Source organism: Bacillus cereus group sp. Bce019 (assembly GCF_051781745.1).
GTDB lineage: Bacteria > Bacillota > Bacilli > Bacillales > Bacillaceae_G > Bacillus_A > Bacillus_A cereus.
In genome coordinates, this window is record NZ_JBPWJX010000023.1 from 1 (window position 1) to 57,671 (window position 57,671).

Below are 57,671 nucleotides of genomic sequence, written 5' to 3' on the forward strand. Positions count from 1 at the left end.
CGTCAGAAAAGGGATATGTGGCATAAAGAACATATTTTATCTATTCATCGTCAGCACCCTTACTATGGGTATAAACGCATGACTCGTGCTTTAGCTCGAGAAGGAATGGTAATGAATCATAAACGTGTTCGCCGTCTCATGAGAGAATTAGGCATCCAATCTATCATCCGAAAAAAACGTCCATTTTACGGAAGGAAAACATCGGTGATATTTAAAAATCATTTGAACCGAGAGTTTCAAGCGAACAAACAAAATCAAAAATATGTAACGGATATTACTTATGTACGAATTGGAGATCAGTTTGCTTATTTGTCAGCTGTGTTAGATCTATACAACAATGAAATTGTTGCCTGGAAGCTATCTCGAAGAAATGATTTAGATTTGGTTTTAACTACATTACAACAATTAGAGGGGAAATCCTTATCCATTAAGCCCCTTTTACATTCAGATCAAGGGTTTCAATATACATCAAAATCTTACGCAAAGCAGTTAGAAAGATTAGGATTTGTCGGTAGTCATTCTAGACGTGGGAACTGTTTTGATAATGCATGTATTGAATCATTCTTCTCACATTTAAAAACAGAGAAGTTGTATTTAGTGCGCCCAAAAACATATGAAATGGCCTACCGAGCAATTCAAGAATATATTCAATTTTATAATACAGAAAGATTCCAAGAAAAACTTCACGGCCTTTCCCCGATAGAATATCGGGAAAAGGCCGTGGCATAATACTCTTTTTATTACTGTCTACTTGACAGGGAGATGACCAGACTGGCTCTTTTTTATAACTAGTTTAATACTTTAACTGTAACTGTTTTACGTCCCCAGCTACTTGATGAACCTTTATCTGGCATTAAAACGTCGATTTTATTACCTTTAATAGCTCCACCAGTATCACCAGCGATTGCTACTCCGTAACCTTCAACCCATACTTTTGAACCTAATGGAATGACACTTGGATCAACTGCAATTAGTTTCATGTTTGGATTAGCTGTTAAGTTGTGGCCTAAAGCTGATTTTACTTGGTCGCCTGCTTTATAACCATTTTCAAGTGGATCTGCTGTGTAAGCTGTTGCTACAACACGTAACTCACGAGAAGATGATGGTGCACTTGTTTCAGTTTCTTTTGCAACAGGTTGTTGTGTAGCTGGTTTTTGAGCTTTAGCCGCTTCTTGAGCCTTAGCCGCTTCACGAGCTTCAGCTGCTTCTTGAGCCTTAGCTGCTTCACGAGCTTTAGCTGCCTCTTGAGCTTTAGCTGCTTCACGAGCTTTAGCTGCTTCTTGAGCCTTAGCCGCTGCTTGAGCTTCAGCATCTGCTTGAGCTTTAGCTGCTTCACGAGCTTTAGCTGCCTCTTGAGCTTTAACTTCTGCTTGAGCTTCAGCATCTGCCTGAGCTTTAGCTGCTTCTTGAGCCTTAGCTGCTTCACGAGCTTTAGCCGCTTCTTGAGCTTTAACTTCTGCTTGAGCTTCAGCTGCTTCGCGAGCTTTAGTTGCTTCCACTGCTTTAGCTTTTGCTTGAGTTTCAGCTACTTCCTGAGCTTTAGCTGCTTCACGAACTTTAGCTGTATCTTGAACTGTAGTCGTTTTTTCAACTTTAGCTACTGGTTGAACTTTAACTGGTGCTTTACCTGTTAAGTAAGGAACATGAACATAAGCTGTTTTTCCGTTATATTCAAATTGAATCCAATCATTTTGTACTTGGTGTGTTGTTTCAATTACATCATCTTTTTTCAACTTACCAAGAATCTCTGAGTCTGTGTTTGCCCCAGCACGTACGTTTAATACGTTTGCTGTTACGTAGTAAGTGTCTTTTGTATAGTCAGCGCTTATGAAAGCTTCTTTACCGCTATTCAATTGAACTTTTGACCAACCATTTTCTGTATGTAAAACATTTACTTTATATCCATCTAATAATTTTCCTACAACTTTTGATTCAGTAGTTGGGTTTTCTCGTACGTTTAGTACGTCAGTCGTTACGATTGTTTCTGCTTTAGCAGATGTTGTGAAAATCCCAAGACCAAAAACCGCTGCTGTTGCTATACCCATAAATTTTTTCATAATAGCCTCCATTGCATTTGTTTTCGTTGACCTCATTATAGCAACCATTATTTTCTTATTTGCGAAAAACATAAAATTACAAAGCTTTCGTAACGGGGCATTAATATTCTGTAACAATTCCATAAATATCCTGATAGCGCTTCCTTGTTGTTTTTTGGCGTATTAGGGCATATGAAACACAAAATGAGTAGTATTTCAATTACTGTAACGTTAATAATGTTACGGTAATATTTCTTGATGATATCTATAGCGTTACAAAAATAGCTTATTTTACTGTTTGAATGGAAATTTAGTTATGAAACGATAATCTTTTTAGGCGTGAAAATATATAAATGAGGTGAAATTTAATAAAATATCGATATAATTGTTACAAAATCAGTCGAAGTATGGAAAAAATTACGCCTTGATTTTCGTCTGTTACATAGTATTTTTGCAATAATAGAATTAGATAATAGCCTTAGTACCTATAAATAATGAAGAGTATTATAATGGTAGTTGTAACGTGAAACATATATAATAGAAGAAACTCAATTTAGTAGATAAATAAAAAACGCAGGAGTGTAAACTCCTACGTTTTTGTTTATTCATATCGTAAACATTCAATTGGATCCAGTTTGGCAGCTTTGTTAGCTGGTAGTAAACCGAATAGTATACCGATTAACATAGATAGGGCAACGGAGATAAGTCCTAGTTTTAGTGAAACGACAAGTGGCCATCCTGCAAACATTGCGACAATCCATGCGAAGAAGATTCCAAGCATAAATCCGACAAAACCACCTAATGCTGTTAAAATGCAAGCTTCGATTAAGAATTGCATTAATACTTTACCACGTGTTGCACCTAATGCTTTACGAATACCAATTTCGCGTGTACGCTCTGTTACAGATACTAGCATAATGTTCATTACACCAATACCACCTACAAGTAAGGAAATAGCGGCAATACCACCGAATACACTTTTTAATATACCTGTGAAGCTATCAATTTCTTTTAAGAATTCTTGTGGATCTGGTACTTCAAATTTACCTGAATGCTCTGGTTTTTTTGCTTCATTTAATGATTTTACAACTGCTTCTTGAACAGTTTCCTTATCTTGACCAGGAGCAATTTTTACCGTTACAGAATCGTAGTTGTTTTTCCCGAATAGTACAGGCCAGTTTTCTGCTGAAATGACACCTTCTTTAAATGTCATGCCACCCATCATTGCTTTTATTGAATATACGCCAACTACTTTGTATGGTGTACCTTTTATATCTACATATAAGTTTGGTTCCCATGAAGAATATAATTTATCAAAAGCATCTGTATTTAATACAATTGTGTGTTCAGGTCTGTCTAAATCAGCTGCTGTTAAAAATCTGCCGTGCTCAAGTTTGAATTTAGATGTATCTTCAAAATAATCACCTTTTGCACCGGTAATATCAAGATCTAATTCTTTTTTTCCTGCATATACTTTTTCTTTTCCTTTTACATCTGGATAAACTTCTTGCACACCAGAAATTTTGGATATACTTTCATACATGCTTGAGGAAATTTTGCCGTCCATATCTGAGTAATCTTCTGTCTTATAATTTACAGAAAACTGATCTTTTTTTTCATTCCCGATTTGTTCGCGGAACTTTGCGTTTGTTCCATCCCCAATCGAGATAATAGTAATGATGGCACTAACCCCAATAATAATACCTAGCATCGTTAATATAGAACGCATTTTATGAGCAAAGATAGAGGAAAGGGCCATGCGTATATTTTCACTCGTATTCAAAATTAACCTCTCCAATCTTGGACGATATTTCCGTCACGAATTACAATTTGACGTGCTGCAGCTTCCCCGATTTCACGGTCATGGGTAATCATAATGATTGTTGAGCCTTGTTTATTTAATTCGTAAAAGAGGTCCATAATTTGTGTACTTGTTTTCGTATCAAGTGCTCCCGTCGGTTCATCGGCTAAAATGAATTTCGGGTTATTTACGATTGCGCGGGCAACGGCGACACGTTGCTTTTGACCACCGGATAATTCGTTCGGTAAGTGAGTAGCGCGATCAGCTAAACCGACTTTTGTTAAAGCGGCTAATGAGCGCTCGCGTCTTTCTTTTTTATCGACTCCAGCGTAAATAAGAGGTAGTTCTACATTTTGAAGCGCTGTAAGTCTCGGTAATAACATGAAGTTTTGGAATACGAATCCGATCTCTTTATTACGTACGTGTGCAAGTTCTGTTTCAGTCATGTTTGAAATATTTTGACCGGCTAGTTCGTACGTACCTGTCGTCGGTTTATCTAAGCAACCGATAATGTTCATTAATGTTGATTTACCAGAACCAGAAGGTCCCATAATAGAAGTGAATTCTCCTTGGTTCAGTGTTACGTCAATTCCATGTAATATTTGAACGGATTCTGTACCATTTTGGAAGGATTTCGTGATGCTTTTTAAGTTAATCACTGGGCGACAACCTCCATACCATCTTTTAAGTCTTTTTCAGGTTTAGAGATAATTTCTTCTCCTTTTTTCACTCCAGAAACTTTTGCTTCGCTATCAGTCTCGAATTCAACAGTAACTGCTTGTTCTTTCGCTTTACCGTCTTTTACAACGAAGACAACATTTTTGTCACCTTTTTTCACGATACTGCTTTTCGGAACAATTGTACCAGTTGCTTCGCCAGATTTACTTGTTACGTAAACGTGGAAGCCGTTTTGTAGTTCGTCACTATTATTTAATGTGACAGTGAATTGATAGTTAGAAACAGTTTTATTTTCATCCATGCTCTTTAAAGGTGTAGAACCGATTTCTGTTACTTTTCCTGTCCAAGTCTTACCAGCGACAGTTTTTGATGAAACAGTTACTTCTTGCCCAACTTTCATACTAGCAAGCTCATATTCAGAAAGTTGACCTTTTACTTTAAATTGACCAGCGTGACGAAGAGTAATTCCGCTCATACCTGTTTTTTCGTCAGCAGTTTTTACGATATCATCAATTACGCCATCAGCAGGACTTGTTACAGAAAGAGTGTTTACTTTCTCTTTTGCTGCTTTAATCATTTCATCAGCTTTTTCAACTTCAAACTTTTTCATTTCAAGTTGTGATTCTAATTGCCCAACTTCAACTTCGGATGCTTTTAATGCTTCAGCAGGAAGGCCTGCATTTTTATCTTTTTGTAATTTTTGTTTCGCTGCATCAATTTGTTTTTGGAACAACGTTACTTCTTTTTGTGCGATTTTCTTTTGCATTTCTGCTTCTGTTACACCTTGTTTCGCAGTCGGATCATTGTATTTAAATAGAAGCTGCCCCTTTTTCACTTCATCGCCTTTTTTTACAGCTAATTCATATGTTCCTTTTGTTGGATCGAATGAAATAGTTTCAATTCCATTTGGAATAACTTCGCCACCAAATTTTTGCGCGTTTTGGATTTGTTTTTCAGTTACTTTATATCCGCTATATGCCATTGCTACTTCTGAACCGCCACCAGCAAATGCAAAGTATGATCCAGCTGCAATTCCGATTGCTACTACACTAGTAATTAACACTTTATTTTTCTTCTTCATCTATTTATCACCTTTTCGTTCGTTTTAGTATCTACATTAAGTATAGAAGAGGTAAAGAATCTGACAAATCGTTTTAGCTTACAATAACCTTACAGTTTTGTAAGGTATGAATATGTAAATGTAAGGTAGAGGTTGTCCTATTGTAAGCAAATGAATTGACTCGTCGTTTCTTTCTTACAATAATATTGTATGAAGGAGAGGAGGAAGAAAGATGGAAGCTTATTTTAGTGCGCATCCATTAAAACTGTTTATTCCCTACTCAAGGCAACATGCCATTATATTATTTATTATGTTGGTAGGAATCGTTTTTTTATATCAATACCAAGATGTATTACGTCAAAATGAGTGGAATATAACGGTTCGATATGCGATTGCATTTCTATTTATAGGGAGTGAAATTGGACTGCATATGTGGGAGTGGAAAGCAGGGATTTTTGAGCTAGCCACTTCATTACCATTTGAGTTATGTACGATTAGTTTGTTGTTAGCATCGATTATGATTGTAACGAAAAGTTACCGTATATATGAGATTGTATTTTTTACGGGAATTATTGGTGCATCACAAGCCATTTTAACACCAAATTTGCAATATGCTTTTCCGCATTTTCGTTTCATTGAATATTTTATCGCGCATGTATTGCTCATTTGGGCACCACTCTTTATGACTTGGGTGGAAGGCTATAGACCGACCTTGCAATCTATTAAGCGTACGATGATATTTTTAAACATATTGATTCCGCTTGTTTCATTTGTAAATTACAAAACAGGCGGTAATTATATGTTTTTAGCTCATAAGCCAGAGACTGCTTCATTACTCGATATGTTAGGACCGCATCCTTACTATATTATTTCATTAGAGCTTGCAGCGCTTATTGGATGTTTCATTTTATATATGCCGTTTGTGAAAAGAGAAGGGCATACGCATAAAGAATCACTAGGATCATAGCCTAGTGATTTTTCGTCTTTAAAATATTTACAATTCAGAAAATTAAGAATAGAATTAAGGGGTAAATTATATATAGAGAGAAGGGAAAACGTGGTCAAAAAAGTTTTTCTAAATGGAATGGAAGTGACGATTCAATTTCTTATTTCGATTTTGGGGATTATTATGTTAGGGGCTCTGCCGAAATTGTTTTATGGATTTAAGCTGGATGTATCAAAGTACATACAGAGTTTAAAAGAAGTGTTTGTGAACTTAATGGATATTTCCAATTTGCAATATGTGAGAGGTAAATTTTTATTTCCGCAGCTGTTCGTCCATTATAAAGAAACGATTATTATTTTTTTAGCTGCTTTTTTTATTTCATTATTTGTAGCATTTTGTATTGTTTATGTAATTATGAATAGTTCACCGCGTATACAACATCGAATTAAATCATTTCTTATCTTCCTAGAATCCATTCCAGATATCCTTCTTATTTTAGTATCACAAATTTTAGTTGTATGGTTTTTTAAACAAACAGGTTTTTTACCTTTTCAAATTGCTTCAATTGGAGGCGAGTCGATTAGGGGGTTGCCAATATTGTGTTTGAGCATCCCGACTACGATTATGTTTGTAAAAATGGTCGTGCTTCGTTTTGAAAATGAACTAGAAAAAGATTATGTACTATTTGCTAAGGCGAAAGGGCTGGGGCGCTTTCATATTTTAAATCGTCATATTTTACGAAATGTGTTGCTTAGTACATTATTCTTTGCGAAAACGAACATCTTTTTTATGTTATCTAATTTATATATTATAGAATGGATTTTTAATACGGGTGGTATTTTTATGTTTTTGAAATCGTATTTCGGTATTAGAGTTGAGGTTTTCATCGTTAGTGTGCTTCTTATATATATTCCGATTTTTATTTTATTTAAATTGTTTCATTATCTCATTCCGGCTGCGATGAAGGAGAGATTATAATATGTGGACGTATATAAAACGTGATAAAAGATTTTGGATAAGCATTGGGTTTCTTCTCCTATTAGTTCTTTTGAGCATCGGAAATACGTTATGGAATGATGGACATATTAGACAAGTTACATTGCAATATGATGCGGATGAAAATCCACAAGTGCCACCGTTTCCACCTTCATTACAATTTTTACTCGGGACAGACCGGAAAGGGTATGACCTGTTACATTTAGTCATTGAGGGCGCGAAGTGGACGATTGGTATATCTATTTTAATTGCGGCACTTAGAATGGTAATAGGTGTGTTTTTCGGTGTCGTACTCGGAACGTATATAAAAAGAGGATTTTCAAAAATTGAGGCTTTCTTTGATAGTTTTACAGTTATTCCGACAGTTATGATTGCGTATTTTTTTCTTCAATCTGCAAATGCATTTGGAAGCGGAGAGGAGACAACAACCTTTTTTGAAAGGGCTTCGTTTCAAGTGGTATTACTTGTACTGCTTGTAATGCCAGTTATTGCACTGTATGTTGCGAAGGAAGTTCGTAAATTGCGAACGGAAGAATTTGTTGATGCCGCGCGCATATTAGGTGGATCGAGAAGACATATTGTTATAAAACATATTTTTCCGCATCTCTATATGCCGTTTATACTCGTATTTCTTCAGCAGTTTACGCAGACTCTTACTATTTTACTGCACTTAGGATTACTTGAAGTGTTCTTTGGTGGGACTGTTACGTTTGGTGGACCTATAAAAGAGGTGGAATCTTATACGCATGAATGGTCAGGTTTAATTGGAGTATACTTTAGATCATTAACAGTGCATCCATGGATTCCTCTCGTCCCAATTACATTTTTCGGGCTTACTATTTTTTCAGGGAATATGATTGTAAAAAGTATAGAAGAGGCGATGTTGAAGGTAAGGTTAGGAGGAGAGCTAAAGAAGGATGTTGTAGAAGAGGAACAATCTGTTGTGCAGTCGAAAGAAGAGTTATTTACTTTTAAGCATACGATGTGAAAATAAAGAAAAGAAGCAAGCATGTATTTCATGCTTGCTTCTTTTCTTTATTTTGTAGAAACTTCGCCTTCAGCTTCTGTTTGCGGAATAAAGTATCCAATTATACCACCGATGATTGCTGGAACGATCCAGCCGATTCCTAAGTTATAAAAAGGAATCGTGTGTACGATATTAGCGATAAAACTTGGTATCATTCCCACATTATCAAGTGCATGAATACAGCTAATAATGAATGCTGCGATCATTGCTCCGATGTAGACAGAAGGTTTACGTTTCGTATATTTATCGATAAATGATACGAAAATTAAAATAATCGTAATTGGATATAAAATAATTAATACAGGTAAAGTAATTTTGATTAATAAACTTAAACCTAAGTTTGAAATCACGAAGCTAAAGATACAAACGTATAGTACGAGCTTTTTGTAAGAAACGTTCGTTAATACTGTTGCAAAATAGTTGGCGAATGCACTTACAACGCCGATTGCTGTTGTTAAACAAGCGAAGATAATGGCGATACTTAATAAAATATTACCGCTTGTCCCAAAGAATTGATACATAACAGTAGCTAATAGTTGACCACCGTTTTCGAATTGCCCTAAGTCTCCGTTTGAAGCTCCGATATAACCGAGTAAGAAGTAAACAATTGTTAAGAATAGAGCAGCGATGCTTCCGCAAATGATTGTATATTTTGCGATAGATTTCTTCTCTTGTATACCGTTTTGACGAATTGCATTTACAACAATTGTTGATAGTACGAGAGCGCCAATTGCATCTAACGTTAAAAATCCTTCAAGAAATCCTTTGAAAAACGGGATGTCTTTATAGTCACCGATAGGCTCTGCAAACGTTCCTGGTGAAAGAATCGCTTTTGTTGCCATAATTGCAATAATTACAAGTAAAATTGGCGTTAATATTTTACCGATATGATCTACTAGCTTGGATGGATTTAATGATAAGAAGTAAACGACTGTAAAGAAAATCGCACTAAAAACTAACATAGAATACCATTGATCTGGGAAAAGTGGTGCAATCCCGATTTCATAAGATACAGATCCAGTTCGTGGAATAACAAATAGTGGGCCGATTGAAAGATAAATAATGATAGCGAATACTGCTGCGAATTTTGGATGAACACGGCTCGCTAAAGTGTTAAAACTACCACCAGCAAGGGCAACAGCAACGATAGCAAGTAAAGATAAACCGACGTCTGTAATAATAAATCCTGTAATGGAAACCCACATATTTTCTCCGGAAGAAAGACCAAGAAGGGGTGGGAAAATCATATTACCAGCACCGAAGAAAACTGCGAATAGTAATAAACTAATCGAAAGTATTTGCGCTGGTTTCAAAGTTGTACGCATATAAAGAAAATCCTCCTAATGAGTATTTTTGTCGAAAATTCAAATAATTTGTCGAGTAACTGTTATTATTTTAAAGGTCTGATGACTAGAAAGCAATAGGGAATTTTGAAAAAATTAAAAAATAATGCATTAAATCGAATAAATATACTATTTGTATGTTTAATAGGAAGGATTTAACTTTTAACGTAAAAAAAACACATATCGCTAGGATACGTGTATTAAAAATATATTTTTCTATCGCGTTCTTCTTTTAAAATTTCAACGGCTTCTCGAAAGCGTTGTGAATGGACAATTTCTCGTTCGCGTAAGAAGCGTAAGCTGTCATTTATGTCGGGATCGTCAGATTGGTTGATAAGCCATTGATATGTGGCACGCGCTTTTTCTTCAGCCGCAATATCTTCGTATAGGTCGGCAATTGGATCACCTTTAGCTTGTATATAGGTTGCAGTAAATGGAACACCAGCTGCGTTATGGTAATGAAGTGCGCTGTCATGATCGACGTAATGAGGGTCGAGACCAGCTGCCTTCATCTGTTCGGGAGTCGCATCTTTTGTCAGCTTATAAACCATCGTAGCAATCATTTCAAGATGCGCAAATTCTTCTGTACCAATATCGGTAAGGAGGCCAATGACTTTATCCGGGATTGTATAACGCTGATTTAAGTAACGTAGTGCAGCAGCTAATTCTCCATCTGCACCACCGTATTGCTCAATTAATAATTTGGCAAGTGCTGGATTACAAGTTCCTACTTTAACAGGGTATTGTAATTTTTTTTCATAAATCCACATAGTTTCTCTCCTTTATATTTGCCATGGCCAAGGACCTTTACTCCATTCCCAAGGGGCATTAGAATAGCTATTTCCATACTGTTGAAGCGGTCCATATTTTTCTTCCATCTGTTGTTTTAATACTCTTCGTTTATAGGAAAAATCATTAAATTGGTTAATAGCTGCTGTATCGTCTGGGTGGGTGTCTAAGTAAAGGGTTAGTTCAACTAATACAAAGTCTAATTCTTGGAGATTCTCTAAAAGTCGATAATACTCTTCTGGTAGTGGCTGGTTCACGTCAGTAGTCACCGCCCTTTTTTATAAGGATTTTCGTAATAATCATAAAAGATAGGCCATAAGGTTCCTTTTTGTAGTGCTTCTTTCGGTGAGAATTGTGGTAAATTTGGCGGTTGAAAACCTAAATATAAATTAGGAGGGGTAGAGTAATATTTTTTACCAATAGGAGGACAAGGATCTTGAGGACTATGATATGGCACATATGATTTCATATATTTATCCATTAATAAACCTCCCTATATTCTTCATCACTACGTATTGTATTCAGACATAATAGGCATTTATGACACATATAAAAAGGTAATAGGTACAGGGGGAATGAATGTGGAGCAATGTATTGTATTAGAAGTGAAGAATTTAAAGGAAACTTTGTATTTTTATGAAGGGGTTTTAGGAATTAAACCTAGTTTAGAAAGACCCCAATTAGATGTAACGGGGGTTTGGTATGATTCTGATTCAAAGAGAATTAGTTTTGTTATGAATCGCATGCTAGGGGGGAGAGAGAAGAGTGTTACGAATTCATGCGAGGTTATAACATTTTCGATTTCTAACATAGAGAAGTTAAAAAAGAAGTTAGCGTTTTATGAAATTTTATATACAGAAAATAAACGTGGAAAGAGTATTGTAGTACAAGACCCAGATGGATATAAACTTCAAGTGATAGAGAAGGACGAATAAACGGAGGGGATTTAGTGGAGAGGAATTATGAAGAAAGTGCATTGTTTGAGCATCAATTTTGGCTAAAGGTGCTTACTGATCATTCGCAATTTTTACTTGATGCATTAGCTCCGAAGGAAAAAGAGGATATAAAAAAGGCCACTTATTTTATTGAAACATTTACGAATCTGTTAAATAAAGTTCGTAATGTGAATCTCATTGCGTTTTCAAAAGAGGCAGAACGAGCCGCAAAGGAAATACGAACGTTTAAATTAAGTATTATACAGAAACAACTCGAGGGAAAAATCACTATTCATTTTACGCCAACTTTCATCAATCATATGGTAAACGAAGTAGAAGAGTATATAACAGTGTTAGAATTTTTAAATAAAGGAGAAGTTCCGCCTGTTTTTCATGAATTACATTATCATCTCGTTTGGTTAACAGATGCAGCTGGTCATGCAGGCTCTATTTCTGGTGGGCTAGATCTTGTTGAAAAAAGATTAAAAGAGAAAAGTGAAGAATTCGAGAAGCACTTTGAACAATTTTATTTGAAGGCAGTTGAAATGACGGGGTATTTAAGAACAGAGCTTCATCATTTTCCTGCATTAAAAAAGTTTACAAAAGATGTTTCACTTGAACTAAAATTATTTTCACATTTTTTACATGAAATTGAAGAATTGGAGTTATCAAATGAAATATTAAGTGCATTATCTGCTAGAATGGCGGATCATATGGCAAGAGAAGAATGTTATTACTTATTAAAATTAGCACAATCGTCTGGACTTGAGATGCCAAAATGTAATCCGCTTTAAAGAAAAAAGAGGTCAATTTTATTTGGCCTCTTTTTCTGCTTTATTTTTTCTTTTTATTTTTGCTTGTTCAATACTTGCCTGTAATGTCTCCATAATATTGATGATGTTTGGAGTTGGAGAGATTGTTTCGGTTTTTTCCTGTTGTTCAATTTTGTTTTCGATTAGTTCGGTAAGGGCTTCTTTATACTCATCTGTATACATCTCTTGTTCAAAAGGATTTGTAAGATGGTGGATTAAATTGATTGCTGCTGTGAGTTCTTGTTTTTGAATCGGATAATTTTCGTTACTTGGTAAGTTAGGTGTATTTGTTATATCGCGAATTTCATTAGGGTAGTGAATAGTTTGTAATATAAGCCCATCTTCAAAGTTACGGATAATAGCTAAATGTTGTTTTTTTCTAATGGAAATATGGATAAGACCAAGTTTATTCGTACGTTCAAGAGCTTCTTTTAATAATAAATACGATTTTTCGTGTCCTGGAGTAGGGCCTATAAAATAAGAACGATCATAGAGAACAGAATCAATTTCGTTATTTTGGATAAAAGATATAATACGAATAGATCGGGGTTCGTGAGCTTTTTGCAACGTAGCTAATTCTTTTTCATCCATAATAATGTACTTATGAGGGGCGTATTCATAGGCTTTTACAATATCTTTATCATCAATTTCTTCATCCGTACAATCGGGAGCAAATTTTTTATATTTAATAGGTGTTAAGCATTCTTTATGGAGACTTAAAAATTTTATATCGTTTTCTTCTACGGCACTGTATAGTTTGATTCCTATATTTAATAGTCCAAGTGAAAGCGCGCCTTTCCATACGGTATGCAAATGAAATCTCTCCTTTCATTCAAAAATGATTATGTATATTATGAGATAGTAAGAAATTTCCTATACGTTTTTTGTTTTTATGGAAGGGTAAGCAGAAGAGCTTGGGATATAAAATATATTGACAAGCCCTCAAAAATATTTTAATGTGATTGTATAAAATTGTGTATATAAAGGGGAGTAACTTATTACAGTAAAGTCGTCATTACAGGGAGAAACCCTCGGCTTTATTGGCAACGTTTCGTTGTTAGTGAGACCTTTACCAGCAATGGTAAAGGCCCCTTATTGTCTTTTTTAGGACCCTTACCATATTTGGTAGGGGCCTTTTTGTATACAAGGAGAGGAGATATAAAAATGAAAAAACTTATTAGTAGATTAAGAGTTGTATTTCATGTTCGCCGATTTGTTCCATTCCTATTTGACTTTTTTACTTCAAAAGAGGTTTCAATAAAGAAGAAAATCTTATCCATTGCTTTTTTAGTTGGTTATGTAGCGATGCCGCTCGATTTAATTCCAGACTTCTTACCGTTCATCGGTATTTTAGATGATATTGGGATTGTGTTATTTATTTTGAACCGAATTGTAAAAATGGCGCCAGTTCAATTACAAGAAAAGCATAATGTAAACGTGGGATAGGAGTTAAAATATGGAGCAAATTATTTTAGATATAATTGAGTTTTTAAAGCAGTTTTCTTATTTTGGAGTTGTATTGGCTTTAACGTTTGAATTTATTCCAGCAGAAGTGGTTTTGCCTATGGTTGGATATTGGGTGTATGAGGGAGATATGAATTTTTGGCTAGCGGTATTAGCTGGAACACTTGGCGGAACGACAGGACCGTTAACGCTATATGCACTTGGTTATTACGGTGGTCGTCCTCTATTAATAAAATACGGGAAATACTTCTTTATTAAAGAAGAACAAATTCAAAAAGCAGATGATTTCTTTGAGAAATATGGACCAGTTGTAGCATTTGTTGGACGTTTTGTACCTGGCGTTCGAACACTTATTTCTGTTCCATGTGGTATGGCGAAAATGAACATATGGAAGTTTAGTATATATACATTTGTAGCAATGTTTCCGTTAACAACTTTATATGTCTATTTTGGAATGAAATTAGGTCCGCATTGGGAAAAGGCAGCGGATGTTGTGGGGCAATATATGCTACCGATATTAGGAGGCGTTATTCTTATCGTTGCTAGTATCTTTGTCTATAAATATATGAAGAAAAGAAATAAAACGGAATCTATTTAGTCATTTGAATATTTTTTGAAAATAGATGAATAGTACAGGCAAAAGACTCTGAGGGACATACACATATAGGGAATATGAAAGAGAGAAGGGAAATAACCATGTCTTGTGAGTGCTCAGGGGCAGCATTAACTTGTTGTCCAGATAAAAATTATGTACAAGATAAAGTGTGTAGTCCGTGGTCTGCTACTGTAGTTGCAACAGCAATTGATAATGTTCTTTATACAAATAATATTAACCAAAACGTAGTGGGGACTGGTTTTGTTAAATATGATGTTGGACCAGGACCAATTACTGTAGAGGCGCTTGATTCTGCTGGTACTGTAATAGATACACAAACATTAAACCCGGGAACGAGTATCGGGTTTACGTATCGGCGTTTTGACATTATACAAGTTGTGTTACCTGCAACACCTGCTGGAACGTATCAGGGAGAATTTTGTATTACAACACGTTATCCACTTTCATAGCAGAATAGGAGAGGATCAAAATGGGAATGAGAAGTTCCAGTTTGTCTTGTTGTTCTAATAAAACGCTTGTACAAGATCAAGTATGTACAGACTGGTCTATTACAGGTGCGGGTACTCAAATTGTATATACAAATAATATCACGCAAGAAGTATATGGTTCAGGCTACGTGAAGTATGATGTAGGTGCCAACCCGATTACAGTTGATTTTTTAGTAGGTACAACAGTGGTTGATACAATTACTGTACAACCACAAAGTAGTGGTACTTTCACTGTCCGATATTTTACTACTGTCCGAATTACTACGACAGGAACGACTGTTAATCAAGGAGAGTTTTGTATTACAGTACGTTATCCAATCTCATAAAAAGCATACCGTGAACGGTATGCTTTTTATATTAAGGAAATAATGAAATTGGTATTCTATAAGCAACATGTAAATTCGCAACAGTACTTGCCTTCTAAATATAGTGAAGGATTACTTGTTATATTGATAATATTAATCGACTGTAGGTCTTTTCCTGTGTACGATATTGTATTACCAGGAAACACAGTGAAAATATTGGTTACTGTTCCAACGATTTGAATTGTAATTGCTTCGTTGCTGCTAGTACTATTGTAAACCGAGACAGTACCTGATATAAGTAGTATCCCATCACTTTGCCATAGTATCATTGATTGTGATGCATCTTTGGCAGAGGAGATGGTGTTATTAGTTATGAGGAAATTCCCTGCAAATTCATTTGTTACTCGCTCGCAATTTGGATTTGGAGGAGGGGGCGGTGGACAAGGGTCTGGACAAATAATAGATAAAGGAGCGAAACAGCCGATATTTTTTTTATTCTTCAATACAACCCCTCCTTTTAAGTTGTCTTTTATTACTATTAAATGTAAAAGCATGGCCGATGTGTTAAAAAAAGAAGGAAATATTAAAAATTAAGATTGTCTAATAGGCTTAAACCTTAACTTATCATTAGTGTTATAGAAAAGATTATATGTGAATAGTCATAGGAAAAGAATGATCAGACTCTTTTAGACAAAAGGTGGTTGTATACAATAGTACGAGTAATGTTGGACTTAATTTCTAATTAACTGTATATTTACAAAAATCTAATAAAGTTCATTTGTTATTTAAACGACATTAACATGTATTAGATAAAATAGCCCTTGTAATGAATCAATTATTATGAGGAGGATTCACGTGGACAGAAATGCTTTAAGAAAAGTAAAAGGCCTTATTGGATTATTAATGGTTTTTGTATTAGCATTCGTATCATTTCCATGGAGTACATCAGTCAAGGCGGAAGAGAAAAAGCAAGAAAAGGCATCAAGTGAGAAGAAGATAGTTTTTCCAGTTGTAAGTGATGTGCATATTAAAAACAGTGGAACAGATGATACGTTTCGCTGGAAAAGAGCGATTGAACAGTTTAATACACTAGCACCAAAGCAAGATGCATTTGTTATTGTAGGTGATTTCACAGATACAGGATCAGTGCAGCAATATGATCGTTTCATGCAAGTGTATAATGAAAATGCAAATAAAGAGGCAGTACGAATGAATTCTCTCGGTAACCATGATTATTGGAACGGTTTATCTGTAGAGGGTGCGCAGAAGCGTTTCTTAGAAAAAACAGGTATGGAATCAATTTATTATCATAAAGTGGTAAAAGGTTATCACTTCCTTGTTATGTCTCCAGAGAATGGAACAACTCATGGCTATTATTCGGACAAGCAAATTAATTGGTTAAAAGAAGAAATGGCAAAAGCGCAAAAAGATGATCCAGAAAAACCGATTTTTGTATTTTTACATCAACACATTAAAGAGACAGTATACGGTAGTCATGAATGGGGAACACAAGATAGCGCAAAAATTAATGCGGTATTAAAAGAATACCCGCAGGCTATTACGTTTTCAGGTCATTCGCATTATCCGCTAGATGATCCAAGATCGATTCATCAAAAAGACTTTACATCAGTTGGTACATCTTCAGTAAGTTATATGGAAGTTGAAGGTGGTAAAGTACAAGGGAATATCCCGCCAGGAGCTAGTACGTTAAGCCAAGGTTTATTAGTAGAAGTAGATGATAAAGAAGTAACGATTAATCGTCGTGATTTCCATACGAATTCTTGGACAGGCGAGCCTTGGAAAATTAAATTACCAGCAAAGAAAGAAACATTTACACATGTAGAAGATCGTGATAAAGAAAAGCCTTACTTTGCTAAGGATGCAAAGCTTGCTGTATCAAATGTAACAGAAAATGCGGCAACAGTAACATTCCCACAAGCATTGGACAACCTCCTTGTTCACTCTTATCGTGTACAAGCTAGAGATAAGCAAACGGGAGAAATAAAGAATAAATTGTTAGCATTCTCAGAGTTTTATCGTGATCCAGTGCCAAAAAATCTTACGTTTACGCTTGCAGGATTAGATGGCGGAAAAACATATACGCTTGAAGTAGTTGCAATCGATTCATTCGGTAATGAAAGTGTGCAGTCTTTAACGGCAGAAGTTACTACGAAAAAAGATAATATTGATCCGAATGTAAAAGTGCCAAAGGCAGATGTTTTTGATGTGAATTTCTTAGATGGCACATTTAAAGATAACTCATCGTTTGGAACGAAAGGCGATGTGAAGGGGAACGTGTCTATTTCATACGATAAAGCTTTAAAAACAAATGTTATGAAGTTGAATGGACAAGCAAATACATTTGGATATCTTCCGTTTTCAGCGGCACAAAAAGAGAAAGTAGCAAATACGTTTACGTTAGAAACTGTATTTTCAATGAATCAAATTCGTGGGCAAGGTATTTTACAAAATACAGAAAGCGGCGGAATTGGATTTGAGTCTACAGGAAGTGGATATGTTGAATTATGGGCTCACATTGGAGGTAGCTATAAACGTGTTGGCGTTCAATTAGAAGCGAACAAAACATATCATTTAACAGGAACGTATAACGGAAGTGAAGTAGCTATTTACGTAGATGGTAAAAAAGTAAATAGTCAGCCAGCTCAAGGGAAAGTGTATCATCCAAACGTACCATTTGCACTTGGAGCGGATCCTGATAGTAACGGAAATGGTGGTATTCCGTTAAATGGACAAATCGCGCTTGCAAAATTATATAGTAAAGCGTTAAGTTCTTCAGAAGTATTAGCGGCGTACAATGAGTTTTCTAACCGCACAAAGTTAGAGCAAGTAAACGCGTTATATGAAGAGCTTGGAAAAGTAAAAGAAGTGTTAGCTGGTACGTATGAGTTTGGTGATAAGCCAGGTCAATATTCAAAGGAAGCATTTCAAGAACTAGAGAAAAGCTATAATAATGCAAAACAAGTGTTTGAAAATATAGGGAGTACGGGAGAGCAAATCGTTCAAACATATAACGAATTAAAAACAGCTAATGTAACATTTGTACAATCTAAAGTAGTAGAACAACCGAAAACACCGAAAGAAAAATTACAAATCAATATTGAATCTGCAAAAGTAGTAGTGAAAAAAGCGCAAGATGCAAATGTAACGGACGGTTCAGTGAAAGCACTGAGTCAAAAAATTACAGTGGCCGAAGCTGTAGTGAAAGATGTAAAAGTAAAAGATGCACAGGTAGAAACGATGAATCGTACATTAGAGTATACGATTTCACTTGTTGAAAAAAGCATAAACAAATAAGAGAGAAGAAAAGAAGCTTATCATGATAGGCTTCTTTTTTGTTATACTAAAATTAGTATAGAATGAAGGAGCGAATAATTTGGAACAGAAAAAGCTAAAAAGAATTCTTGAATATGTATGGATCGCGGTTGTGCTCCTTGTAGGATATTATTTCTTAAAAGAAAAAAGTATATGGGTTTTATTTTTAATGACGTTTTTATTAGCGGGTTTAGGCACGTTATTTATTAATTTCTTCTTTGATAGTTTAAATGCATGGAAGAAGAAAAAGAAGGGAACGAAGTAAAGGAGGGAATATATGCAAAAGTGGAAGCTCATATATCAGGTGATTATTTTCCTATTACTTGTGGGTATTGGAATTGTTAAATACGCAACGCCAATAGGAAATTGGGCATGGTTTACAGCTTGCATCGGCATATTTTTCATTTTACAGTCGTTAACGAAAAAATATAATAGTACAGAAAAATAGCTCGCCGCTAAAACGGCGAGCTATTTTGTTCCGCATTAACGGACAGTAAGACCCCACCTCAAAATTTAGCGAAAGCAAAGAAGTTAGGTGGGGAATCAACTGCCCGTAAAAGCCCGATTGGTTCAACTAATAATCAGTGGGGGATGAACAAAACCCCCATTGATTAAAGTTTCACTTTATTATGCTTTTTTCTGTTCATTGTTTGCTTTTTCAGTAGCTAAATGACTATGTTTTCTAGAGTAGAAAAAATAGAAGCATAAGCCGACTATAAGCCAAACTGCAAAGCTAATCCATGTTGTTTTAGACAAATTGATCATTAAATATAAGCAGCAAAGAATCGCGACAACTGGTAGTACAGGTACGAAAGGTGTGCGGAATCCGCGTTTTAAGTCAGGGTGTGTTTTTCGTAAAATAAGTACTGCGCAGCAAACGAATGTAAAGGCTGTTAATGTACCGATGTTTACTAAATTCGCTAGCAAATGTAAATCTAAAAGTCCTGCTAATAAAGCAGCAACAACGCCAGTAATCCACGTATTTAATAAAGGGATTTTTACTCTTTTATTTACACGTGCTAACGCTTTTGGAAGTAGACCGTCACGGCTCATTGCATACGAAACGCGAACTTGTCCATACATAACGACTAAGAGAACGGTTGTCATCCCAGTCATCGCTCCAACAGCGAGTAGTCCTGCAATTGTATCCTCACCAACGAAATGTAAGGCAAATGCAACTGGATCAGAAACGTCTAATTGCGTATAAGGAACCATACCCGTTAAAACGAAAGATACGATCATATATAAAACAGTACAAATAAGAAGAGAACCGATAATACCAATTGGTAAATCACGCTGTGGTTTTTTCGTTTCTTCTGCAGCGGTTGCGATTGCATCAAAACCTAAAAAGGCGAAGAACACAGTGGCAGCCCCAGTAATAATACCGTCGTATCCGAATGGGATGAACGGTGTCCAATTTTCAGGTTTTACATATTTTGCACCTGCTACGATAAAGGCGATAATAACGGCTAACTTAATAAGAACCATAATATTATTAATGCGTGCGCTTTCGCGTATACCAAAACTTAAAAGGCCAGTAATAAGAAGTAAAATACAGACAGCAGGTAAATCGATGAGACCACCTTTTCCTACGCCGGGGGCCGAGGCGATTATGGCGGGCAGGTGTATATTGAACCCTTGTAGTAATGATTGCAAATAACCAGACCAACCGACAGCTACTGCTGCAACGGCAAGTAAATATTCGAGCATTAAACACCATCCGACGATAAAGGCGACGACTTCTCCGACTGTCATGTATGCGTAAGTATACACACTTCCTGAGACAGGAATAGAAGAAGCAAATTCAGCGTAACAAAAGGCTACACAAGCACAAGTAAATGCAGCAATAAGGAATGATAGCATAATACCAGGACCAGAATGTTTTGCTGCAACAATACCTGTTAATACAAAAATCCCTGTCCCAATTACGGCGCCGATTCCTAAAAATGTTAAATCGAGTGCAGTTAATGTTCTAGCTAGCTGCTTTGGTGATTCAGTACTAAGCGCTTTTTTTCGTAATAATGACTTCACTTTGGACTCTCCCCCCGTTTTTTCATTTCCATAACTGCGACTATAGTATGAGTCCATTAAAAAAGAGTAAGTAAGGAAGTGGAGGTGCAGTTATGGTATGTAGTTTTTTAAAATTGCTGGATTAATCTTAATATAATTCAGAATATTTTGTCAAATAAAAATATGACAAATAAAATGCGGATTAATAGGGGAAACTACTTGCAGAAATGGACGGGGGTTAACGACCCACTGATTAAAGTTAAAGTAGGAGCAGATGCTATGTTATTTTATTTTGAACTTGTCGTCATTTTACTTTGTACGAAATTAGCTGGTGACATTAGTGTAAGACTTGGTCAGCCTTCTGTACTTGGTAAGTTAATTGTCGGTATTATTATCGGTCCGGCTGTACTTGGTATTATTAATAGTTCTGAACTGATTGATGAATTGAGTGAGATTGGTGTTTTGTTACTTATGTTTATGGCGGGACTTGAAACAGATTTAGAAGAGTTAAATCGGAATTTGAAATCGTCGTTTGCAGTAGCGGCCGGTGGAATTATTTTTCCTTTCATCGGTGGTTATGTAACAGGATTGCTGTTTGGATTAATACAATCCCATGCCATTTTTTTAGGGTTATTACTTTGCGCAACATCGGTTAGTATTACGGTGCAGACGCTACGTGATCTAGGAAAAATGAATACGAGAGAAAGTACAACAATTTTAGGTGCTGCCGTATTTGATGATGTCATTGTCGTTATTTTATTAGCATTTGTAATGAGTTTTTTAGGAACACAAGATGTGAATATAACACTTGTCATTGTAAAGAAAATTATTTTCTTTGTAAGTATTGTTTTTATTGCTTGGAAAGTCGTTCCTTGGATTATGAAAATGCTTGTCCCGCTTCGTGTAACAGAAGCGTTAATTAGCGCAGCTCTTATTATTTGTTTCTCGTTTTCGTATTATAGTGAAATGATGGGAATTGCAGGCATTATTGGAGCATTTGCAGCAGGAATTGCTATTTCTCAAACAGAGTATAAGCATGAAGTGGAACATAAAATTGAACCGATTGCTTATGCAATATTTGTTCCAGTATTCTTCGTAAGTATCGGAATGGAAATTAAATTTCAAGGCATTGGAAGTCAGCTTTGGTTCATTATTATTATGACTCTCGTTGCGATTTTCACAAAGTTAATCGGATCCGGCTTAGGCGCAAGACTGACAGGATTTAATCGCCAATCTTCTATCAGTATTGGTGCGGGGATGGTATCACGTGGTGAAGTAGCGCTTATCATCGCAGCAAATGGACTTACGGCGAATTTATTAGCGAAAGAAAATTTCACAGCGATTGTTATTGTTGTTATATTGACGACGATTATTACACCGCCACTTTTGAAGAAATATTTTGTATAGACAGGAAGGGCTTATCTGATGTAGGTAAGCTCTTTTTTTATTCCCAAAAGCAATGATTATATAGCATGAAGGGTTTGTAATTATGGTAAAATCTATGTATGTGATATGACAAGGAGAGGGAAGTGTGAAGATTACGAAGGAGAAGGTTATCGGTGTAATCGTACTTATTGCAGTATGTATACCATTTACTGCATGGAAAGAATCAAAAGTGAAAGATTTTCCGGTTTCTATTTTTTCGGAAGAAGCAGATGGTGAGTACGGTCAGAAGCTGAAATATACTGCTTTTTTACCTGATGTTGCGATTTGGATGAACGGTTGGGAAAAGAAGTGGACAGAGGGGGAAAGAACTGTTTATCAAAAAGGGAATCGCATTGTAAATGTGTTTCATCCTCCTGGCGATGATGGTTATTACCTTCTTGAAGCAAGAGAAAATAAGTGAACGCAACCGTAAGAAGTGGAGGTTAAATAGTGAAAGCTTCAACATTACTATTTAAAATTGAAAGTAATATGGATCAATTTTCACCAGCTGAGAAGAAGGTTGCCATGTACATAATGGAGAATGCAGAGATTGTACCGAATTTAACGACGAAAGAAGTGTCAACGAATGCAGGCGCAAGTGAAGCGAGTGTCGTTCGCTTTTGTAAATCGATTGGAATCGGAAGTTTTAAAGCATTTAAGATAGCACTCGTTCGTGAATTAACGATTGCTGATTATAATATTAACGATTTTTCAGTGATGAATACAGAAGATGGACCGTATGATTTATTTAATAAAGTTACTTATGTGAATAAAGCTGCAATTGAGGCGAGTGTTACTGCAATAGATAAGAGGGAACTTGAGAAAGCAGCGGATCGTATTGTCAATGCGGGAAAAATTATATTTTACGGAGTAGGCGGATCAGCTACGCCAGCAATGGACGGGGCTTATAAATTTACGCGGCTTGGATTTACAGCGATGATGCTATCTGATTTTCATATGATGTTGCCACTTGTGACGAATTTAAAAGAAGGCGATATATTTGTTGCGATTTCAACATCTGGTCGAACGAAAGATGTGCTTGAAATGGCGCAGTATGCAAAGAGACAAGGTGCAACTGTTATTGGAATTACGAAATTAGATCAATCATCACCCCTATATAAAGAAGCGGATATTCGCCTTTGTATGCCAGATGTAGAACAAGATCATCGTATTGCGAGTATTGCTTCGAGAATGACACAATTGAATATGATCGATGCTTTATATGTTATTACTTTCAATCGAATTGGTAATAAAGTATTGGATCAATTTATGGAGACGCGAGAAGAAGCGTTGCGGTTACGGAAGTTAAAGTAGAAGAAAAGATGAGGAGACTCATCTTTTTTTATCCCGTTAACGGGCAGTAAGCCCCCCCACTTCAAAATTCAGCGGAAGCAAAGAAAGTTAGGTGGGGGATTAACTGCCCGTAAAAGCCCGAGTGGTGCGGGCTAATAATCAGTGGGGATGAACAAAACCCCCGCTGATTAAAGTTTCACTTTATTATCTTTGACAAAAATATGTCATGTCGTGAAATTTTATTTCGTAAAATAAGAAAGAGTTATTGATTTTTAGTTTCTTGAAGTTATAATAAAAGTGTGAAATATAATTTCAAAGAGGGTGGCAATATGTTAGAAAATTTATCGACAGAACATCGTAATGAGAAAACAATGAATCTGGATGAAATGAGCATAAAAGAAGTGTTGCAAAGTATGAATGAAGAAGATCGAACTGTTGCGTTAGCAGTTGAAAAAGAGATAGAACAAATTGAAAAGGTTGTACAGACTGTTATTAAATCTTTTGAAGAAGAGGGACGCTTAATTTACATTGGTGCTGGTACGAGTGGTCGTTTAGGTATTCTAGATGCAGTGGAATGTCCGCCGACATTTGGCACGGATGATAAAATGGTGCAAGGATTTATAGCAGGTGGATTGAAAGCGTTTACTAAAGCGGTGGAAGGTGCCGAAGATCGAGAAGAGTTAGCGGAAGAAGATTTAAAAAGTATTGGATTAAATGAGAAAGATACAGTGATTGGAATTGCTGCAAGTGGCAGAACTCCTTATGTCATTGGCGGCTTGAAATACGCAGGTAGCGTAGGAGCGAGTACAGCGAGCATTTCCTGTAATAAAAATGCTGAAATAAGTAAATATGCAAAAATAAATGTGGAAGTAGAAACAGGCGCAGAAATATTAACAGGATCAACGCGTTTAAAAGCTGGTACAGCACAAAAATTAGTACTGAATATGATTTCAACAGCTTCGATGATTGGTGTAGGAAAAGTATATAAAAACTTAATGGTAGATGTTCAATCCACAAATGAAAAGTTAGTAGAACGGTCAAAACGAATTATTGTGGAAGCAACAGGCGCTAGTTATGAAGTAGCGGCAGAGTATTATGAAAAGGCAGAACGTAACGTAAAAGCTGCCATTGTTATGGTGTTATTGCAGTGTGAGTATGGGGAAGCACTGGAGAAACTAAAAGAAGCGAAAGGGTTTGTGAAGAAGGCACTATAAATAATAGGGAGGGGGATTCTATTATGAAGAAAGAAGAGAGAATGGCCAAGGAAATTTCGGAGCAACTTGGAGGAATAAAAAATATTCGTAGTATTGCTCACTGTATGACGAGACTACGATTAACCCTTCATGATGAAAGTAAAGTAAACATGGACCTTTTGAAAAAGGTTGAAGGTGTTATGGGTGTTATAGAAGATGAGACGCTTCAAGTTGTCGTTGGTCCAGGAACAGTAAATAAAGTAGCAGCTGAAATGGAAGGCTTGACAGGACTACGAATTGGTGAGGTAGCAGATCATCACCTTGAAGATATTGGGCAAGAGATGAAATCAGAGATTAAGAAGAAAAATAATACACCAGTGAAAAACTTTTTAAGAAAAATAGGAAGTATCTTTATTCCATTAATTCCGGGTCTTGTTGCATCAGGTATTATAAACGGGGTTGCTAACTTTGCGAAAAATGCTGGTGCTGATCCAAATGCAACGTGGTTACAAATGTTACTACTCATTGGCGGCGGTATCTTTACATTCTTAGGAATTTTAGTCGGCTGGAATACAGCGAAAGAATTTGGCGGGACACCGGTTCTTGGGGCAATTGCTGGTATTTTAATTTTCAACCCGGCGATGGCAAACGTAAAATTGTTTGGTGAAGCATTAGTGCCCGGACGGGGCGGATTGTTTGCAGTTATTTTTGCAGCATGGCTTATGGTTGTAGTGGAAAGACAAGTTCGAAAAGCAGTGCCAAACGCAGTTGATATTATCGTGACACCACTCATTACTGTATTAGTTGTAAGTATCGTAACGATGTTAGCCATTCAGCCATTAGCAGGTTTCTTATCAGATGGTATTACGAGCGGAATTAATGCTATTTTAAATATTGGCGGAGCATTTGCTGGCGCAGTACTTGCGGGAACATTTTTACCTCTCGTTATGGTCGGATTGCATCACGGTTTAACACCAATTCATATGGAATTTATTAATCAAACACACGTAACACCTTTATTACCAGTGCTCGCAATGGCTGGTGCTGGCCAAGTGGGCGCAGCAATTGCGATTTATGTGAAAACAAAAAACAAACGACTTCGAAATGTAATTAAAGGTGGATTGCCAGTTGGCTTTTTAGGAATTGGTGAGCCGTTATTATACGGGGTGACATTACCACTTGGGAAACCGTTTATTACTGCTTGTTTAGGAGCGGCTGTCGGTGGTGCATTCCAAGCAGTTATGCAAACAGCTTCTCTTGGAATTGGCGTATCAGGGCTATCTTTAATTCCGTTAATTGCTGACAATAAATATTTACTCTATTTCTTAGGTTTAGTAATTGCATATGCTTTCGGATTTATCTTTACGTATTTCTTCGGATTTAAAGAAGAAATGGCAGAAAACATATAGAGAAAGGGATTCCTTTCTCTTTTTCTATTAATAGAAAGGGAGATTTATATGATCGGAGTTTCCATTTATCTTTCAAAAGAACGAGTAGAGAAACAAGAAGAGTGGCTAAAAGTAGCGAAGGAAAATGGGTTTACATCTATTTTTACATCACTGCACATTCCAGAAGATGATCCAAATACGTATAAAGAGTTAATTCAAATATTAGGGAAACAAGCTCTTGCACATGAAATGGAGTTAATGGTTGATGTTTCTCCAAAATCGTTACATCATTTAGGGCTAACATATGAAAATGTGGAAGAACTATTGGACTGGGGCATTACCGGTTTAAGAATGGATTACGGCATTGAGCCAAAAGAAATTGCAAGCGTATCTCATAAGATGAAAGTAGCTTTAAATGCGAGTACGATTACAAAGCCATTTTGGAAAGAATTACTTGCAGAACATATAAGAGTAGAGAATGTAGAAGCGTGGCATAATTTTTATCCACGTCCAGAGACGGGACTAGCAAAGTCCTTCTTACAAAAACAAAATCAATATTTACAGGAGTGCGGAATAAAAACGATGGCATTTATTCCAGGAGATGCGGAAAAACGTGGTCCGTTATATGAAGGGTTACCAACGTTAGAAAAACATCGCAATATGCGCCCGCTTGAAGCGTACTTAGAACTTGTTCAAGATTGTGGTGTTGATAAAGTATTGATTGGAGATATAAGCGCAAGTTTGGAAAGTATGCAAGAAGTAGCTAGTGCGAGTAGAGGGATTATTCCATTGCGTTACAAATCATTTATAACTGATAAAGAAGTATTAAAAGTGGTGGAGCAAGTGCATACAAATAGACTAGATCCGGCTCGTGATGTTATTCGATCTGTAGAATCAAGGGAAGGAAATAGAGTGGTTTTACAGCCGATGCATACAATTGTAAGAAAGAAAGGCAGCATTACAATTGATAATGAATTGTACGGTAGATATGCAGGGGAGATGCAAGTTGCTACACATGATTTACCTGTAGATGAGAAAGTGAATGTTGTTGGAATAGTTGTGGAAGAGGACGTTTCTTTACTGCCTTATATTGGCGCTGGAAAAATGTTTCAACTTTTTCTATGCGATAGAATAAAAGCTTGAATTAGCGCTATTTTGTAGGAAAACATTATCCGTAAAACGGATAATGTTTTTTGTTTTCTTTAAAAAAGTATTTGACGAATGAAATAAAATACCGTATTGTTTTGACTTGTGAATAAAAGTTCACCATAACAAAACAAAAAGGAGAGTTCAAAATGAATCAATATATTGGGAATTTAATTATTCGTATCGTGTTAGGAGTTACGTTTTTTGCACACGGTTTAGCAAAGTTTCAATCAGGTATCGATAATGTAGCAGGATGGTTTACAAGCATCGGTTTACCAGGTGGCCTTGCATACGGCGTAGCAACTGTAGAATTAGTTGGTGGTATATTATTAATTATCGGTTTAGGTGTACGATATGTAGGATTGTTATTCGCTCTTATTTTAGCTGGAGCTATCGTAAAGGTAAATGGAGCAGCAGGTTTATTAGGAGATGGAAAGAATCCAGGATATGAATTAGATCTTGCATTATTATCAATGGGTGCGTATTTATTCGTAGTAAAAGCAGAAGGATATGTAGATCGTTTCTTAAAAGAAAAAGTAATGAAAACGAAGTAAATTTTATTTATAAATGTTGACTTGAAGAAGTATTGTAACTATAATGATTACAACAAATAAATTAAGAGTAAAACAATTTAAATATTTTTTTACACAAGATGTAACTGTATAGGTTACATCTTGTGTAAAAATAAATAAACGGGAGGAAGTAATATGCCTAAATCAAATTTAGAAATTATTCAAAGCACGTATGAAGGATCAGCTTCTTCGAATGCAAAGCATTTAGCAGAAGCCTTCTCTGAAAAAGTGGAATGGACAGAGGCAGAAGGTTTCCCGTATGGCGGAACATATAAAGGCGTAGAAGCTATAATGGAAAATGTATTTAGCCGTTTAGGATCAGAATGGGATGATTATAAAGCAAGTGTAAATACATATCATGAAGTAAACGGAAAAGATGTAATTGTTGCTGAAGGTATGTATTCTGGAGTTTATAAAGAAACAGGAAAATCATTTGAAGCAGAATTTGTTCATGTATGGCAACTCGAGAACGGAAAAATCGTGAAGTTTAAGCAATATGTAGATAGTCATATTGTTAGGGAAGCGATGAAGAGATAATGCTTTTTAAATGGATCGTAGGTATATGCATTACAATTATAGTAATTTTCTCGTCTATAGTTGGCGGAAAGAAATTGCTTGCATATGTGGAAAAAGAAAATAAAAATATTCAAACCCAGCAAGCGGCAAACGAAAAAGAGAAAAAAGCTGCAGAAGAAGCCCCGCAATTTAGTGAAGGTGAAATTATTTCTACTATGCATAAAATGGTGCATCAAAAGGTAAAATCCTCTGAAAAATGGGGATTTGTAGAGATGACAAAAAAGGAAATTTCTAATGTGAAAAGGGATATTGAAAATAGTACAGGTTTTCAATATAAAATGAAGTTATTTTCTATTATAAATAGATGGGAAAAAGGAGATTTTTCTCAAACTGTTGAGGAGCATAACTTTTTATGGAGCCTTCAAGGTGGAGATACTGGTAAGGCGACGGAACGTTTATCGCCAGAAGAGGAAAAGCAGTATATAAAAGAAATGAAGAGTAAATAAAAACATCGCCAACCCAGATGACGATGTTTTTTTCATTAAGAATGTTTTCGCATTAAAGGTCTAACAGGCTGAACGGCAACAGTTTTGAAATGAGAAAATAAATAACACCCTGTTACAACGACAATTGTCCCTAAAATTTGTATCCACGTTAATTCTTCTCCGAGGAATATGAATGCTAAAATGGCTGTGAAAATTGGATTGAAGTTTAGAAAAATACCTGATGTAGTTGCGCCTAATTTTTGTACACCAATATTCCAAAATACCATACAAAGAACTGTCGAAATAAGCCCAGTATATAAAAGTGATGTGATGAAAGAAGTATTTATATTTGAAACAGTGAAGCTACCTATGTTAAACGGTAGTAATAAAATAACGCCGAAAATACCAGAGTACAACGTTGCCATAAGTGGTGTAGTTGTTTTTGTTGCCCATTTACTACAAACAGAATAGATTCCCCAAATACAAACTGCTGCAATCATCCATAAATCGCCACTATTAAAATGTAGTGAAAATAAAAGCGAGAAATCACCTTTTAATAGGACGAGGATAACCCCGAAGAATGAAAGAATCATGGATAGGATTTGGAGTGTATTTACTTTTTCTTTTAGAAATAATACTGAAAATAATGCGATTGAAATTGCATTCAAAGTAGAGATAAGACCTACATTTGTAGCGGATGTTTTTTCTAATGCTAAAAATTGAAAGATGTTAAAAAGAGCGACCCCTGAAATTCCCATCAATATTAACGGAAGTATTGCGGTACGTGGTGGAAGGATTTTCTTTTCTTTAAACCATACCATCGGTAATAAACAAACAATCGCAATCATCCATCTTAAATTTGTAAGTGTCATCGGTGATGCATGATCGACGAGTGATTTTCCAACGACGAAATTTCCTCCCCATAATAAGCTCGTTAATAATAGTAAAAAGACGTAAAAATAAGGCATATTAAAATCCCCTTTGTTGTAATCAATATGAATTGTAAATAATTTTAACATTTTTCTTTATTGTGTAATATATTCTTTTGTATAATGGATAAAAGTCGATAAAATGTTTTGTTGTAGAAGCTATTTAAAGAAATATATTCAATTTTATATAAGTTATAAGGTGTTTTTTCGAATAATCATCGGTAAGAAAAAGGGGGATTATAATGGAATCGTCTGTTATTAAAGTGTTAGATGATTTGGATGTACAAATTTTAGATATATTGCAGAAGGAGTCACAAGTAAGTAATGCAGAGCTGGCACGTCGCGTTAATTTATCACCGGCTGCGATGCATGCAAGAATTAAACGGTTAGATGGGGAAGGTTTCATCGATAAGCAAGTTGCAATTTTAAATCAAGAAAAGCTTGGATTTGATTTATTATGCTTTATTTTTATGAGTACGAATATTCATCAATTTGACAAGTTGGAAGTGTTGGAGAAAGAATTAGAAGCGATGCCGGAAGTGTTAGAATGTCACTGTTTAACAGGAGAGTACGATTATTTATTAAAGGTTGCAAATCGTGATCGTAAAGAACTGGAGCAGTTTATTAGAAAGTTGAATAAGCTTGGTATTACAAGGATACAGACAAGTTTAGCACTTCGTGAAATTAAATATTCGACGGTATTGCCGATACGAAATGAGGAACCGAGCATCGATTAGATTGCTTGGTTTTTTGTTTGTATAAATTGATTGACGAGGAGAAAAGAGAGATGTATTATTATATAAAATTATGAATTAAAATTCATTTTGAGTTATAAATATTAATATTGAGGGGCAAGGGGATGTAATATGAAAATCTGTAATGCGGTGACGAGTGATGTGAAAGAAATTTATAGTCTTATTGAGGTTTATGCAAAAGAGGGAGTTGTTTTACCACGTTCTCTTTTGTCTCTTTATCAATATTTGCAATGTTTATATGTTATGAAAGAAGACGAGAGAATTGTTGGAGTTGCTGGCTTGCATGTATTAGGAGAAGATCTTGCAGAAATACGATCGTTAGTAGTTTCGCATACATATGCAGGGAAAGGGATAGGGCGTATGCTTGTAAATCATGTAATGGAGGAAGCTACGAAAATAAATGTAAGAAGAGTAATTTCCTTAACATATGAAACAGTATTTTTTCAAAAGTGTGGATTTGATTTTATAAATAAAGAAGCGTTGCCAGAGAAAGTATGGATTGATTGTAGACATTGTCCAAAGGTGGATTATTGTGATGAAGTGGCGATGGTGCGGTATGTTGGATGAAAATTTTATAGAGAAAAAGTTCCCACTATTATTTACATATATAGTGGGAACATATATTTCCATAAGAAATGGACAGGTTATTAAGAATTTGAATTCTTTTGTCTCACGGCAAAATTATAAAGTGGATCTTTAAGTTCATAGTTATACGTTAAACCGTCGACAATTCCTACAACTTTATCATTATCATAAAGGTCGAGCATAAATTGTGCCATTTGTTTTGCAGTGTGGAATTTTGGTACAACATTATCATATTGGAATTCATCAATATCAAATGAACGCTTCGCAAATTCTGTTTCAGTTGCAGCAGGAGCTAAAACTTTTGCTTGCAGTTTTGCGCCTTGTTCTTTCAGTTCGTGAGACAGCCCTTCTGTAAATGCACTTACATAGAATTTCGTAGCGCAATACGTAACAGCATCAGCAACAATCGTGTATCCGCCGCCCGATGAAACGTTAATAAGCTGTGTTCCGTCAACCATTGAATAATCTCGAACGAAAAGAGAAGAGAGTATTGTTAGTGCTTCTATATTGACATGCAACATCGTCTCGATTTTATTTAAATTTTGTTCAGCAATTGAGGCGAAATTACCAAAACCTGCGTTGTTAATCCACGTTTCAATTTGAAAAGATTGTAGGCTTTCATAAAGTTTATAAACATCTTCAGTAACAGATAAATCAGTTCTTCGAATGACAACATCCAATTCTGGATGCATTTCGTTAATTTTCAATTTTAATTCGTTTAATTCTTCTTGTCTTCGAGCTACAAGTACTAAATTTTTTCCGCGAGATGCAAATGCTAAAGCTGCTTCATAACCAATTCCGGAACTTGCGCCAGTAATAACAGTGTATTTCATATAAAATCCCCCTAAATTCAAATTCATTTATGGTTAGATTGTATTTGTTAGAGTATACTCTAAGTCAAACGTTTTTTATAAATTTGATACGGTTATAAAATATATGAGGGTAAGCATGTGAAGGGAGTTTTAGTATGTACACAATTAGCGAGGTAGCAAAATTATTAGGCGTGAGCACACATACACTACGTTATTATGAAAAGGAAAATATATTAATTGCAAATCGTGATACAAATGGAAATCGACTTTACGAAGAGTCACATATAAAGTGGTTGCAGTTTGTAATGAAATTAAAACAAACGCAAATGCCAATAGCGAAAATAAGAGAATACGCTAGATTATATACAGAAGGGGAGCATACAACAGAAGCTCGTTTACAGCTCCTAGAAGATCATAGGAAATCTATTCAGATTCAAAGAGAAAACTTAGAAGTTACAGAGAAGATGCTCGAGAATAAAATTAGTGCATACAAAAGCTCATTGGAAAATAAATAGATGTTGTTATGTGATGAAAAATGGATTTGATCTATGAGTATTTCATCATAGTGTGCGGATAAATAAAAAAGAGCAGCTAGCAAAAGCTAACTGCTCCATTCAAGGGATCTCTCCAAGGGGGAGTGGAGAAAATATTATGTTACTAGCAGTATTGACAGATTATTAAGAAATATACAAATCAGATGAAAGAAATTTTAAATAAACTTTCGGCATTGACAGTTTTTAAAATGTTCATGTACAATATATATGAATGACATTCAGTCATTTTTATGTGACAGGATGCAGTTAGCTTAGAAATGGAACAAATACAATGGTAAATGAGGATGATAGTTGTTTTTATATAGTATTGATGAAAGAGTATATTTTTTTAAAACAAAAATGACTGATAGTCAGTCATAAGAGGTGAGAGGTATGAAAAATAAAGCTTGGTTATATGTCATATTAACATGTATCTTTGAAATTTTTTGGGTGTTTGGTTTTAATACAGCCAATACTTGGTGGCATTGGATTATTATTTTAGGAGTTATCGCTGTTGATTTTCACTTCCTTTCTAAAGCGTGTGAACATCTTGCAACAGGGACTGTATATGCTGTTTTCGCCGGAGCTGGTACGGTAGGTACTTTCTTAATGGATGTATTTCTTTTCGGTGGAAGTTTCAGTGTAGGGAAGTTATTTTTTATCGTGATGGTTGTAGCTGGCGTTATCGGTTTAAAGCTAGCTGATAATAAAGAAGAAACTGTGGAAGGAGCTGCTTAAAAATGGGTTGGTTTTTCGTATTTTGTGCTGCAATTAGTGAAATAGTCGGTGTGATAGGACTTAAAATGTATAGTAAAGATAAGACATTAGCCAATGGTGCGATTTATATAGGTGGGTTTGCTACATCCTTCGCATTTTTGTATACTTCCTTCTTATTTTTACAAGTAAGTGTCGCGTATGCGGTTTGGATTGGTATCGGAACAGCAGGTGCAGTTTTGTTAAACATGTTCTTGTTTGGTGAGTCGAAAAGTAAAGCGCGTATCATTAGTGTGTTTCTTATTGTATGTGGAGTGACAGGATTAAAGGCACTTTCTTAAAGATATATTGCATTTTTATCTCCTAATTGTTTATTAGGAGATTTTATTATAAAAAAACGATTTCCTCTTAGAGTTCACTATCATTGACAGTACAATCGATTATCTTATAAAATGAGTGACAGTCATTCAATATGCGTGTGAAAGGGTTTAGATGATGAATAAAAAAGAGAAAATTGTCTATGCAGCTATTGAAGTGTTTCAGGAAAAGGGCGTTGAAAAAACGAAGATTTCTGATATCGTGAAATTAGCTGGCATTGCGCAAGGAACTTTCTATTTATATTTTCCTTCTAAGCTATCTGTTATGCCTGCAATAGCAGAAGTGATGGTTGAAAAGATGATACTTGCAGTGAAAGAAAAAGTACAAAAAGATGTACCTTTTTCAAATAAAGTGGCACAAGTAATCGATGCGGTGTTTCACTTTATAGAGGAATACCGTGAAATACAAGCTTTAATGTATGCAGGTCTTGCATCTACTGAACATATAAAAGAGTGGGAAGCTGTGTATGAGCCTCTTTATATGTGGTTAAGCGAATTTTTAAGTGAGGCGAAAGAAGCCGGTGAAATTCGTGATTCGGTTCACGCAGAGAGAACAGCGAAGTTATTTATCGCTCTTGTTGAATCAGCAGCGGAACAAGTTTATTTATATGATCATAAAGATGATGAGCAAGTGGATTTGCAAAAGGCAGAAGTACTAGATTTTTTAACACATGCACTACATATAAAGAAGTAGTAAGATGAACCTGTCTGAAAAGGTAGGTTCATTTTTGAGGAAAACTGAATGATAGTCATTCACCTAATACTTATGTATGTGTAGAAGGATAGAGTGAAATTCTAATGAGTGGAGGCATCCTCACTCATTACTAGCCCGCAAAGAGCAGGATAAAGAAAAAGCTTCTTGGGTATTATTTTTTGAGAGGAACTTACGGGAAGAGGTGTTAAAAAGTGAAGAAACCGATAAAAGAACAAAAGATGGTATTGGTTATTCTTTTGAGTAATATATTTATCGCTTTTTTAGGGATTGGATTAATCATTCCGGTTATGCCGTCCTTTATGAATGATATGCATTTAACTGGGAAGACGATGGGCTATCTCGTTGCAGTGTTTGCAATGGCACAGCTCATTACTTCACCTATTACAGGCCGATGGGTTGATCTTTACGGTAGGAAGAAAATGATAATCATTGGATTATTTATTTTTGGTGTTTCAGAGCTTCTTTTTGGATTGGGAAAAGATGTATGGATGCTTTATGTAGCAAGGGTATTAGGCGGAATTAGTGCTGCTTTTATTATGCCTGGTGTTACGGCATATGTTGCGGATATTACATCTATTCAGGAACGTCCAAAGGCGATGGGATACTTATCTGCGGCTATTAGTACTGGATTCATTATAGGGCCTGGAATCGGCGGATTTATTGCAGAATACGGTATACGTGTGCCGTTTTTCGTTGCAGCAGCAATTGCTTTTATAGCATGTGTGATTTCAATCTTTATTTTAAAAGAACCGTTAACGAAAGAAGAACTTGCAGAGATTTCTTCTAATACGAAAGAATCAAGTTTTATTGGTGATTTAAAGAAATCATTAAATCCAATGTATGCAATTGCATTTATTATCGTATTTGTACTCGCATTCGGATTATCAGCGTATGAAACAGTGTTTAGCTTATTCTCAGATCATAAATTTGGTTTCTCGCCGAAAGATATTGCAGCAATTATTACAATCAGTTCAATCTTTGGGGTAGTTGTGCAAGTATTTATGTTTGGCAAATTGGTAGACATGTTCGGTGAGAAAGTATTAATCCAAATATGTTTAATTGTAGGTGCAGTATTAGCATTCGTCTCAACTGTAGTCTTTAATTATTGGATTGTACTTCTCGTTACTTGCTTCATTTTCTTAGCATTTGATTTACTTCGTCCAGCTTTAACGACGTTTTTATCAAAAGCAGCTGGAAAAGAGCAAGGATTCGTTGCTGGGATGAACTCGACTTATACGAGTTTAGGAAATATCGCAGGGCCAGCGATGGGCGGAATATTATTTGATATGAATATTCATTATCCATATGCATTTTCAGGCGTTGTTTTAATAGTTGGTCTCGGCATTACATTTATGTGGAGAGAGAAACAGTTGGCTGAAAGTTTTGCGAAGTAATAAAACCCCTTACGACGGTAAGGGGTTTTTGTTTTATAAGCTTAACCCAAACCGTTTTAATTCAATAAAAATCCCCTCTAATTGCTTTCCTTTATCCGTTAATGTGTACTCTACACGAGGCGGAACTTCTGGATATACTTTTCTCGTTATAATGCCTTGAGACTCTAATTCTTTTAGTCGAAGCGATAATGTTTTTGGACTCATACCATTCATTGATTTTTGTAAATCACTAAAGCGTAATGTTCCTTCGATAAGAAGATCACGAATGATTAAAAACGTCCATTTTGTACTAATTACATCAAGCGTTTTAGCGATAGGACAAGGTATGCCAGGTAAACCTTTCGTTAATTCAACTGGATCTATATTGTTCATGGAACTAGCCTCCATAAAATTTTTTTGGATGAATTTGCTTTATAGTATCACAAAACTATACTTTTGGTAACTATATGAAAAAAATATCACTACTTCCATAAATGAAGTTAGTGCATATACAATAGCAATACGAAACATAAAGGATTTATATGAGGAGGTGGTGATTTCCATGGGGATAAAAAAGTTATTTGGATTCCTTAGTTTGTTTGTTATTTGTATTGTGCTTGTAGCATGTGGTGTGGAACAAAAAACTGAAGTCCAGTTATTAAAAGAAATGCCAAGGCCAAAAGCAATGACAATTGATCCCTCACTAAGTAAAAAAGAAGTGACAGAAATGGTTCATGCGGCGCAGCGTTTTTATGCATTTTGGGATACAGGTAAGGAGGAACTTATTCCGCAGACTGTTGCTGAAAAATTTTTCGATAATACATTGCCGAAAGGGCGACCACAAGGCATTGAAGGATTAAAGTTTGCAGCGCAAAATTTTCGTAAAGTTGTGCCTGATATACATTGTGAGATTGAAGACTTATTAGTTGTTGGTGATAAAGTAACAGCCCGTCTTTCTTTTACAGGAACGCATAATGGTAAGAAAATTAATTTTTTTGCAATTGATATTTTACATGTGAAAGACGGAAAGATAACGGAAGATTGGCATTTAGAAGATAATCTTACACTACAGCAGCAACTCGGCTTAATAGCCGAAGAGTAGATCATATAGGGGAGAGAAAAACGATGAAAAATATATTTATTATAAATGGACATGAAAAATACGGTACAAAGGAAGGACGATTAAATAGAACGTTAGTAGATTATATGGTTACTGTATTAGGCGAGAATCATCATGTGAAAACAACAACGATTCAAGATGGTTACAATATTAAAGAAGAACAAGATAAGTTTTTATGGGCCGATGTTGTTATTTATCAAACACCGATTTATTGGTTTAGTGTACCGGGCTTATTTAAAACGTATATGGATGAAGTATATGAATACGGTTTGTTCTTTAAAGGTGCAGATGAATATGGAACAGGTGGTTTATTAAAAGAGAAAGAGTATATGTTCTCTACAACTTGGAATGCACCTGAAAAAGCATTTGGAGATAAGACGAAGTTCTTTGAAGGAGAAAGTTTAGAATCAGCGCTTAGTCATTTACACCGCGTGCAAAAGTTTCTCGGTATGAGTCCGTTAAAGAGTTTTGCTTGTTATGATGTGGTGAAGAATCCGGATATTGAGAAGTTTTTAGTGAACTTGAAAGATCATTTAGATGGAGTAATTAAATAATAGTATGTGAAGAAGGTACTACTAAGGATGTAGTACCTTCTCCTTTTATAAAAACTCACACTTTAATACGTGGATGGTTGTATCCATAACTTCGCAAAATTTGCCCAACCAAATGAATCAATTGTTACGTTTTTTAAAGAAGAAGGGTATGTTTTTCTTTTTAAAACGTGATAGTTAAATAAAATGATGTGTTCTGCTTGTAAAAACTCTTCAATCTCATACATGAGTTCATAACGCTTTTCTTTATTTTCTTCTAGTAAAAATGTATCTAGTAAACAGTTAATTTGTTTTTCGTAGTGCGGGTCCATGAACCGATTTACGAAGCAACTTTTATTTTTAAATACATTTAAGAATGCAATTTCATGATTGGCAGCAAAGACTTCTCCCATGAAAATAATATCAGCATGTTTATCAATAGAGCGATCCATATAATCTGAAACGGGAAATGGGTGAAGCGCTACTTGTATACCTAAACTTTCACATCGTTCTTTTAAGAAATATGCATCATTTGCACTATCTTTAAATGCGAAGAAGTAAATATGTATCGTTTCTCCATTATATGTACTCTTTTTCAAATACTCTTTTGCTTTTTCTAAAGAGTAGGATCTTCTTGTTGCAAGGCGGCTTCTATCAGGGAAGAAGCTTGATGCAGCAATTGTCCGTCTACCCTCTATGTTACGAAGTATCATTTCAACATCATATAGTTCTCTCCAAGCTTTTCGAAAGTAAATGTCGTGATGAGGACCAGGTTTTTTTAAGTTGAAGCTAGCATAAATACAACCTATTTCTTCTATTTGTATATCATGCCTTTCATTTTCCTCTTCGTTTGGTAGTTCATAATCAGCATCTATTTGCACATGGTCAGGAATACCCCAAAATTCAATACGGTCTAATAACGCGCGCTCTTTAAAATAATGAGTGAACGCTTCGAGTACGATATTATCTTCAGAGTAATGAGCAAGTTTGAAAGGTCCAGTACCTATATAATGATGATTTTGAATACTCGTATCACGCGGTAAAATTGCGAGTTGTATGGAACTTACATAGTGTAAGAAAAATAAATTGGGTTTTGCTAAATGAAATCGAATTTGCAGTGGTGATGGCGTTTCAATTTGAACAATTTCTTCTGTTAACCATTCGAAAGGAGAGTGAACTTCTTTTAGTCTTTCAAATGAAAATCGTACATCTTTAGAAGTTAAAACTGTTTCGTTATGAAAATATACATCCTTTCGTAAATAAAAAGTCCATGTCAGCCCGTCTTCACTTAATTCCCACGTATGCGCAATGTGCGGTTCCATTTTTTCCGTAACATCGTTATAAACGACTAACGTATCAAAAATTTGACTCGTAAGATGGCTCTCTGTAGTTACAGCCACAAAAGCCGGATCTAATGGGACTATCTTTCTCGATATAGGAATTTTTAATATGTCGTACATATCATTTGAAGGTTCGTATCCAAAATGATGATGTAGTTTATTTTCTATCTTTTTTTGAAGTGCAAGGGGGAGGGGTTCTTTTAAAAGAAGAAAAACATCCTTTAATTTTTCTTGCGCTAACAGTTCATCTGTATAGGATTCAATCGCTTCTACGAAATTATGTATAAATAGAATTTCCGTTTTATTTCCGCGGCCTCGCCCTGGAGTCCAGCTAATTAATTGTTCCTCGCTCATTTTCTTTAATAAAATCTTTACGTTTTTCGTACTGCAATATAAAACATCCGTTAATTCTTGTAAGCTATTTCGCATATGCTGTTGATCTTGTGCATGTAGTCTTAGTCTAATGTAATAGTCCATAATTTTCATATATACACTTCCTTCTAATATAAAAGGGGAAATTCTTTAGAATATTCTAACCTTTTTCTTCCTTTTTTTCAAAGTAAAATAAGTAAGCATAAGGAGGGGGAAACAATGGGGTTTTGGAGTATGCATCGAAATATAAAGATTAGAATTATAACTTCGTTTTTAACACGTACTGTGTCCACGATGATTTTTCCATTTATGGCGATTTATTTTTCAATAAAGTTAGGTAGTGCGATTGCTGGTGCGTTACTACTTATTAATGTCATAGCTTCATTAGTAATTGGTTTATACGGTGGATATGTTGGAGACCGGCTTGGGCGTAAAAAAGTGATGATTATCGGTCAAAGTATACAAGTCATTTCCATTGCTTGTATGGGAGTTGCGAATTCGGATTATGTAGATTCACCGTGGTTAACATTTATCTTTATGCTAGTGAATAGTTTAGGATCTGGACTTATGAATCCTGCGACAGAGGCGATGTTAATTGATGTGAGTACACCTGAGAATCGAAAAGTGATGTACAGCATTAATTATTGGGCTATTAATTTATCCATTGCGATTGGAGCAATATTTGGTGGATTACTATTTGAAAACTATAGATTGCAATTGTTTATCGTATTAACGCTTGTTGCAATTATTACTTTATATGTGATGGCTGTATATATGGAAGAAGTGTATGTAGTGAGAAAAACAGTAGAGAAGAAAAATGTATTAAAAGATATGGCAGATAGTTATAAAGTTGTAATGAAAGATAGAGCGTTTTTAATTTTTTGTGCAGCGAGTATATGTACATTGTCTTTAGAGTTTCAAATTAATAATTATTTAGGTGTTCGCTTGCAGAAGGAATTTGAAACGGTGCACTTTTTATTCGGGAATGGTATTACGTTTGATTTAACAGGGATTCGCATGCTGAGCTGGATTTCTGCAGAGAATACAATTTTAGTTGTGTTATGTTCAGCACTTCTTATTAAAATGCTGAAAAGCTTCAACGATTTGAAAATCTTATATGTAGGTTTATTCATTTATACAATTGGATTTACAATACTCGGAACGAGCAATAGCTTATGGATTTTATTAATTGCAGGGCTTTTCCAAACAGTAGGCGAGATGATGTATGTGCCAGTGCGTCAATCTATTATGGCAGATATGGTGCCAAATGAGGCGAGAGGTTCATATATGGCGATTAACGGAATGGTTTTTCAAGTGGCAAAAATGAACGGGGCATTAGGTGTTATGCTAGGTTCATTTCTTGCATCTTGGGGCATGAGTGCTCTGTATTTTATCGTTGGTATGAGCAGTATTTTATTATTTATGAAGGCGATAGGGAAAGAGAAGTATGAGGATGAGAGAAATGTTTCTCAAATTGGATGAAACTATATAAAAGCGAACCAGTTATACTGGGACTCGCTTTTTATATAATTTTTAGAACGGGTCAACTTCAGCTAAATCAGGGTTAGCATTCGGATTTGTTAATAAGGTTTTCAGCTCACCTACTTCTGAGAGAGCAACGAGGATATAACCACTAATAAGGACGATGAGTCCAATGACCCGTAATGTTTGCAGTGTAATATCACGGCTATTGTTTTCGGAGTTGTCTTGGGGCGGAGAAGGTGGATTATTGTTCATAGTTAGGCTCCCATCTTTTGTATTTATATATGTGCGAAATCATTATTTAACTTATGGATAGGAATCGTATAGTCATTTTCACTATATGAGAACTGCCTATGAAAAGTGATTAGAAGTTTTAGGGAGAGAAAAGAGGGTGTATAAAAAAATCATTAAAAATGATATTCTTTTTTGTTTTTCATACAAATAAAAAGGTTAATCAAAGTAGCTAAATAGCTACTTTGATTAACCTCTAATAACTATCCTAATATACGCAACGATTCTTCAATAAACGCTGGGATGTCTTCCGGTTGTCTACTTGTTACTAGCTGATTTTGGCATACAACTACTTCTTTATCGTGAAAGTTTCCGCCGGCGTTTTTTAAATCGACTTCAATAGATTTATATCCAGTGACATCACGTCCTTCAAGTGTTTGTGCAGTGATGAGTAGCTGAGGTCCGTGACAAATAGCGAAAACGGGTTTGTCCGCATCCATAAATGCTTTACTAAAGCGAACAAAACGTTCATCTGCACGAAGTATATCTGGGGAGAACCCGCCTGGTATGAAGAGGGCATCAAAGTTCTCTGGAGAAACATCATCAATACTTTTATCAATCACGACTTCACTTTTTCCTTGTTTACCGTGTACCGTTTTCCCTTTTTCCATTTCAATAGTTGTTAATTTATATCCCTTTTGTTTAAAAGCTTCTACTGGCTCTGTGTATTCTGTGTCCTCGAAATAATCCGTTATTAAAATAGCAATTTTTTTACTCATTCTAATCCGCTCCTTACATTATATTATCGGTTCCAGAATCGTCCTTGGGCAATGCCTTCTATAAATGACTCAATTGAAGTGTTTGTTAAGTTGTAAACTCCTGCTCCATCCAGTTTTACCTTACTATGGTCTAAAGCATGAGGATAGCTAAGGACATAGGCTATCGGTTTAAAGTGTTTAAAAGTAGTTTCTGCAAATTCTAAAACAGGGGGTTGAATGGCAGATTCGCTACTAAACACTAATACCGCATCAAAAAGGGAGGAGTCTGCAGTTGTATAAGTATCCGTTACTTTGATGGAATCATTGAACTGATAAATTTTATTATCTATGATGCTATAGTTAATTCGGTGCTGTGCAAAAGCTTGAATCCATTCAGACAGAAGGGAGACGCTTGGGTCACCATTTAATAGAATTGCAACATTTTTGGAATCAGATTTAAAAATAGTATTGGACATGCTGAGTGCAGGTGATTTTGCATCTGAATTTACTTCGTGATTTTCCTTAGGTAAAGGAGCTCCAATAATGTTAGCGACTTCTTGTGCTAATTGACGATCGACGTGGTTTAGGAGAGCAATTACATTTGCCTTCACCATGTCTGATTTACACTTCCCAACTTCAAAGCAAAAAGCTTCTTTTATGTGTTGCTTTTCAATAGGGCTCATACTATTGTAGAAAAGTTTAGCCTGAGAATAAAAGTTAAGAAAGCTTTTACTGCGACCTCTAATTTTATGTCCATCAATCTTTTCTTGATAATGTTCATATCCGCCCTGTTCGGCTTGGACGGTTGCTGGTTGATTGTTATTTAAGCCATTAGGATGATAGCTTGTTTGACCGCGATGAATTTGCATTTGATGCATACCATCACGTTGATTATTATGAAAAGGACATACGGGCTGATTGATAGGAATTTGATGGAAATTAGGACCCCCTAAACGAGATAATTGTGTATCTGTATAGGAGAATAATCTTCCTTGCAGAAGAGGGTCATTTGAAAAATCAATACCTGGTACGACATGACCAGGGTGAAAAGCTACCTGCTCTGTTTCAGCAAAGAAGTTATCAACATTTTTGTTCAATGTCATTTTACCAACTAATTTTACGGGAACTTCTTCTTCTGGCCATAATTTCGTTGGATCTAAAATATCAAAATCAAATGCATGCTCATCTTCTTCTGGAATTAACTGTAATCCAAGCTCCCATTCAGGATAATCCCCTTTTTCAATTGCTTCATATAAATCTTGACGATGGAAATCAGGATTTTTCCCAGCAATCTTTTGAGCTTCATCCCACACTAATGAATGAACCCCAAGGACAGGTTTCCAGTGAAACTTTACGAAATGGGCTTTTCCTTCTGCGTTAATGAGTCGAAATGTGTGAACTCCAAACCCTTCCATCATTCGTAAACTACGCGGAATAGCACGGTCGCTCATTTGCCACATGACCATATGAGTGGACTCAGGATTATGTGCAACAAAATCCCAAAAGGTATCATGAGCGCTAGCTCCTTGAGGAATATCATTATGTGGCTCTGGTTTAACTGCATGGACAAAATCAGGAAATTTAATAGCATCTTGGATAAAGAATACTGGCATATTATTACCCACTAAATCATAGTTTCCTTCATCTGTATAAAATTTTGTGGCGAATCCACGTACATCTCTTACTGTGTCGTTGGATCCTTTAGAACCTTGAACGGTTGAGAACCGTACAAATACAGGTGTTTTCTTTGAAGGATTAGTAAGGAAATCTGCTTTTGTATAGGCTTCTAACGATTCATAAAGCTGAAAATAACCATGTACGCCAACTCCGCGCGCATGAACAATTCTTTCAGGAATTCGTTCATGATCAAAATGGGTCATTTTCTCGCGAAAGTGGAAATCCTCCATTAAGGTTGGGCCTCTTAAGCCCATCTTTAAAGAAAATTCATCTTCGGCTATTTTTACCCCTTGGTTTGTTGTTAAAGCATGTTTGCATTGATTGTCCGTAACGTGATGCTTCAATTGTTCCGTTTTTTTATTCACAATATAGGCCCCTCCTTTACTCTGTTAATTTAATAAATACCCTTTTTATTAGGACGTAAACATGTATTATCGTTTTTGTATGTGAAAATCATAAAATATCGGTTGTTTCGATGATTCTTGTTTGAGGAAGCAAAATAAAAAAGCCAAGGAGATAATTTATTTGCTCCTTGGCTTTTAAGATATTTCTTTTCGTTAAAACGAAGAAACGCGTTGCTTCGTTTTTGGTACAATAATAAATTTGATCCAGAGTAACCCGATAATCATAATGATAAGGCTATGTAAAATTTGTCCTGTAGCAAGGAGTATAACAATTGAAAATATAATGAGTTGAATGATTAGCAATATAAAGATTAAGCGAAGAAATTGATTCATTCTTTCTTCAGTATGGATTGGATATAATGCTATAATAATATTTCCCGAAAAATATTTCCACAGTGAACGGAGCTGCATAGAAATCATATATAGAACGATGTAAGCGATAGCGCCTTTTACGTATATATTTGGTATGAAATATAAGGCGAAAGCACCAATCAATCCTAAGCGAATATATATACCGAAATAATCATTTCCACGTAAAAATGCTAGTGTATGTAAGTAGAAGAAAGTTGCTCGTTTTTTATGTAATAAAGGTTCAATCCAATTTGTAAGCCATTTTCTTTTATTTACTTGCTTATTTAGTTGCGGAACATCTGTGAAAATGCTAGCAAATTGATAAAAACGAACGTTCATTTTTTCTTCTTGCTCGATTATGTAATCCCACGGTATTCGTTTTGTAGGCTGTTTTTTCGTGTATAGAAGCAGGAAAGCAAGTAGTAAGAGTAATCCGCCTAATATGAGAACATTTGACGCATAAAACAGCATATAAATAAGGAGTGCGTTACAAGCAATACGAATGATAAGCCATATGTTCTTTTCATGACTATCACGCCACATCCAATGTATGTACATGTTCCAGGCTTTCGTAATCATTAACACGATAAAGATTGTACATAAAAAAGGTACAGTTAATTGCAATGATTGCATAGCAAGTGGAACGAGAATAAGGAACGTAAATAATAATGGAAAAAGCTGAATGATGTAATTGTATAGAAGAGATTTTTTGAAATAGGATGTTAGTTTCTCTTCTAATGCAAGCAAATAGACAGCATCAGGTTTTTGAATAAATGTACGGATAGGGCATCTCGTTATAATGAACGTAAGTACAATCGTTATAATTATTAAAGATATTCCTTTAGAAGGAGATGCTTTTAGAAATTGAGCATAATAATATGCACCAACGCATGAAATAAAGATAAAGCTATATAGTAAACCGTTAATCATACGTGCAAAGTATGTAATGATATTTTGAATATGTTGTTGGAAACGGCTGCTCCATAGTGATTCGATTGACATGTTTTTCACCTCTTTGTTCTATTATATATGTTTTGCAAAAGAAAAAACGAGCAAATTGCGTTATGCAACTTGCCCGTCTTTCTTTTCGTTATTTTTTTTCTGATCACGATTCATTAATGGATAGAAGGCAAAGCCGATTACGAATAAACCAATTCCGAGAAGGAATGTTTTTATATCGGCTGCACCCGTTTTAATAACCCATAGTGCGTAGCAAAGTGCAATCACTGCAACTATGCCGTCCGTAATCCTTGCCCGCATTTCATTTTTATACGTTTCACCAGTTACGACTAGTTTTAGCTGGAAGATTGGTGAAACGAGATATGGAATGAGGTATGCTAGTGTTGATACAGTAATAACGAATGTATAAGCTTCCGCAATGGTTCCTGATAATGTTGAGAATAGGAATACTTGCGACATAATGTTTGTTAATCGTAATGAGTAAATTGGACTTCCTTTTTTATTTGTTTTCGTGAAGAAGGAAGGGAAGAAACCTTCTTTTGCTGCTTGATAAGGTACTTCTGAGCTTAATAAAATCCAGCCTAAGATAGAACCGAACAGGGAAGTAAGAGCAAGTAATGCCATCAGTTTCCCGCCGCCGTGACCCATTGCAGCGTTTAGTGCATCTGCTAATGGACGTTCAGAAGCTTGTAATTTATCAACGTGAAGTACACCCATTGTTAAAATTGTAATTCCTAAGTAGATGGCAACTGTAATAAGTAATCCCGCAACTGTTGCGCGTTTTACCGTTTTTGGAGAAACAGCACGGTTGGATAAAAGAACGGCTGATTCAATTCCGATAAACGCCCAAAGCGTTGTAAGAGCAGCTAAATTCACTTGTGAAAGAAGACCGTGTGATGCCCCTGATTTATCAATCATCGGTGTGTACCATTGTCCAAATTTAGAAGCTTCGAATGCAAATAACGTAACGACGATGAATAAAAGGAATCCAGTTACTTTCGTTGTTGTTGCTAAGAAGTTTAGTTTTCCAGCTCCGCTTACACCGTTTGTTAATATAATATGAGTTCCCCAAAGTAAGATGGAACAAATCGTAAATGTAATTAGTTTTCCGACTTCTACGTTAAACGAACCGATTGAAAATAGTAGTCGCGTATCTTTCATAATTGGGAAGAAGAGTGATAAATATCCCGCAAATGATGTAATGATGGCAACGTTACTTGCCCAGTTTGCAACCCAATATCCCCATACCATACTGAAGCCAGCCATTTTTTTCTTTTTTGGTGTTGAGAATAAAGCATATGCATGACTTTGTGGCCCTGTCGTTAAATCAGGACGACGAATTGCTAAATTACCGAAAACAAGAGCTAGCATTAAAACACCAAACCCTGTAGTTAACCAAGCTAAAGTGACACCGAGTGGGCTTGCTGTTTGTGCCAACGTACTTGGCACCATGAAAATACCAGCGCCAACCATGTTACCGACAACGAAAGCTGTTAGTACCCAAAAGCCCCATTTTTTTTGTTGCATAGAAAATACCTCCAAAGTTAGTATAACCAAGTCAAGCGAGGAGATATGTATGTCTTCCTGAGTTAGGAAGAGAAGTCCCAAACAAAACAAAAAAAGCATGTAATTTGCCGCTACATGCTTTCTATCTTATAAGAAACCCACGACATACCTCTCGATAGCTCTCCACAAACGAAACGTTTGTGACAGTTCTGCACTTATTAAATGCAGACCCAGCAAGCGTGCATGGTGGACACGACTTACTTCGGCAACCATTCCTTTCTCATTCCTTCATCAATGCCACTACATCTCCTGAAATGATACTCTTAATGATTGCAACCTCTACCTCACCGAGATACGAATGAGGATTTAAATATTAAATTAACGTCTTTAAGAGTAACAAATGTATTTTTATACGTCAATGGATATAGTAATAATCAGATTATAGAGAAGAGTTTGTGATTAAAAGTAAGAGGGATTGTTATGTGATATTTGAATTTTCGTAATATAATACATGTTATTAGCGCTAGATGATTGAAAAGGGGATGAAGTAAATGTCTGTATGTCATAAACATTCAGTAATAGGTGTGCTAGATTCGGGTGTTGGGGGATTAACAGTTGCGAGCGAAATTATAAGACAATTGCCTAAAGAAAGCATTTATTATATTGGTGATAATAAGCGTTGTCCGTATGGGCCAAGAAGTGTAGAGGAGGTGCAATCTTTCGTATTTGAAATGGTTAAGTTCCTCAAACAGTTTCCATTAAAAGCGCTAGTCGTAGCATGTAATACTGCTGCAGCTGCTGCATTGAATGCGCTGCAAGAAGCACTTTCCATTCCAGTTATTGGCGTTATACATCCAGGAGCAAGAGCGGCAATTAAAGTTACAAAGAAAGGGGAAATCGGGGTAATTGGAACTGTAGGTACGATAAAATCTAATATGTATGAAAAAGCATTACACGAGCTGGATACATATTTGGAAGTGCATAGCTATGCTTGCCCGACTTTAGCCACAGTTGTAGAAAATCAATTAGAAGATACAGCATATGTCACGCAGCAAGTGAAACAAGCTTTACTTCCATTAACGAAAGAAGATATAGATACGTTAATTCTTGGATGTACGCATTATCCACTTTTAGAGTCCTATATAAAAAAGGAACTAGGAGAAGACATAACGATTATTAGTTCTGCAGAAGAAACGGCGATAGAGTTAAGTACCATTTTACAGCACAAAGGAATTTTGTCTGACAATCTGAATCCGAAACATCGTTTTTTTACAACGGGATCTGTTTTATCATTTGAACATATTGCTGAGCGATGGCTAGGGTATCAAATTTCTTTAGAATGTGTACATTTGCCTATGAAAAATGCGTGTATGCATAATTAAGATTTAGTAAATTACGTTTTTAAATAAATCAGGTTCGTTTCATAAGAAGGAAAGAATAAGCTTGTAATTGAAATGATTAAGGTCATTTTAATTAAAGGAGAGGTTTGATTATGGAATTATCAAGATCTCAATTATTTGCTTTAGAGTATATTTCAAAATATGCAGAGAACGAAAAACGTGAGGCTAAAGCAACGATTAATCATATACTTAAAATGTCTAATATTACAGATGAAATATTTGAAGAGGCTGTCGCTAATTTAAAATCTCACGCAAGGATTGCTTTACACTTTCATCCAGACAGACTAGATTCGAGTAAGAAAAGTGTTGCTGAAGCACTATTTGAGCAAGGAGTATATAAAAGTCAGTTTGAAACATTGCTATCTAATGGAAGCGTATCTGCTTATCCTGGTGGTGAACGTGACCTTTGGGAAAAGAGAATATTTGGAGGGGCATATCAATTAGAAGGCGTAACGAATGATCAACGTCCAAAATACGGAGCGCTAAATTTAATGTTACATCCAGATGGGCCGGCTCCGCGTTTTGGTTCCTGTTATTTTCTCTTATCTCCAAAAGTTTCTTCGCGTTCTACATATACATATTTAGATTCGCATCAAGATCCGAAAGAAAAGGGGACTTACGAGGAGTTTGATATGATTTTAGCTGCTCTTTTGGAAGAGACATTCGTAAGAGATTTTGCAATCGGTGAAGGGAATTTGACGCCAACAATATTAATTAATCATTTACTGGCTAACCTGAAAAGGCCGTTTATAGATTTAGTAAGCAAAGAGCCAGCCCGTAATCTTAATCATTATATTGAAGCGCAGATTCATGGAGAGATTTCTCTAAAAGAAGACGTGGAAGCGCTTGTTGCAGATCCTTCATTTAAGGGTACGGATGTAGGAAAAGTTTTAGAAGAAATTTGCCTGAAGTATGCTATTGATTTGTATTGGCACATCGGTTTTGTACTTGCGGTAGACGAAGTTCCGATGGATTTTAGAGGTTCAAAAATGCCATCTTTAGCAAGACGCATTGCACGGAATCATTGTATCGATGCAAATATAATTGGCTCTGCTGTAGTGGATTTGAAACGCAATCCATTATCTTGGAGTGATCGTGGAACTTATGAAGAAGTGCTTCAGGAATTAAAATTATTATGGCATGTTTTAGTTCGATTTGGAAAACCAAATCGGAAGTAGAACGAAATACTCCGTTTTTGGAAGTATTTATATAGAAAAGAAGCTGATCTATAAATAGATCAGCTTCTTTTTATAAGATTAAACTAAGTTTAATACAGTTACTTTTTCACGTGTCATAGACTCAAGGCTCTTACGAATACCTTGTGCGCCCATACCTGAACCTTTTACACCGATGAATGGGAAGTGGTCAGGGCCGCGCTCTGTGCGTCCGTTAATTTGAACAGAACCCGTTTCGATTTTGTTAGCAATTGCAAATGCTTTGTTAATGTCTTTAGTGAAGACGCTTGCTTGCAGACCGAACTCTGATTTGTTAGCAATTTCAATTGCTTGCTCATCTGAAGAAACACGGATGATTGGAAGGATTGGGCCGAATGGCTCTTCCCAAGCAACTTTCATCTCTTCTGTTACGTGATCGATTAATGTTGGGTAAATTAAGTTACGCTCACGTTTGTTACCGATAACGATTGTAGCACCTTTTTCTACAGCGTCGTCAACTAAACCTTGAACGAAGTCAGCAGACTTGTCGTCGATTAATGGAACGATTGTGCTGTCTTGTTCTGGAGATCCAACTGATAGTTCAGCCACTTGCGCTTTTAATAAGCTAACAAGCTCGTCCGCTACGTTTTCGTGTACAAGTACACGTTTAATAGCTGTACAACGTTGACCAGAGTAAGAGAATGCACCGCTTACGATATGGTTTGCAGCATCATGTAAGTCAGCATCTTCACGAACGATACCAGGATCTTTACCACCAAGTTCTAATACAAGTGGAATCATTGAAGCTTTTTTCGCTAAATGTTTACCTGTGTTTGTACCACCTGTGAACGATACCATATTGATGCCTTCGTGTTCTACTAAGTAGTCACCAATTACAGAACCGCGTCCTGTAGCTACGTTTACAAGACCTTTTGGAAGGCCAGCTTTGTGAAGTGCTTCAACCATTTTAATACCACTAATTGCACCTTGAGTTGCTGGTTTGAAAATAACAGCGTTACCCATAATTAATGCTGGTGCAAGTTTTGCAGCAGATAAGTTTACTGGGTAGTTAAATGGTGCGATTGCTAATACGACACCAAGTGGTGCGCGTTGGATGATCGCAAGTTTAGATTTCGTTCCGCCAGGGAAGCTATCGCCCATCATGCTTTCTCCGTGCATATGTAAAGCTTCTTCGATCGTGTAACGAATAAAGTCAGCTGTACGAACAACTTCTTTCTTCGCATCTTTATATCCTTTACCGACTTCTTTCATAATGATATCGGCAATTTCATCTTGCATATTTACGAGCTCATCAGCCCATTTATATAAATACTTTGCGCGATCTTGTAGAGAAGCTTCCGCCCATGATTTTTGAGCTTCTTTTGCAGATGCAATTGCTTCATCTACTTCTCCGCGAGTAATTGCTTGTACTTGTCCAATTACTTCGTGTAAGTATGGAGATGGAATTTCGATTGTTTCTCCTGAAGAGCTTTCTCTCCATTCTCCGTTTAAATAAAATTTGTACGTATTGCTAGTTGTCATGATTAGTCCTCCTAAAATAGCAACTTGTAAGAGTGAGTATAAGGTGATTGTAGGGGGTTTGATAACATTTTTCAAATGAAATGTTTGTGAAAACGATTTCTTATTCTTTTTTTATTTTGTATGCCCTTTCTTACAGAACATTCCCTTATTTCAAAATGGTGTATCATATATTTTTATTTAAAGTGTGAAAAAATAATTGACAGAATACTCAATAAAGTTGTAAGATTATAAATGGAAAATAAATGAAAGGGGTGTGCGTAATGATTGTAATCGTAAATGTAATGGGCTTAGCTCTGTTAAATGGCAGAAAACATTCATATCATTACGCAACCCGTACGGATATATAGGGCATCTTTGTCTTATAAAAAGCGTACGTTGCGTATATCGTAACGTACGCTTTTATGCATTCCTGTGCATATCGTCAAGCGGCGGTATGCTTTTTTTTGTTTATTTTCCCTTGTTTAGTTCCGATAAAAAACTTTGGAAGGTGGAAAAATGTGATGAGATTGTATGGGTTACGAAATGTAAATGTGATAGGTCTGGATAGTGGATAAAGAAATGAGAGGTAAACGAGAACGAGAAGGGAGAGGTTACATTGTTATCAGTATTACTAAAGCTAAAATGGTTTTTTAGGGAGCACTGGAAGAGATATAGTATTGCCATTGGAGCTCTTTTAATTGTGAATATAGTTGAAGTGATTCCCCCGAAAGTGTTAGGGGTTACGATAGATAACATAAAAACAGGAACGTTATCGAACGAAGCTATTATACAGTCTATTCTTATTTTAATAGGGGTTACGATCGTTGGATATGGCCTCACTTTCGTATGGCAACATCAATTGTTTGGCGGTGCATTCGTACTTGAGAAAACGATGCGCTCTAAATTTATGGGGCATTTACTTAAGATGACGCCGACTTTTTATCAAAAAAATCGTACTGGTGATTTAATGGCGAGAGCGACAAATGATTTGAAAGCAATCGCTATGACAGCTGGTTTTGGTATATTAACGCTTGTGGATTCTAGTTTATATATGCTTACGATTGTCTTTATGATGGGGTTTACAATTAGTTGGGAGCTTACATTTGCAGCGCTTATTCCGCTTCCAATTATGGCGTATGCGATGAATATATATGGAAAGAAATTACATGAAAGATTTACCGTTGCGCAAGATGCGTTTGGTGATATGAACGATAAAGTGCTTGAATCAATCGCTGGTGTGCGTGTTATTCGTGCATATGTACAAGAGAATGCAGACGAGGAAAGATTTCATCATTTAGGAGATGACGTCTACGAAAAAAATATGAAGGTAGCAAAGATTGATGCATTATTCCAACCAACTGTGAAAATGCTTGTCGGTCTTAGTTATTTAATCGGCTTAGTGTACGGTGCATACCTTGTGTTCCAGTCAAAGGTGACGCTTGGTGAACTCGTTTCTTTTAACGTGTATTTAGGGATGATGATTTGGCCGATGTTTGCAATTGGTGAATTAATTAATGTTATGCAAAGAGGAAATGCTTCGCTTGACCGTGTGAATGAAACGTTAGCGTATGAGCCAGATGTAAAGAATCCGAAACATCCAAAGCTTGTGCAAGAGCCGGATTATATTCAGTTTGATGATGTGTCTTTCTCATATCCTTCATCAACTGAAGAAAATTTAAAAAAGGTTTCTTTCACATTAAAGCAAGGAGAAACGCTAGGGGTTGTCGGAAAAACAGGAAGCGGGAAAACGACGCTTGTACGTCAGCTTCTTCGTCAATATCCGCTTGGAGATGGAGATATTGCAGTTTCTGATGTGACTTTAGATAAAATGACGAATGAAAATGTACTCGGCTGGATTGGTTATGTACCGCAGGAGCATATTTTGTTCTCAAAAACAGCGCGAGAAAATATTTTATTCGGAAATAGGGAAGCGACTGAAGAAGAACTAGAGAAAGCAATTGAAATTGCTGCGTTTAAAAAGGATTTAGAGTTTTTACCAGAAGGGTTAGAAACGCTCGTTGGAGAGAAAGGTGTTTCTTTATCAGGAGGGCAAAAACAAAGGATCTCGATTGCACGAGCTGTTATTCAAAATCCAGAAATTTTAATTTTGGATGATTCTTTATCAGCTGTAGATGCTCGTACGGAAGCAGCGATCATTGAAAATATAAGAACGGAAAGAAGCGGAAAGACGACGATTATTACGACGCATCGTTTATCTGCAGTGCAACATGCGGATTGGATTCTCGTTATGGATGAAGGTGCAGTTATAGAAGAAGGTACGCATGATCAGCTTATCCAAAAGGGAGGCTGGTATGCTGAGCAGTTTGAAAGACAACAAGGTGAAAGTGAAAGTGCGGATAGTGGGGTGAAAATATGAGCGTTTCAAAACGATTGTTTCAATACGCGATGAAAGTGAAAGGGACGATTTTTGCTGCGATGTTAATGTTATTTATTTTCGTCATCGCAGAGCTTGCTGGTCCTTTCGTCGCTAAAACGATGATTGACGATCATATCGTCGGGATAGAGAAACCTTGGTATGAAACAGAACAGAGTGAAGATGCTGTTTCGTATAATGGGGCTTTTTATAAGCGAAGTGATCGCTTTGAACAAGGCGAGAAAAAAGGAAAAGAAGTACGTGTGATGCAAGTCGGTTTTCAATATTATTTTGTACCGAATAAAGTAAATGCGGAAGGGTCACGGACTGTAAAAGGGGATATGATTACCGTTCAAAATGGTAAGGCGGTGCAAGTTTATAAAGCGCAAGCATTAACAAAGGAACAAGTATTTGCATTTTATAAGCCAGAAATAAACCGTCTATTATTACTTGGTGGTGGCTATTTCGCTTTATTAGTAGTCGTGTCATTATTTGCATACGGAAAGCAGTTCTTCTTGCAGAAGGCAGCGAACAAAATTATTCAAATTATGAGGGAAGATGTTTTTTCTCATATTCAAACGTTGCCAATTCGATACTTTGATCATTTACCGGCGGGGAAAATTGTTTCGCGTGTGACGAATGATACAGAGGCCATTCGTGATTTATATGTAACGGTGCTGGCAACATTCGTTTCTAGTATCATCTATATTATTGGGATATTCGCTGCGTTATTTTTATTAGATGTGAAGCTCGCTTCATTATGTTTATTAATTATCCCAATTTTAATTGTTTGGGCGATTCTTTATAGAAAATACGCGTCTGTATACAATCATAAAATGCGCTCTCGCTTATCTGATATTAACGGAACAGTGAATGAATCCATTCAAGGGATGCCAATTATTCAAGTGTTCCGTCAAGAGCGTGAAACGAAAAAAGAATTTGAAGAATTAAATGGCGATTATTTTAAGTATCAAAATAAAATTTTAAATTTAAATGCAGCAACTTCGCATAACTTAGTAGCCGTATTAAGAAATATCGCTTTCACAGGAGTAATTTGGTATTTCGGCGGTGCGTCATTAAGTGCTACAGGTATTATTTCACTTGGGGTACTGTATGCGTTCGTCGATTATTTAACACGATTATTCTCGCCAATTACGAATATGGTGAACCAGCTTGCAAACTTAGAGCAAGCGCGCGTTGCATCAGAACGTGTCTTTGAATTGTTAGAGGAAAAAGGGGAAGCGGTAGAAGAAGAACGTATGCCTCGTTTAAAAGGAAATGTAAAATTTGATAATGTATCATTTTCTTATAATGGAAAAGATGAAGTGTTAAAAAATATTTCTTTTGAAGCGAAACAAGGCGAGACAGTGGCACTTGTCGGTCATACTGGATCAGGAAAAAGTTCTATCATGAATGTACTCTTTCAATTTTATGAGTTTGAAAAAGGAAAGCTTACGATTGATGGTCACGATGTAAAAGAAATGCCGAAACAAGCAACTCGTGAGCATATGGGAATCGTACTGCAAGACCCGTTTCTTTTCAGCGGGACGGTGGCTTCCAATGTAAGCTTAGAAAACGAAAAAATTTCAAAAGAGCGTATCATAAAAGCATTGCATGATGTTGGTGCTGAAAGATTTGCGAACAATATAAATGAAGAAATTACAGAAAAGGGAAGTACACTTTCAACCGGAGAACGTCAGCTTATATCGTTTGCTAGGGCGCTTGCTTTTGATCCCGCTATTTTAATTTTAGATGAAGCAACGTCTAGTATTGATACAGAAACAGAGGCGATGATTCAACAGGCATTGGAAGTTGTAAAAAAAGGAAGAACGACATTTATTATTGCTCATCGTCTTTCAACGATTAAAAGCGCAGATCAAATTATTGTGCTTGATAGAGGGACGATTTTAGAAAAAGGGTCTCATGATGAACTAATGAAAAAGCGCGGGCGTTATTACGATATGTACAAAACGCAAATGGAAGGTAATCAGAGTGCTTAATATGTACGGGGGGAGAACTTGTGATTTCACAAGTTCTTTTTTAATGATGAACATGTCGACTCTTTAGCGAATTACGACAGTTGAATAAGAAGTATTGTTTTACCTTTTTCTTTATAAATGCTATATTAAAAAATGTTACTTATTTTTTGTATGTAGCGTTATTTTTCCCTTTTGTTTGATTATGAAGAAAAAGGATAAACTAAATAAGAACATTTTCATTGAAAAATTGTTCAAGATTGCATACAATCAATATAGTTTTTAAATTCCTATCAGAATACTTGGAGGATTACTATCATGAAGAAATTATTTTCAGTGCTTGCAGTAACTACATTAGCGATCGGGATTGTAGCCGGCTGCGGTAAAGAAGAGAAAAAAGATACAGCTAGTCAAGACGCGTTACAAAAGATTAAACAAAGCGGTGAACTTGTAATTGGTACAGAAGGTACATATCCACCATTTACGTTCCACGATTCAAGCAATAAATTAACTGGATTCGATGTTGAATTAGCAGAAGAAGTTGCAAAACGTTTAGGTGTAAAACCTGTATTTAAAGAAACACAATGGGATAGCTTACTTGCTGGCCTAGATGCAAAACGTTTCGATATGGTTGCAAACGAAGTTGGTATTCGTGAAGATCGTCAAAAGAAATACGATTTCTCTAAACCATACATTTCATCTTCAGCGGCATTAGTTATCGCAAAAGATAAAGATAAGCCTGCTACATTTGCTGATGTAAAAGGGTTAAAAGGAGCACAATCTTTAACGAGTAACTATGCAGATATTGCTAAGAAAAACGGTGCGGAAATTATTGGTGTAGAAGGATTTAGCCAAGCGGCAGAATTATTAGCTTCAGGACGCGTTGATTTTACAATTAATGATAAGTTATCAGTATTAAATTATTTAGAAACGAAAAAAGATGCAAAAATTAAAATTGTAGATACAGAAAAAGAAGCTTCAGAAAGTGGATTCTTATTCCGTAAAGGTAGCACTAAGCTTGTACAAGAAGTAGATAAAGCGTTAGAAGATATGAAAAAAGACGGTACGTATGACAAAATAACGAAAAAATGGTTCGGTGAAAATGTATCTAAGTAGTGCATTAGTTTCAGATCGATTGTCTACTTGGATAGATATTATGCAGTCTTCCTTCATGCCTATGCTGAAGGAAGCTGTTTTTACAACAATTCCATTAACGCTTATTACATTTATTATCGGTCTTATACTTGCGACGTTAACAGCGCTCGCACGTATTTCAGGTAGTCGTATTTTACAATGGATTGCTCGTATCTATGTATCTATCATTCGCGGAACGCCACTTCTTGTACAGTTATTTATTATTTTCTATGGTCTTCCAACTCTTAATATTGAAGTTGAGCCATATGCAGCAGCAGTTGTTGGATTTTCATTAAATGTCGGTGCGTATGCATCTGAAATTATTCGTGCTTCTATCCTTTCCATTCCGAAAGGGCAGTGGGAAGCAGCTTATACAATTGGGATGACATATCCACAAGCATTAAAACGTGTTATTTTACCACAAGCAACGCGCGTATCAATCCCGCCGCTTTCGAATACATTTATTAGCTTAGTGAAGGATACTTCATTAGCATCGTTAATTTTAGTAACAGAAATGTTCCGAAAAGCGCAGGAAATTGCGGCGATGAACTACGAGTTTTTAATTGTTTATTTTGAAGCAGGTCTTATTTATTGGGTTATTTGTTTCTTATTATCAATCGTACAACAGATGTTAGAAAAGCGTTCAGAACGCTACACATTAAAATAATCCTTTTACAAAAGGAGTTTTTGTTTTTATGATTTCAATTCAGCACTTACAAAAAAGTTTCGGAGATAATACCGTACTAAAGCATATAGATTTAACAGTTGAGAAGGGCGAGGTTGTTGTTATTATTGGGCCGTCTGGATCTGGTAAAACGACATTCTTACGTTGTCTCAATGTATTAGAAACGCCAAACGCTGGTAATATTCGTATCGGTAATAAAGAGCTTAACTTCTCTCAAAAAGTAACGAAGAAAGATATTGTTAATCTTCGTACGCAAACAGGTATGGTATTCCAGCACCATAATTTATTCCCGCATTTAACAGCACTTCAAAATGTAATGGAAGGGCTCGTTACAGTGAAAAAGATGGGGAAAGAAGAAGCGAAGAAAAAAGCAAACTATTTCCTTGAAAAAGTTGGTTTAGCAGATAAAGTGGATTTATATCCGTTCCAATTATCAGGCGGACAACAACAGCGCGTTGGAATTGCGCGCGCACTTGCGATGGAGCCGGAAGTGTTACTATTTGATGAGCCGACGTCAGCGCTTGATCCTGAACTCGTTCAAGAAGTTCTGAAAGTAATGAAAGAACTTGCTAAAGAGGGCATGACGATGGTTATTGTAACGCACGAAATGCGTTTTGCACATCAAATTGCGAACCGTGTTATTTTCATGGATGGTGGTGTCGTTGTCGAACAAGGTACACCAGAAGAAGTATTTACAAATCCAAAAGAAGAACGCACGAAGAAGTTTTTACAAATGTTGCAATAAATTAAGGAAGGTCTCAAGGCATATGCCTTGAGACCTTTTTGCCATATATATTTATTTGTGGAATCCGCCAAGGCTTTGCTCAGCCATTGCAACTAGACGTTTTGTGATTTCTCCACCAACTGAACCGTTAGCGCGAGCCGTAGAATCTGCTCCTAATTGTACACCAAATTCTTGAGCGATTTCGTACTTCATTTGATCGATTGCAGCTGTTGCACCTGGTACTACTAATTGATTTGAAGAATTTTGGTTTGCCATAGGAATATATCCTCCTTAGAGTTATAAAAGTTTTTTTGGTTGGACTAGCTGGAGTTGAACCAGATTATCGCCCCGGTTGGCGCTAATCCATCGGTAATTAAGTTTGTACTCATAGTATGGATGTTACCTAGAAAGATATACAAAATAATAATTTGTAAATTTTGTCAAAAAAACGTATTGATTTCGTAAATTATGAAATAAGAGTAATCGTTGTATTTTTAAGAAAACAGGCCAAACTAAGGGTGA

Annotated in this window: 62 protein-coding genes and 1 riboswitch; of the genes, 40 read left to right on the top strand and 22 right to left on the bottom strand. The window is 35.9% G+C overall.

Going from position 1 to position 57,671, the window contains the following annotated elements:
• The coding region (locus ACS2QP_RS23305) for an IS3 family transposase (RefSeq protein WP_438882899.1) at nt 1–729 on the top strand (729 nt) is incomplete at its 5' end.
• 59 nt (nt 730–788) lie between these two features.
• Here the strand turns inward: ACS2QP_RS23305 and entC are convergent.
• The 4 genes from entC to ACS2QP_RS23325 all read right to left on the bottom strand — a co-directional run bounded on the left by entC (nt 789) and on the right by ACS2QP_RS23325 (nt 5,596).
• Nucleotides 789–2,180 (bottom strand): cell wall-binding protein EntC, encoded by a 1,392-nt coding sequence (gene entC / locus ACS2QP_RS23310; protein ID WP_017673126.1) that lies wholly within the window; start codon nt 2,178–2,180, stop codon nt 789–791.
• A 457-nt stretch (nt 2,181–2,637) separates the two neighbouring features.
• Complete coding sequence (locus tag ACS2QP_RS23315) at nt 2,638–3,795, bottom strand: ABC transporter permease (RefSeq protein ID WP_002197439.1); 1,158 nt, start codon at nt 3,793–3,795, stop codon at nt 2,638–2,640.
• A 26-nt stretch (nt 3,796–3,821) separates the two neighbouring features.
• A complete protein-coding gene (locus tag ACS2QP_RS23320; RefSeq protein WP_438882900.1) occupies nt 3,822–4,496 on the bottom strand; it encodes an ABC transporter ATP-binding protein in 675 nt (224 codons plus the stop codon).
• Nucleotides 4,493–5,596: an efflux RND transporter periplasmic adaptor subunit gene (locus tag ACS2QP_RS23325; RefSeq protein WP_063535711.1), complete on the bottom strand. Its 1,104-nt coding sequence runs from the start codon at nt 5,594–5,596 to the stop codon at nt 4,493–4,495. Before ACS2QP_RS23325 ends, ACS2QP_RS23320 begins: the two co-directional genes overlap by 4 nt.
• 211 nt (nt 5,597–5,807) lie before the next feature.
• Between ACS2QP_RS23325 and ACS2QP_RS23330 the strand changes: the two genes are divergently transcribed.
• From ACS2QP_RS23330 to ACS2QP_RS23340, 3 genes are all read left to right on the top strand, one after another.
• On the top strand, nt 5,808–6,542 hold the full coding sequence (locus ACS2QP_RS23330) for a YwaF family protein (RefSeq protein ID WP_438882901.1): 735 nt from the start codon (nt 5,808–5,810) through the stop codon (nt 6,540–6,542).
• A gap of 90 nt (nt 6,543–6,632) precedes the next feature.
• Complete coding sequence (locus ACS2QP_RS23335; protein WP_000239696.1) at nt 6,633–7,499, top strand: ABC transporter permease subunit; 867 nt, start codon at nt 6,633–6,635, stop codon at nt 7,497–7,499.
• A gap of 1 nt (nt 7,500) precedes the next feature.
• Nucleotides 7,501–8,505, top strand: coding sequence for an ABC transporter permease (locus ACS2QP_RS23340; RefSeq protein ID WP_000269953.1), 1,005 nt, complete (start codon nt 7,501–7,503; stop codon nt 8,503–8,505).
• 47 nt (nt 8,506–8,552) lie between these two features.
• On the opposite strand, the gene brnQ2 is transcribed toward ACS2QP_RS23340, so the two are convergent.
• From brnQ2 to ACS2QP_RS23360, 4 genes are all read right to left on the bottom strand, one after another.
• Nucleotides 8,553–9,869: a branched-chain amino acid transport system II carrier protein BrnQ2 gene (brnQ2, locus tag ACS2QP_RS23345; RefSeq protein ID WP_332284688.1), complete on the bottom strand. Its 1,317-nt coding sequence runs from the start codon at nt 9,867–9,869 to the stop codon at nt 8,553–8,555.
• Nucleotides 9,870–10,087: 218 nt separating this feature from the next.
• On the bottom strand, nt 10,088–10,657 hold the full coding sequence (gene cotJC, locus ACS2QP_RS23350) for a spore coat protein CotJC (RefSeq protein WP_000265278.1): 570 nt from the start codon (nt 10,655–10,657) through the stop codon (nt 10,088–10,090).
• Nucleotides 10,658–10,669: 12 nt separating this feature from the next.
• On the bottom strand, nt 10,670–10,933 hold the full coding sequence (gene cotJB, locus ACS2QP_RS23355) for a spore coat protein CotJB (RefSeq protein ID WP_001075543.1): 264 nt from the start codon (nt 10,931–10,933) through the stop codon (nt 10,670–10,672).
• 8 nt (nt 10,934–10,941) lie between these two features.
• The gene (locus ACS2QP_RS23360; RefSeq protein WP_000362187.1) at nt 10,942–11,157 is read right to left on the bottom strand and encodes a spore coat associated protein CotJA; all 216 of its coding nucleotides are present in this window, start codon (nt 11,155–11,157) and stop codon (nt 10,942–10,944) included.
• 34 nt (nt 11,158–11,191) lie between these two features.
• Here ACS2QP_RS23360 and ACS2QP_RS23365 point away from each other — a divergent pair, with 34 nt between their 5' ends.
• Complete coding sequence (locus tag ACS2QP_RS23365) at nt 11,192–11,611, top strand: VOC family protein (RefSeq protein WP_153579686.1); 420 nt, start codon at nt 11,192–11,194, stop codon at nt 11,609–11,611.
• A gap of 14 nt (nt 11,612–11,625) precedes the next feature.
• Nucleotides 11,626–12,405, top strand: a complete 780-nt coding sequence (locus ACS2QP_RS23370; protein ID WP_438882902.1) for a DUF2935 domain-containing protein — start codon at nt 11,626–11,628, stop codon at nt 12,403–12,405.
• An 18-nt stretch (nt 12,406–12,423) separates the two neighbouring features.
• Here the strand turns inward: ACS2QP_RS23370 and ACS2QP_RS23375 are convergent, their stop codons facing one another.
• Nucleotides 12,424–13,236: a non-homologous end joining protein Ku gene (locus tag ACS2QP_RS23375; protein WP_153581741.1), complete on the bottom strand. Its 813-nt coding sequence runs from the start codon at nt 13,234–13,236 to the stop codon at nt 12,424–12,426.
• A gap of 351 nt (nt 13,237–13,587) precedes the next feature.
• Here ACS2QP_RS23375 and ACS2QP_RS23380 point away from each other — a divergent pair, with 351 nt between their 5' ends.
• From ACS2QP_RS23380 to ACS2QP_RS23395, 4 genes are all read left to right on the top strand, one after another.
• Nucleotides 13,588–13,869, top strand: coding sequence for a YkvA family protein (locus ACS2QP_RS23380; RefSeq protein WP_000733844.1), 282 nt, complete (start codon nt 13,588–13,590; stop codon nt 13,867–13,869).
• Between the two features lie 10 nt (nt 13,870–13,879).
• Entirely contained in the window at nt 13,880–14,485 is a 606-nt protein-coding gene (locus tag ACS2QP_RS23385; RefSeq protein WP_000435017.1) for a DedA family protein, read from the top strand.
• Nucleotides 14,486–14,583: 98 nt separating this feature from the next.
• Nucleotides 14,584–14,952 (top strand): DUF3992 domain-containing protein, encoded by a 369-nt coding sequence (locus ACS2QP_RS23390; protein WP_001277529.1) that lies wholly within the window; start codon nt 14,584–14,586, stop codon nt 14,950–14,952.
• A 20-nt stretch (nt 14,953–14,972) separates the two neighbouring features.
• Entirely contained in the window at nt 14,973–15,317 is a 345-nt protein-coding gene (locus tag ACS2QP_RS23395; RefSeq protein ID WP_000525820.1) for a DUF3992 domain-containing protein, read from the top strand.
• Nucleotides 15,318–15,373: 56 nt separating this feature from the next.
• Here ACS2QP_RS23395 and ACS2QP_RS23400 read toward each other — a convergent pair whose 3' ends face one another.
• Nucleotides 15,374–15,757, bottom strand: coding sequence for an S-Ena type endospore appendage (locus tag ACS2QP_RS23400; RefSeq protein WP_434714555.1), 384 nt, complete (start codon nt 15,755–15,757; stop codon nt 15,374–15,376).
• Here ACS2QP_RS23400 and ACS2QP_RS23405 point away from each other — a divergent pair.
• From ACS2QP_RS23405 to ACS2QP_RS23420, 4 genes are all read left to right on the top strand, one after another.
• Nucleotides 15,642–15,890, top strand: a complete 249-nt coding sequence (locus tag ACS2QP_RS23405) for a hypothetical protein (RefSeq protein WP_002025365.1) — start codon at nt 15,642–15,644, stop codon at nt 15,888–15,890. The genes ACS2QP_RS23400 and ACS2QP_RS23405 overlap by 116 nt on opposite strands.
• A gap of 261 nt (nt 15,891–16,151) precedes the next feature.
• Nucleotides 16,152–18,611 (top strand): LamG-like jellyroll fold domain-containing protein, encoded by a 2,460-nt coding sequence (locus tag ACS2QP_RS23410; protein ID WP_438882903.1) that lies wholly within the window; start codon nt 16,152–16,154, stop codon nt 18,609–18,611.
• A gap of 79 nt (nt 18,612–18,690) precedes the next feature.
• On the top strand, nt 18,691–18,894 hold the full coding sequence (locus tag ACS2QP_RS23415; protein WP_000435796.1) for a hypothetical protein: 204 nt from the start codon (nt 18,691–18,693) through the stop codon (nt 18,892–18,894).
• 12 nt (nt 18,895–18,906) lie between these two features.
• On the top strand, nt 18,907–19,077 hold the full coding sequence (locus tag ACS2QP_RS23420; RefSeq protein ID WP_001174838.1) for a hypothetical protein: 171 nt from the start codon (nt 18,907–18,909) through the stop codon (nt 19,075–19,077).
• Nucleotides 19,078–19,256: 179 nt separating this feature from the next.
• On the opposite strand, the gene ACS2QP_RS23425 is transcribed toward ACS2QP_RS23420, so the two are convergent.
• Nucleotides 19,257–20,660 carry an amino acid permease gene (locus tag ACS2QP_RS23425; protein WP_438882904.1) on the bottom strand — a complete coding sequence of 468 codons (1,404 nt, stop codon included), beginning with the start codon at nt 20,658–20,660 and terminating at the stop codon, nt 19,257–19,259.
• A 162-nt stretch (nt 20,661–20,822) separates the two neighbouring features.
• On the opposite strand from ACS2QP_RS23425, the gene ACS2QP_RS23430 reads away from it, so the two are divergent.
• From ACS2QP_RS23430 to ACS2QP_RS23470, 9 genes are all read left to right on the top strand, one after another.
• Nucleotides 20,823–22,046, top strand: a complete 1,224-nt coding sequence (locus ACS2QP_RS23430; RefSeq protein ID WP_438882905.1) for a cation:proton antiporter — start codon at nt 20,823–20,825, stop codon at nt 22,044–22,046.
• A gap of 124 nt (nt 22,047–22,170) precedes the next feature.
• Nucleotides 22,171–22,485, top strand: a complete 315-nt coding sequence (locus tag ACS2QP_RS23435; RefSeq protein WP_000704958.1) for a hypothetical protein — start codon at nt 22,171–22,173, stop codon at nt 22,483–22,485.
• Between the two features lie 29 nt (nt 22,486–22,514).
• Nucleotides 22,515–23,378: a MurR/RpiR family transcriptional regulator gene (locus ACS2QP_RS23440; RefSeq protein WP_000648173.1), complete on the top strand. Its 864-nt coding sequence runs from the start codon at nt 22,515–22,517 to the stop codon at nt 23,376–23,378.
• A 308-nt stretch (nt 23,379–23,686) separates the two neighbouring features.
• Nucleotides 23,687–24,571: an N-acetylmuramic acid 6-phosphate etherase gene (murQ, locus tag ACS2QP_RS23445; protein WP_153581737.1), complete on the top strand. Its 885-nt coding sequence runs from the start codon at nt 23,687–23,689 to the stop codon at nt 24,569–24,571.
• Nucleotides 24,572–24,594: 23 nt separating this feature from the next.
• Nucleotides 24,595–25,959, top strand: a complete 1,365-nt coding sequence (locus ACS2QP_RS23450) for a PTS transporter subunit EIIC (RefSeq protein ID WP_000711293.1) — start codon at nt 24,595–24,597, stop codon at nt 25,957–25,959.
• 48 nt (nt 25,960–26,007) lie between these two features.
• Nucleotides 26,008–27,081, top strand: a complete 1,074-nt coding sequence (locus tag ACS2QP_RS23455; RefSeq protein ID WP_135277474.1) for a DUF871 domain-containing protein — start codon at nt 26,008–26,010, stop codon at nt 27,079–27,081.
• 152 nt (nt 27,082–27,233) lie between these two features.
• On the top strand, nt 27,234–27,638 hold the full coding sequence (locus ACS2QP_RS23460; protein ID WP_001077751.1) for a DoxX family protein: 405 nt from the start codon (nt 27,234–27,236) through the stop codon (nt 27,636–27,638).
• 153 nt (nt 27,639–27,791) lie between these two features.
• Nucleotides 27,792–28,193, top strand: a complete 402-nt coding sequence (locus ACS2QP_RS23465) for a nuclear transport factor 2 family protein (RefSeq protein ID WP_135277472.1) — start codon at nt 27,792–27,794, stop codon at nt 28,191–28,193.
• On the top strand, nt 28,193–28,678 hold the full coding sequence (locus ACS2QP_RS23470) for a PRK06770 family protein (RefSeq protein ID WP_135277470.1): 486 nt from the start codon (nt 28,193–28,195) through the stop codon (nt 28,676–28,678). Before ACS2QP_RS23465 ends, ACS2QP_RS23470 begins: the two co-directional genes overlap by 1 nt.
• Nucleotides 28,679–28,713: 35 nt before the next feature.
• Here ACS2QP_RS23470 and ACS2QP_RS23475 read toward each other — a convergent pair whose 3' ends face one another.
• Nucleotides 28,714–29,625, bottom strand: a complete 912-nt coding sequence (locus ACS2QP_RS23475) for a DMT family transporter (RefSeq protein ID WP_001146242.1) — start codon at nt 29,623–29,625, stop codon at nt 28,714–28,716.
• 203 nt (nt 29,626–29,828) lie between these two features.
• Between ACS2QP_RS23475 and ACS2QP_RS23480 the strand changes: the two genes are divergently transcribed.
• Both ACS2QP_RS23480 and ACS2QP_RS23485 read left to right on the top strand, forming a co-directional pair.
• A complete protein-coding gene (locus tag ACS2QP_RS23480) occupies nt 29,829–30,323 on the top strand; it encodes an Lrp/AsnC family transcriptional regulator (protein WP_153581732.1) in 495 nt (164 codons plus the stop codon).
• 129 nt (nt 30,324–30,452) lie between these two features.
• On the top strand, nt 30,453–30,908 hold the full coding sequence (locus tag ACS2QP_RS23485) for an N-acetyltransferase (protein WP_000686663.1): 456 nt from the start codon (nt 30,453–30,455) through the stop codon (nt 30,906–30,908).
• Between the two features lie 80 nt (nt 30,909–30,988).
• Here the strand turns inward: ACS2QP_RS23485 and ACS2QP_RS23490 are convergent, their stop codons facing one another.
• Nucleotides 30,989–31,759 (bottom strand): SDR family NAD(P)-dependent oxidoreductase, encoded by a 771-nt coding sequence (locus ACS2QP_RS23490; protein ID WP_000878078.1) that lies wholly within the window; start codon nt 31,757–31,759, stop codon nt 30,989–30,991.
• Between the two features lie 134 nt (nt 31,760–31,893).
• Between ACS2QP_RS23490 and ACS2QP_RS23495 the strand changes: the two genes are divergently transcribed.
• The 5 genes from ACS2QP_RS23495 to ACS2QP_RS23515 all read left to right on the top strand — a co-directional run bounded on the left by ACS2QP_RS23495 (nt 31,894) and on the right by ACS2QP_RS23515 (nt 35,471).
• Entirely contained in the window at nt 31,894–32,253 is a 360-nt protein-coding gene (locus ACS2QP_RS23495; protein WP_075677766.1) for a MerR family transcriptional regulator, read from the top strand.
• A gap of 411 nt (nt 32,254–32,664) precedes the next feature.
• The gene (locus ACS2QP_RS23500; protein WP_000790626.1) at nt 32,665–33,009 is read left to right on the top strand and encodes a DMT family transporter; all 345 of its coding nucleotides are present in this window, start codon (nt 32,665–32,667) and stop codon (nt 33,007–33,009) included.
• Between the two features lie 2 nt (nt 33,010–33,011).
• A complete protein-coding gene (locus ACS2QP_RS23505; protein ID WP_000539671.1) occupies nt 33,012–33,326 on the top strand; it encodes a DMT family transporter in 315 nt (104 codons plus the stop codon).
• Between the two features lie 151 nt (nt 33,327–33,477).
• A complete protein-coding gene (locus ACS2QP_RS23510; protein WP_002025356.1) occupies nt 33,478–34,056 on the top strand; it encodes a TetR family transcriptional regulator in 579 nt (192 codons plus the stop codon).
• 212 nt (nt 34,057–34,268) lie between these two features.
• Entirely contained in the window at nt 34,269–35,471 is a 1,203-nt protein-coding gene (locus ACS2QP_RS23515) for an MFS transporter (RefSeq protein ID WP_075716859.1), read from the top strand.
• 33 nt (nt 35,472–35,504) lie between these two features.
• Here the strand turns inward: ACS2QP_RS23515 and ACS2QP_RS23520 are convergent, their stop codons facing one another.
• The gene (locus tag ACS2QP_RS23520) at nt 35,505–35,843 is read right to left on the bottom strand and encodes a winged helix-turn-helix transcriptional regulator (protein ID WP_438882906.1); all 339 of its coding nucleotides are present in this window, start codon (nt 35,841–35,843) and stop codon (nt 35,505–35,507) included.
• A gap of 169 nt (nt 35,844–36,012) precedes the next feature.
• Here ACS2QP_RS23520 and ACS2QP_RS23525 point away from each other — a divergent pair, with 169 nt between their 5' ends.
• Both ACS2QP_RS23525 and ACS2QP_RS23530 read left to right on the top strand, forming a co-directional pair.
• On the top strand, nt 36,013–36,552 hold the full coding sequence (locus ACS2QP_RS23525; protein WP_438882907.1) for an ester cyclase: 540 nt from the start codon (nt 36,013–36,015) through the stop codon (nt 36,550–36,552).
• A 23-nt stretch (nt 36,553–36,575) separates the two neighbouring features.
• The gene (locus ACS2QP_RS23530) at nt 36,576–37,124 is read left to right on the top strand and encodes an NAD(P)H-dependent oxidoreductase (RefSeq protein ID WP_000789190.1); all 549 of its coding nucleotides are present in this window, start codon (nt 36,576–36,578) and stop codon (nt 37,122–37,124) included.
• Nucleotides 37,125–37,186: 62 nt separating this feature from the next.
• On the opposite strand, the gene ACS2QP_RS23535 is transcribed toward ACS2QP_RS23530, so the two are convergent.
• Nucleotides 37,187–38,926 (bottom strand): SgrR family transcriptional regulator, encoded by a 1,740-nt coding sequence (locus ACS2QP_RS23535; RefSeq protein ID WP_438882908.1) that lies wholly within the window; start codon nt 38,924–38,926, stop codon nt 37,187–37,189.
• A 105-nt stretch (nt 38,927–39,031) separates the two neighbouring features.
• Between ACS2QP_RS23535 and ACS2QP_RS23540 the strand changes: the two genes are divergently transcribed.
• Nucleotides 39,032–40,294 carry an MDR family MFS transporter gene (locus ACS2QP_RS23540; protein WP_438882909.1) on the top strand — a complete coding sequence of 421 codons (1,263 nt, stop codon included), beginning with the start codon at nt 39,032–39,034 and terminating at the stop codon, nt 40,292–40,294.
• A gap of 51 nt (nt 40,295–40,345) precedes the next feature.
• On the opposite strand, the gene ACS2QP_RS23545 is transcribed toward ACS2QP_RS23540, so the two are convergent.
• From ACS2QP_RS23545 to ACS2QP_RS23565, 5 genes are all read right to left on the bottom strand, one after another.
• Nucleotides 40,346–40,549 (bottom strand): hypothetical protein, encoded by a 204-nt coding sequence (locus tag ACS2QP_RS23545; protein WP_001063856.1) that lies wholly within the window; start codon nt 40,547–40,549, stop codon nt 40,346–40,348.
• Between the two features lie 239 nt (nt 40,550–40,788).
• Entirely contained in the window at nt 40,789–41,304 is a 516-nt protein-coding gene (locus ACS2QP_RS23550) for a type 1 glutamine amidotransferase domain-containing protein (RefSeq protein ID WP_153581719.1), read from the bottom strand.
• Nucleotides 41,305–41,327: 23 nt separating this feature from the next.
• The gene (locus tag ACS2QP_RS23555) at nt 41,328–43,325 is read right to left on the bottom strand and encodes a catalase (RefSeq protein ID WP_438882910.1); all 1,998 of its coding nucleotides are present in this window, start codon (nt 43,323–43,325) and stop codon (nt 41,328–41,330) included.
• Between the two features lie 192 nt (nt 43,326–43,517).
• Nucleotides 43,518–44,717: an ABC transporter permease gene (locus tag ACS2QP_RS23560; RefSeq protein WP_438882911.1), complete on the bottom strand. Its 1,200-nt coding sequence runs from the start codon at nt 44,715–44,717 to the stop codon at nt 43,518–43,520.
• A gap of 60 nt (nt 44,718–44,777) precedes the next feature.
• A complete protein-coding gene (locus tag ACS2QP_RS23565) occupies nt 44,778–46,202 on the bottom strand; it encodes an amino acid permease (RefSeq protein WP_438882912.1) in 1,425 nt (474 codons plus the stop codon).
• 147 nt (nt 46,203–46,349) lie between these two features.
• A riboswitch (Lysine riboswitch) is annotated at nt 46,350–46,531 on the bottom strand.
• Nucleotides 46,532–46,732: 201 nt separating this feature from the next.
• Here ACS2QP_RS23565 and racE point away from each other — a divergent pair.
• A complete protein-coding gene (racE, locus tag ACS2QP_RS23570) occupies nt 46,733–47,563 on the top strand; it encodes a glutamate racemase (protein ID WP_438882913.1) in 831 nt (276 codons plus the stop codon).
• 110 nt (nt 47,564–47,673) lie between these two features.
• Entirely contained in the window at nt 47,674–48,759 is a 1,086-nt protein-coding gene (locus tag ACS2QP_RS23575) for a DUF3626 domain-containing protein (RefSeq protein WP_438882914.1), read from the top strand.
• 78 nt (nt 48,760–48,837) lie between these two features.
• Here the strand turns inward: ACS2QP_RS23575 and gapN are convergent, their stop codons facing one another.
• Nucleotides 48,838–50,277 carry an NADP-dependent glyceraldehyde-3-phosphate dehydrogenase gene (gene gapN / locus ACS2QP_RS23580; protein ID WP_063535738.1) on the bottom strand — a complete coding sequence of 480 codons (1,440 nt, stop codon included), beginning with the start codon at nt 50,275–50,277 and terminating at the stop codon, nt 48,838–48,840.
• A 595-nt stretch (nt 50,278–50,872) separates the two neighbouring features.
• On the opposite strand from gapN, the gene ACS2QP_RS23585 reads away from it, so the two are divergent.
• From ACS2QP_RS23585 to ACS2QP_RS23605, 5 genes are all read left to right on the top strand, one after another.
• Complete coding sequence (locus ACS2QP_RS23585; RefSeq protein WP_000953783.1) at nt 50,873–52,633, top strand: ABC transporter ATP-binding protein; 1,761 nt, start codon at nt 50,873–50,875, stop codon at nt 52,631–52,633.
• Nucleotides 52,630–54,630, top strand: coding sequence for an ABC transporter ATP-binding protein (locus tag ACS2QP_RS23590; protein ID WP_153581714.1), 2,001 nt, complete (start codon nt 52,630–52,632; stop codon nt 54,628–54,630). Before ACS2QP_RS23585 ends, ACS2QP_RS23590 begins: the two co-directional genes overlap by 4 nt.
• A gap of 294 nt (nt 54,631–54,924) precedes the next feature.
• Entirely contained in the window at nt 54,925–55,722 is a 798-nt protein-coding gene (locus tag ACS2QP_RS23595) for an amino acid ABC transporter substrate-binding protein (RefSeq protein ID WP_098023165.1), read from the top strand.
• Complete coding sequence (locus ACS2QP_RS23600) at nt 55,709–56,407, top strand: amino acid ABC transporter permease (RefSeq protein WP_332284646.1); 699 nt, start codon at nt 55,709–55,711, stop codon at nt 56,405–56,407. The genes ACS2QP_RS23595 and ACS2QP_RS23600 overlap by 14 nt, the downstream gene beginning before the upstream one ends.
• 28 nt (nt 56,408–56,435) lie before the next feature.
• On the top strand, nt 56,436–57,170 hold the full coding sequence (locus ACS2QP_RS23605) for an amino acid ABC transporter ATP-binding protein (RefSeq protein ID WP_000623610.1): 735 nt from the start codon (nt 56,436–56,438) through the stop codon (nt 57,168–57,170).
• A 51-nt stretch (nt 57,171–57,221) separates the two neighbouring features.
• Here the strand turns inward: ACS2QP_RS23605 and sasP are convergent, their stop codons facing one another.
• The gene (gene sasP / locus ACS2QP_RS23610; protein WP_000013338.1) at nt 57,222–57,425 is read right to left on the bottom strand and encodes a small acid-soluble spore protein, SasP family; all 204 of its coding nucleotides are present in this window, start codon (nt 57,423–57,425) and stop codon (nt 57,222–57,224) included.
• Between the last annotated feature and the right edge of the window lie 246 nt (nt 57,426–57,671).

Excerpts from the sequence above, each read along its gene's own strand:
- ACS2QP_RS23480 (WP_153581732.1), top strand. The coding sequence starts at position 29,829 with ATGGAATCGTCTGTTATTAAAGTGTTAGATGATTTGGATGTACAAATT.
- ACS2QP_RS23500 (WP_000790626.1), top strand. The coding sequence starts at position 32,665 with ATGAAAAATAAAGCTTGGTTATATGTCATATTAACATGTATCTTTGAA.
- ACS2QP_RS23545 (WP_001063856.1), bottom strand. The coding sequence starts at position 40,549 with ATGAACAATAATCCACCTTCTCCGCCCCAAGACAACTCCGAAAACAAT.
- ACS2QP_RS23495 (WP_075677766.1), top strand. The coding sequence starts at position 31,894 with ATGTACACAATTAGCGAGGTAGCAAAATTATTAGGCGTGAGCACACAT.
- racE (WP_438882913.1), top strand. The coding sequence starts at position 46,733 with ATGTCTGTATGTCATAAACATTCAGTAATAGGTGTGCTAGATTCGGGT.
- ACS2QP_RS23600 (WP_332284646.1), top strand. The coding sequence starts at position 55,709 with ATGTATCTAAGTAGTGCATTAGTTTCAGATCGATTGTCTACTTGGATA.
- gapN (WP_063535738.1), bottom strand. The coding sequence starts at position 50,277 with ATGACAACTAGCAATACGTACAAATTTTATTTAAACGGAGAATGGAGA.
- cotJC (WP_000265278.1), bottom strand. The coding sequence starts at position 10,657 with ATGTGGATTTATGAAAAAAAATTACAATACCCTGTTAAAGTAGGAACT.
- ACS2QP_RS23430 (WP_438882905.1), top strand. The coding sequence starts at position 20,823 with ATGACAAATAAAATGCGGATTAATAGGGGAAACTACTTGCAGAAATGG.
- ACS2QP_RS23450 (WP_000711293.1), top strand. The coding sequence starts at position 24,595 with ATGAAGAAAGAAGAGAGAATGGCCAAGGAAATTTCGGAGCAACTTGGA.
- ACS2QP_RS23520 (WP_438882906.1), bottom strand. The coding sequence starts at position 35,843 with ATGAACAATATAGATCCAGTTGAATTAACGAAAGGTTTACCTGGCATA.
- ACS2QP_RS23575 (WP_438882914.1), top strand. The coding sequence starts at position 47,674 with ATGGAATTATCAAGATCTCAATTATTTGCTTTAGAGTATATTTCAAAA.
- ACS2QP_RS23590 (WP_153581714.1), top strand. The coding sequence starts at position 52,630 with ATGAGCGTTTCAAAACGATTGTTTCAATACGCGATGAAAGTGAAAGGG.
- ACS2QP_RS23315 (WP_002197439.1), bottom strand. The coding sequence starts at position 3,795 with ATGGCCCTTTCCTCTATCTTTGCTCATAAAATGCGTTCTATATTAACG.
- ACS2QP_RS23465 (WP_135277472.1), top strand. The coding sequence starts at position 27,792 with ATGCCTAAATCAAATTTAGAAATTATTCAAAGCACGTATGAAGGATCA.
- ACS2QP_RS23325 (WP_063535711.1), bottom strand. The coding sequence starts at position 5,596 with ATGAAGAAGAAAAATAAAGTGTTAATTACTAGTGTAGTAGCAATCGGA.
- sasP (WP_000013338.1), bottom strand. The coding sequence starts at position 57,425 with ATGGCAAACCAAAATTCTTCAAATCAATTAGTAGTACCAGGTGCAACA.
- ACS2QP_RS23490 (WP_000878078.1), bottom strand. The coding sequence starts at position 31,759 with ATGAAATACACTGTTATTACTGGCGCAAGTTCCGGAATTGGTTATGAA.
- ACS2QP_RS23455 (WP_135277474.1), top strand. The coding sequence starts at position 26,008 with ATGATCGGAGTTTCCATTTATCTTTCAAAAGAACGAGTAGAGAAACAA.
- ACS2QP_RS23505 (WP_000539671.1), top strand. The coding sequence starts at position 33,012 with ATGGGTTGGTTTTTCGTATTTTGTGCTGCAATTAGTGAAATAGTCGGT.
- ACS2QP_RS23540 (WP_438882909.1), top strand. The coding sequence starts at position 39,032 with ATGGGGTTTTGGAGTATGCATCGAAATATAAAGATTAGAATTATAACT.
- ACS2QP_RS23420 (WP_001174838.1), top strand. The coding sequence starts at position 18,907 with ATGCAAAAGTGGAAGCTCATATATCAGGTGATTATTTTCCTATTACTT.
- ACS2QP_RS23395 (WP_000525820.1), top strand. The coding sequence starts at position 14,973 with ATGGGAATGAGAAGTTCCAGTTTGTCTTGTTGTTCTAATAAAACGCTT.
- murQ (WP_153581737.1), top strand. The coding sequence starts at position 23,687 with ATGTTAGAAAATTTATCGACAGAACATCGTAATGAGAAAACAATGAAT.
- ACS2QP_RS23605 (WP_000623610.1), top strand. The coding sequence starts at position 56,436 with ATGATTTCAATTCAGCACTTACAAAAAAGTTTCGGAGATAATACCGTA.
- ACS2QP_RS23330 (WP_438882901.1), top strand. The coding sequence starts at position 5,808 with ATGGAAGCTTATTTTAGTGCGCATCCATTAAAACTGTTTATTCCCTAC.
- ACS2QP_RS23470 (WP_135277470.1), top strand. The coding sequence starts at position 28,193 with ATGCTTTTTAAATGGATCGTAGGTATATGCATTACAATTATAGTAATT.
- ACS2QP_RS23485 (WP_000686663.1), top strand. The coding sequence starts at position 30,453 with ATGAAAATCTGTAATGCGGTGACGAGTGATGTGAAAGAAATTTATAGT.
- ACS2QP_RS23560 (WP_438882911.1), bottom strand. The coding sequence starts at position 44,717 with ATGTCAATCGAATCACTATGGAGCAGCCGTTTCCAACAACATATTCAA.
- ACS2QP_RS23340 (WP_000269953.1), top strand. The coding sequence starts at position 7,501 with ATGTGGACGTATATAAAACGTGATAAAAGATTTTGGATAAGCATTGGG.
- ACS2QP_RS23550 (WP_153581719.1), bottom strand. The coding sequence starts at position 41,304 with ATGAGTAAAAAAATTGCTATTTTAATAACGGATTATTTCGAGGACACA.
- ACS2QP_RS23530 (WP_000789190.1), top strand. The coding sequence starts at position 36,576 with ATGAAAAATATATTTATTATAAATGGACATGAAAAATACGGTACAAAG.
- ACS2QP_RS23460 (WP_001077751.1), top strand. The coding sequence starts at position 27,234 with ATGAATCAATATATTGGGAATTTAATTATTCGTATCGTGTTAGGAGTT.
- brnQ2 (WP_332284688.1), bottom strand. The coding sequence starts at position 9,869 with ATGCGTACAACTTTGAAACCAGCGCAAATACTTTCGATTAGTTTATTA.
- ACS2QP_RS23595 (WP_098023165.1), top strand. The coding sequence starts at position 54,925 with ATGAAGAAATTATTTTCAGTGCTTGCAGTAACTACATTAGCGATCGGG.
- entC (WP_017673126.1), bottom strand. The coding sequence starts at position 2,180 with ATGGAATTGTTACAGAATATTAATGCCCCGTTACGAAAGCTTTGTAAT.
- ACS2QP_RS23525 (WP_438882907.1), top strand. The coding sequence starts at position 36,013 with ATGGGGATAAAAAAGTTATTTGGATTCCTTAGTTTGTTTGTTATTTGT.
- ACS2QP_RS23535 (WP_438882908.1), bottom strand. The coding sequence starts at position 38,926 with ATGAAAATTATGGACTATTACATTAGACTAAGACTACATGCACAAGAT.
- ACS2QP_RS23475 (WP_001146242.1), bottom strand. The coding sequence starts at position 29,625 with ATGCCTTATTTTTACGTCTTTTTACTATTATTAACGAGCTTATTATGG.
- ACS2QP_RS23565 (WP_438882912.1), bottom strand. The coding sequence starts at position 46,202 with ATGCAACAAAAAAAATGGGGCTTTTGGGTACTAACAGCTTTCGTTGTC.
- ACS2QP_RS23380 (WP_000733844.1), top strand. The coding sequence starts at position 13,588 with ATGAAAAAACTTATTAGTAGATTAAGAGTTGTATTTCATGTTCGCCGA.
- ACS2QP_RS23385 (WP_000435017.1), top strand. The coding sequence starts at position 13,880 with ATGGAGCAAATTATTTTAGATATAATTGAGTTTTTAAAGCAGTTTTCT.
- ACS2QP_RS23360 (WP_000362187.1), bottom strand. The coding sequence starts at position 11,157 with ATGGATAAATATATGAAATCATATGTGCCATATCATAGTCCTCAAGAT.
- ACS2QP_RS23390 (WP_001277529.1), top strand. The coding sequence starts at position 14,584 with ATGTCTTGTGAGTGCTCAGGGGCAGCATTAACTTGTTGTCCAGATAAA.
- ACS2QP_RS23510 (WP_002025356.1), top strand. The coding sequence starts at position 33,478 with ATGATGAATAAAAAAGAGAAAATTGTCTATGCAGCTATTGAAGTGTTT.